The organism is Streptomyces sp. NPDC087270 (assembly GCF_044744625.1).
Lineage (GTDB): Bacteria > Actinomycetota > Actinomycetes > Streptomycetales > Streptomycetaceae > Actinacidiphila.
Genome location: NZ_JBIUYR010000018.1, coordinates 1 through 57353, shown reverse-complemented (window position 1 = coordinate 57353; position 57353 = coordinate 1). Strand labels below are relative to the sequence as shown.

The following is a 57353-nucleotide window of genomic DNA, read 5'->3' as shown; positions in this document are numbered from 1 at the left end:
CCCCTTGCTGCTCACGACGTCCTACGGGCGGCTCCTCGGCGACGGTCGAGGACGGGACCTGCCGCTACTGCTCGCGCTGGGAGGCGGAGCGACTCGCCGCGGAATCCGGACTGCCCTGGGACTGGCGCAACTCGGCGGACGGACCGCCGGACGCAAGGGCGGCGGGCCACGGACTGCTGGAGGGCCGCCGGTTGCCCGTGGCGGCTGGGGCGGGGCGTCACGGGGACCGGGCGGGCGGCGCTCTGGCCACCGGGCTGGGGCAGTGAGGCACAGGCGAGCAAGGAGCCGGCGAGCGTCGACAGAAGGCGGCGGGGCAAAGGCATACCGATGCCGCCCGAGCGCATCACACGTTCAGGACCGCCGGGCGGCCAGACGTCCGGCCATGGCGGCGAGATGGTCGCGGTGGGGGCCCGGCGGCAGGTCCTCCAGTGCGGCCAGCGCGGCCGCAAGGTGGTCGGCCGCGGTGGCCCGAGCGGCACGCAGCGCACCGCCCGCTTCCAGGAGTTCAGCCAGGGCGTCCTGGGCGTCTTCCGCGGGCCGCCGCCACAAGTCCAGGAGCAACAGACGCTGCTGGGGAGCCGCGTTGCCGAAGGCGATCAGCACCGGCAGGGTCGGACGCCGGTTGCGCAGGTCGCTGAGCGCGGGCTTGCCCGCCGCCCGGACGTCGTCGGCATACGGCAGCAGGTCGTCCTGCATCTGGAACGCGACCCCGAGATGGTCGGCGAACCGGGCCAGCGCGCGGGCATGCGGACCCTTCGCACCGGTGAGTACGGCAGCGGCACGGGTCGCGGCGTCGAGCAGGGCGCCGGTCTTGAGCCTGACCATCCGGAGGTACTGCGCCATGGCGCAGTCCATGCGCCCGGCCAGATCGGCTTCCATCATCTGGCCCCGGCTGACCTCGACAGCGGCCGTGCTGATCACATCCAGCACCCGGAGGGCCTGCTCCGAGCTGTAACCGCTGGAGTTGAGCGCCCGGACCTGCCCGAGCGCGGCGCACATCATGGCGTCCCCGCCCACCAGAGCGTCCGCCTGGCCGAACCGCTCGGCCACGCTGGGGCGGCCACGCCGCAACGCGTCCTGGTCGATGATGTCGTCGTGCACGAGCGTGGCGGCGTGCAGCATCTCCAGGGCCGCGGCAGCCGGCAGCGCCGCGCCCGGATCGCCGCCCAGCGCCGCGACGGTCTCCAGCAGGAGCAGCGGGCGCAGCAGTTTCCCCCCGGGCAGCAGGGCATGGCGCATCAGCACGCCCAACCGGTCGTCCGAGGCGCACACGGACTCCAGGTACCCGAGCAGGGGCGCGGTCAGTTCCGCGGCGCAGCCGTCCGCGAAGGTCTCAGCGGGCGGGGAGAGCACCGTCAGGGACTCGGGGCCGAGTTCGACGCCACCGCGCACACTCCACCAGCTCTCAGCCAGGACAGACGACAGGACCAGCCCGCCCGTTCCCTCGGCGCGACGAACCGGGCGGAGGCCATGAGCGGCAGATACCCACACAATATGCCGAGCCGGTCGAGCGGCATTCAGCGCCCCATAGGTGACGAGGGGCGCGAAGGTGTCGACGGGCGACGTTCCGGGGCGGAGACGGGGATGGAGCCCGATCCGGCCTCCGTCGAAGGCGCGCCGCGGTTCGGCTCGTTCGGGGCAGGGTGCGAGGGCCGGGCGCCTCAGCCACCGAGGCGATTGTCGACATACGCGCCGAGGGTCCTCGCACATGCGCTCACACCGCCGGCCGTTTCCGCGCCGCCCGGCGTGCGTCCGCCGCCAGGCCCCCCGACCCTGACGCCGGACGGACGCGTCCCGGCGGCGGGGTCCGGAACCGAGCCCGGCGACCGCGAGCTCACGCCCCGGGAACAGGCCCGGCGGCGGGAACGGAACCGGGGCCGGGATCGGTCTCGGGATCGGTCTCGGGGCCGGACCCGGGGCCGGACCCGGGGCCGGACCCGGGGCCGGACCCGGGGCCGGACCCGGAAACGGGACGAGGGCCAGGCACGGGATCAGGATCGGGCGCAAGGACGTCCTCCGCCTCCGCCAGGCCGGTCCGGGGCCGACGCAGCAGCAGGAACCAGGCCGCCAGCCAGCCCGCGACGCCGACCGAAACGAGCTGTACGCGGAAGTCGACGGCGGCGACCATTCCGGCGCCGACCGCGGCTGCCACCGCGGTCGGCGCGAAGACGACCGTGCCCGCCGCGGCTGCCACCCGCCCGACCAGTTCGGGGCCGGTGCGCTGCTGCACGGTGGTGAAGGCCGCGACGATCACCCACGGCAGCCCGACCCCGATGGCCAGGGTCCCGACGATGCAGACCGGCAGGGACGGTACGGCCCGCACGGCGGCACCCGCGGTGAACAGCATCAGCCCGGTGGCGGCGAAGACGCGTTCCGGCAGGCGGCGCATGACCGCTCCGGAGACCACACCGGCGACGATCGAACCGCTGCCCTGCACCGCGTAGAGAACGGCGACGAACGCCGGCGGGCGGTGCAGTCCCGAATCCGTCATCGCGTAGATGGCGGCACTGCTCACCCCGGACAGGAACATCGCGACGGCGCCGCCGGCCACCAGCCGCAGCAACAGCCTGTCGCTCCGCAGGTGCCGGATGCCCTCCGCGGTCTGCTCGCGCCAGCCGCCCGCAGCCGGGGCGGGGGGCCGTTCCCGGACCCGCAGCGCGGCGAAGGCGAGGGCGGCGAGCACGAACGTGGCCGCGTCGAGTACGGCGACCGAGCCGCCGCCGAAGCGCAGGAAGAGCCCGGCGCCGGCGAGCGGGGCGAGCAGTTTCATCGCCTCGTTCACCGTCATCCGCAGGCCGTTGAAGTCGCCGCGCAGATCGGGCGGGATCGCGGCGGTGACGATGCCGGCCTCCGCCGCGTCCGTCAGGACCGAGGCGGCCCCGATCAGGGTGAACACGGCGAACAGCAGCCACACGTCCCGTCCGGTGCGCACCGCGAGGAGGACCGGCAGCAGCGCGGCGAGGGCCGCGTTGGTCCAGATCAGCAGCGACCGTCGGCGCACCCGGTCGGCGACGGTGCCGAGCACCGGGCCCACCAGAGTGGGTCCCCACACGCAGAAGGTCACCGCGGCGGCAAGGCTGTCGGAGCCGGTCAGCGTCTTCACCCAGATCCCGGCGACCAGCATCATCGCCGAGTCACCGAATCCGGAGACCAGTACCCCGCCGAGGCACGTGGTCGCGGTGCGGTCCCCCAGGACCCTTCTTACCGTCATGACTCCCAATATATTCATTGGGAGTTCGGGAGCAACCCCCGAGTCCACCACCCCGGCAGGGCCTCTGCTCGACATCACACTCGGCGCGTCACCCAACGGCACGGTGTAATGGGCCCATGACGGCGACCGACCCCCTCCTGCGCGCCCTGGCCCACCCGCTGAGACTGCGGATGGTCTCCCTGGTCTGGAACGTGCCGCTGTCGGCCGCCGAACTCGCCCGCGAGCTGGGCGTATCGCACGCTCTGGCCAGTCAGCACCTGCGCCGACTGGACGCGGTCGGGCTGGTCGAACTCGCCGAGGTACGGTCCAACCGCGGCGGCAGGGAACGACGTTATCGCGCGGTGCACGCCTCCCCGCTGTCCGACCAGCGGCACGAGGCCGCCCCGCTGCTCGCGGAGGCGCTCGCCCACAACATGCGGGATCGCGCGGCGCGGCGCGCACCGGACGCGGAAGGCGTCACGTCGGACCTGGAGTTGTGGGTGGCACCGGAGGTGTGGGACGGCTTCCGGCGGCGACTGGCCGCGCTGTTCGACGAGTTGCACGACGCGGCGCAGGCGCCGCACGCCGCGGGCACGGTCGGTATCGGGGCGTCCGTGATGGCATTTCCGCTGGCGGAGCCGGACTCGCGAAACTCCGGCCACCCGGAAGAGTGAATCCGTGCGATTCGGCATTCGAGCCGGAACAACAACCGGTCACGGTGCGTTTTCCCATGCACAGGCAGTAATCGACCGGTATCCGTCAGCACCACACCCCACCCAGGAGCGATCATGAGCCCGGCCCCCGCCACCAGCCCGCTGCTGGACCTGCTCAAGGAACAGCGGAACGGAGTGCTCGTCACCCTCAAGAAGGACGGCAGGCCCCAGTTGTCCAACGTGACGTTCATCTACGACGAATCGACCCGGTACATCCGTGTCTCGGCCACTGACAGCCGGGCCAAGACCCGCAATCTGCGCCGCGATCCGCGGGCGAGCTTCTATGTCACGACCCCGGACCTGGGGGCGTATCTGGTCGCCGAGGGAGAGGCGGAGCTGACCCCGGTGGCCGCCGATCCGCACGACGCCACCGTCGACGAGTTGGTCGAGATCTATCGAGCGATCGCCGGTGAGCATCCGGACTGGGAGGAGTACCGCGCGGCGATGGTGGCCGACGGGAGGCTGGTCATACGCCTGCGAGCCGACCGTGCCTACGGCTGGGGCCGCACGCAGGGCGGCACGAGCGGCGCCCTGGACTAGGGTCCGTCATCCGGCTCTCCGCGTCGCGCCGCGCGGGCCAGCCGGCCGGACACCGTCGCCAGGTGCGAGGCCAGTTCGGGCGGCTCCTTCACCTCGAACTCCACCCCGGTCATGCCGATGAACATCGCCAGCGCGTCCATCGACTCGAATCCGGTGGTCAGTTCGCAGGTGTCGGGCCCCCGTGCCGTGAGGGAGCCGAAACCGGACCAGGCGAGTGCGGCGATGGTCTCCAAGGGCGCGTGCAGCACCACCCTGGCCTGGAAGCGGTAGGCACGGGAGGTGACGCCCTCGGCGACATAGGAAGCCGCGTCGTCGGGAAGTTCACGCGGGGTGAAGCGCGGGCCGGTGGGCGACTTGGGCTCGATCCGGTCCACGCGGAAAGTCCGCCAGTCGTCCCGGTCGGTGTCGAATGCGAGGAGGTACCAGCGACGGCCGTGATGGACCAGCCGATAGGGCTCGACAGTGCGGCGGCTGCCGGCGCCGCCGTGGTCGAGGTAGTCGAACCGCAGCTGTTCACGGTCCCGGCAGGCGGCGCCGATGGCGGTCAGCACTTCCTGGCGGACCGTCGCCGTGGCGGGCGCGGCGCGCACGGTGACGGCCTGCATCGCCTGCACGCGGTGCCGTAGCCGTGACGGCAGGACCTGCTCCAGCTTGGTCAGCGCCCGCGCCGAGGTCTCCTCGATGCCCTCGACGCCGCCGACCGCGCCGGTCCGCAGGCACAGCGCCACCGCGACGGCCTCCTCGTCGTCGAGCAGCAGCGGCGGCAGGGCGGCGCCCGCACCCAGCCGGTAGCCACCCGCTGTGCCGGGGGTGGCGTGGACGGGGTAGCCGAGCGCACGCAGCCGTTCGACGTCGCGCCGGACCGTGCGGGCGGTGATCTCCAAGCGCTCGGCGAGTTCGGGTCCCGTCCAGTCACGGCGTGACTGGAGGAGGGAGAGCAGACGCAGCAGGCGTGCCGACGTTTCCAGCATGTCGTTCAGTCTGGCAGCGATTCAGGACAGGAGTGGACCGCAATGTGATCGATCGACGAAGAGCAGGACAGCGTGGCCCGGTGGTCCGCGGCGGGCCCGCGGCGGTTCTCGGCGCGGGGCCGGCGGCGTCCGGGGCGCGAGGCCGGAGCGGCTGCCAGGTGCCGGGGGCCAGGTTCCACCGGCGCACCCCTGACCTCGGCGGCCCGATTCAGCAGTCGCACCCGCAGTCGCAACAATCGCAGCAATCGCCACATTCGCAGCACTGGCAGCAGTCGCCGCAGTCAGCGCAGTCCCCGCAGGAACTGCACCAGGACTCGCGCGGCCGGCCGGTCCAGGCGTCCTCGTGGTCGGTGCAGCACAGTCGGCAGGTGCAGCACAGGCCGGTGTAGACCAGGCAACCGGCGAGCAGGCCGCGCCGGCGCGGCGGTTCGGGCGGCGGCGGGAAGCCTCCGGGGCCGCCCGGTGCACCTGGCTGCCCGGGCGGGTAGGGCTGCTGGTTCGGCGCACCCGGTGCGTAGGGGCTGCCGGTGTACGGGTTCCCGGTATACGGGTTGCCGTTCTGCGCCGCCGGGCCGTGCGGGCAGTTGCCTGCGCCGAACGCCCGGTCCACGGAGCGTCCCAGTTCGTGGACGAGCAGGGTGTGGGCCAGCCGGGCCGAGGCGGTGTCGGCGAAGTCGACGTCACGGAGCGCGAGCCGGATGCCGTGGCGGGCGTCGTCGCACAGTCGCCGGGCCTCGGTGAGGTCGGTGCCGGTGGCGGTGAGCGGGTTCCAGGCGCCGGTTCGGGCATCCTCGGCCAGGTCCTCGACCGCGTCGAGCAGGTGGGCAAGGCGGCCGAACAGCCGTCCGGCCTCCTGGAGCGGGGCGGTGTTGCCCGGGCGACCGGCGAGGACCGCGGTGTGGGCGAAGGCCGCGGCGGTGGCGGTCTCGGTGGGTTCGGTGACGGCCAGCACGCAACTGCCGGGTCCGGCCGCGGCTTCGACCTCGCCCTGCCGGCCGACCGCGTCGAGCAGCAGCGTGGTGTCGAAGCCGAGGTCGCCGCCGGTCCGCGCGCCGGCCTGGTCCCAGCGGCGGGCGACCTTGCGGGCCGCGCGAGCGACAGGGCGGCGGCCGAACGCGCCGTCCCCGTCATCGACATGGTCGCGCACCTTCGCCGACGCCAGCACCAACGAGACCGCCGCGGCCAGCCGGGCGCCCTCGCCCTTCGCGACGGGCGCGGTACGCATCCCGCGCAGCGGGCAGGGCCCCGCGGTGCGTCGCTGGTCGGCGGTGGGCGTGGACTGCGCCTCGACCAGCACAGAGATGATCAGACCGTCGTAATTGGTAGCGACACGGGCGAACTGCCCGTGTCCGTCGCGCAAGGCGAGGCACAGACCACACAGATGCGCCAGCCAGGAGGCCGCCATGCCCTCCGACATCCGATGCCGGCAAGGCCGAATGATTCCGAACACGCTTCCCACTCCCCCGTCGGACCCGGAACTCGCGGTGCGGCGGCACGGGGCGGCGACCACCCCTCGGATGGTCCGCCGGCCGCCATGCGCCCACCGCCACCTGCACTTTGACCTTCGGTCAGGTTTCAGAACCCGACCGGCGGTCATGTTATCGGTGCGGTCCCCCGCTTCCGTACGGCCGTACGGCCCCCGAAATCACCCGATCGTGGAGGACGTTCCCATCGCATCGTCAGCTCTCCGATGCCTGCCCCTGCTTGACGGTGCGCCACTATCGTGTGTGCCAGTACCGTCACAAAGCGCCTGCGTGGCGCCTATCCCCTTGGCGCATCACCCTCATCATGGATGACGATAGGACTAAGCGGACGGTACAGACCGCGTGCGAGAGAGGAGGCGTCCATGGGTTCGGTTCGACGGGCGAGTGCCTGGCTTGGCCTCGTCGACGACAACGGCGGCGAGGGTTACTACGACGAGGAGTACGCCGACTACGGCGAGGGCCCGGAGCGCGCCGACACGTGGGTGACCGACCCGCGGGTTCGGATCGCCACCGAGTCGGCCGAGGGGGAGGGCCGGCGGATCGCCACGGTGACGCCCGACGGCTTCCGGGACGCACGCGGTATCGGTGAGTTGTTCCGAGACGGCGTGCCGGTGATCGTCAACCTCACCGCGATGGAGCCCTCCGACGCCAAGCGCGTCGTGGACTTCGCCGCCGGGTTGACCTTCGGTCTGCGCGGCTCCATCGAGCGGGTGGCCACCCGGGTGTTCCTGCTGACCCCGGCCGACTACTCCGTGATGAACGCCGACTCCCGCCGCGGTGGCGACGGCTTCTTCAACCAGAACTGAGACCGGTTCCGGCCGCACACCGGCCGGGACCGGTGGCCACCGCCTTCCGTGGGCAACGCCTCACCCGCGGAAGGCATCGAAACCCGTGAGCGCCTTGCCCAGTACGAGTTGGTGCATCTCTACCGTGCCCTCGTAGGTGAGCACGGACTCCAGGTTGGTCGCGTGCCGCATCACCGGGTACTCCAGCGAGATGCCGTTGGCGCCCAGGATGGTGCGCGCGGTGCGGCAGATCTCGATCGCCTCGCGCACGTTGTTGAGCTTGCCGAAGCTGACCTGCTCCGGGCGCAGCGTGCCCGCGTCCATCCGCTGCCCGAGGTGGTGGGCGAGCAGGATGCCCTTGTGCAGTTCGACCGCCATGTCGGCGAGCTTCGCCTGGGTGAGCTGGAAGGCGCCGATCGGCCGGCCGAACTGCTCCCGCCCGCGCGCGTACTCCAGTGCCGCCTCGAAGCTGGCCCGGGCCGCGCCCATCGCGCCCCACACGATGCCGTAGCGCGCGTGGTTGAGGCAGCTCAGCGGGCCGCGCAGGCCGGTGACCTCGGGGAGTACCGCGTCCGCGGGCAGCCGTACGCCGTCCAGCACCAGTTCGCTGGTCACCGAGGCCCGCAGGCTCCACTTGTGACGGATCTCCGGGGCGGAGAACCCGGGGGTGTCGGTGGGGACGACGAAGCCGCGCACCCCCTCCTCGGTCGCCGCCCAGACCACGGCCACCCCCGCGACCGACCCGTTGGTGATCCACATCTTGCGGCCGTCGAGCACCCAGTCCGAGCCGTCCCGGACCGCCCGGGTGCGCATGCCTGCCGGGTCGGAGCCGTGGTCCGGCTCGGTCAGCCCGAAGCAGCCGATCACCTCGCCCGCGGCCATCGACGGCAGCCAGCGCTCCTTCTGCCCGGCCGAGCCGTAGCGGTGGATGGCGTACATCGCGAGCGAGCCCTGCACCGACACCAGCGAGCGGATGCCGGAGTCGGCGGCCTCCAGCTCCAGGCAGGCCAGGCCGTACTGCACCGCGCTCGCGCCCGCGCAGCCGTAACCGGTCAGCTGCATGCCGAGGGCGCCGAGGGAACCGAGTTCGCGCGCGAGTTCGCGGATCTCGGGCAGCTCGCCGCGCTCGTACCAGCCGGCCACGTGGGGCAGCACCCGGTCGGCGGCCCATCCGCGCACGCTGTCGCGCACCGCCCGGTCCTCGGCGGTGAGCAGATCGTCCAGACCCAGCGGGTCGTACGGGTCGAAGGGCGCCCTGGACGCTGGGGACATGGGTGGACCTCCGGCCCGTAAAACTAGCACTGGTAATCGCGGCTCGGCGCCGACGTTACGGCTCAGTCCCTCGCCCGTCCAGAGCGTACGGCGCCCGGGCGCGCGGAGGCGGAGCGTACGGCGGAGTGCTCGGCGTGCACCGGCCACGGCCGTTCCCCGGCGGGAGGCGCCACGGGATCGGCGGCAGGTTCCGCGTCGCCACGGCCAGGACGGCCAGGGAGGGCGTCCTCCGCCACGGACTCGGCACTCGGCAGGCGCTCCTCGCCCACCCCGCACTCCATCACCGGCGGCAGCCGCCTCGCCGCCCACGCGCCCGACAGCAGCAGCACCACGCTGACCACGAGCGTCACATGCAGGCCGTGCACGAAGGAGTGCCGTGCGGCGTGTCGCAGCGCCGCACCCGGGGCGCCGCCGACCCGGTCGGCCACGTCGTACGCACCGCCCAGGGACTGGTCGGCCGCGGTGGTGTCGGCGGCACTGATCCCGGGGGCGCGCGGCGCGTAGACGGCGTTCATCACACTGCCGAGCAGCGCGATGCCCAGTCCGGCACCGAGTTGGTACGCGGTCTCGCCGACCGCGGCCGCCCCGCCCGCCCGGTGCGCGGGCGCCTGGCTGAGCATCGACTCGTACGCCCCGAACAAGGTGGCCTCCAGGCCGAAGCCCAGCGCGACGAAGACGACGGTGAGCAGCATGGGGCGGTCCTGCTGACCCATCGCGGTCAGCGAGAGCACGGCCAGCGCGGTGAGCAGGAAGCCGCAGCCGACCATCCGGCGCGGCCCGAAGCGGGCCAGCGCCCGCGAGCCCGCCAGCCCGCCGGCCATCGCGGCGAAGGTGAGCGGCAGCAGGCGCAGTCCGGTATCCAGCGGGCTCAGCCCGAGCACGAGCTGGAGGTACTGCACCGCGATCAGTTCCAGCCCGACCAGCGCCAGCATGGCCAGCACGATGCAGCCCACCGAGGTGGAGAAGGCCGCCTGGGCGAACATCCGCACGTCGATCAGCGGGTGGGCGAGGCGGCGCTGGCGCCGGACGAAGAACACCAGCAGGGCCAGGCCGAGCAGCAGCGGCACCCAGACCGTGGGGTCCACGGGGGCCGCGCCGGCGCCGAACCGCTTGACCCCGAAGACCGCGCCCAGGATGCCCAGGGCGGCCGCCGCCGCGCCCACCACGTCCCAGGGGCCGTCGCCGCAGCCGCGCGACTCGGGCAGCAGCACCCGGCCGAGCGGCAGCATCACGGCCATCAGCGGGATGTTGACCAGGAAGACCGAGCCCCACCAGAAGTGCTCCACCAGGAAGCCGCCGAGCACCGGCCCGACCGCGGCCCCGACCGCGGCGACCGCGCTCCACACGCCGATCGCCGTCGCCCGCTCGCGCCGGTCGGGGAAGACCTGCCGCAGGATCGACAGCGTGGCAGGCATGATCATCGCACCGCCGGCGCCGAGCAGCGCACGAGCGGCGATCAGGATGTCCGGACTGGGCGCGAAGGCGGCCATCGCCGAGGCGGCACCGAAGAGCGCGTAGCCGATCAGCAGCACCCGGCGGCGGCCGATCCGGTCCCCGAGCGTGCCGAAGAGGATCAGCAGCGACGCGGCGATCAGCGGGTACGCGTCGACGATCCACAGCAGGTCCTGTGAGCCGGGCCGCAGATCCTCGGTGAGCGCGGGGACCGCCACGTGCAGCACGGTGGCGTCCAGCGCGACGATCAGCAGGCTCGCGCACAGCACGACGAGGATGGTCCAGCGGCTGACCGGCCGCGTCATAGGCGTACCTCCACGGCTGACTCCGTGACTCCCGGGCGGGTGAAACGCCAGCGTACGTGACCTGGATGTGCCCGGCCCGACCTGCGGCGGTGCCCGCCGGTAGGGTGAGGGCCGCCCCGGACGGAGTAGCGGCCGCGAAAGAACCGCAACCGGTACGGCTCCCGGCCGGACGCCCGCGTCCGCCCGGCCCGCGCCCGGCCCGCTCCTGCCACCCGCCCGGCGCAGCCACGGCACCGGACCGCCGTCATCGGCGCCGTCAACGGAGTCGTCGTCGCCACCCTCAAGGCCGGCACCGCGCGGCCTCGGCGCCGCTCCGTTCCGGCTGTACCCCGGGCGCCCGGCCCGCACCGGCCCGGCGTTCGGCCCGCCCGTGCACCCCGCGCAGGCCCGGCCATCACGCGGGAAACCCTGAATAAATTCGAGGGAAATAAGTATCGAATAAGAACATGGGCATGTGAGTATCAACACCCGAACATAAACTCCACGGCCTCCTCGCATTCACCTCAATCACCGTCCGCCAAAGGGGTGGTGAGACGCACTCCACATCACATCGTCATTACAAATCCGGTCGTGAGGCGGTTGCATGCCATCACACGCTGTAACGTCGTTTCAGTGCGTACCGATAACGGGCCCGACCGCGCGGCGGAGCGACCGGCGAGCCGTGGCCTGCCGCGGATGAGTCGAACACGTGTGTGGCTGTTCGGCCTCACCGTCGCCTCCTACGTCGCGATCGTGGTCGGCGTGGTCACCACCTCGAAGCTGGTGACGCTCGACTGGCAGGTCATGCTGTGGCGCCCCTACAAGCAGTGGCCCCAGATTCACGCGTTCCTGGACTACTTCGTCGTCCTCGGCCAGCGCGGCCCCACCGCCGTGATGGTGCTCGCCTGGCTCGGCTGGCGCGCCTGGCGCCACCGCACCCTGCACCCCCTGCTGGTGCTCGGCACCTCGCTGCTGCTGCTCAACATCACCGTGGGGGCCGTGAAATACGGCCTCGGCCGGCTCGGTCCGCATTACGCGACGACCGTCGGCTCCGCGGAGATGTTCGCCGGCGGCGATATATTTCCTTCCGGGCATACCGCCAATGCGGTGGTGACCTGGGGCGTACTGGCCTATCTCGCCACAACTCCGCGAGCCCGGCGCTGGGGTTCGATCGCCAGTGCGCTGCTGGCGCTCGGCGTCGGCGCGACCACCGTCTACCTGGGAACCCACTGGGTGAGCGATGTGCTGCTCGGGTGGGCGGCGGGGCTGCTGATCCTGCTGGCACTGCCGTGGTTCGAGCCGTTCATGGCCAAGGCCGAGGACTGGATCACCGGCGGCTGGAACCGCGTCCGAGGCCGGCGCGCACGGCGTACGGCTCCGGGGACGGCACTGCCGGCCGCTCCCGCCCTGCCCGGCCACCCCAGCGGGGACGGCGAGCCGGACCGCGAGACGGTGGGCTCGACCGCGCAGGTCACCGCGCCGTCCGGCGCCTCGGCCACGCCTGTGGGGCCCTCCGCGGTCACCGCGCCCGCGGGTGTCGCCGCGTCCTCGGCTCCCTCGGCGTCCGTGTCGCCGGCGCCCGTCTCGGCAACGTCCACGGCGTCCGCCGCGCCCGGCGGGGTCGCTCCGACCGCCACGGCGCCCGGCGGCGGGCACACCCCGAGCCGTCCGCCCACGGTGCGCGGCGAGCGCACTCCTCCCGGCGCGGTCGGCTCCCGCCGCCGGCCGGTGGACCGGCAGTCGGCCCGCCCGGTGCCGCCGCTCAGCCAAGCCAGCAGCGCTGTACACGGCCCTCGGCCACGATGAAGTTCAGCCGCCCGAGGACGTACTCCATCGTCACCACCGTCCCGGGCGGCAGGCTGCGGAGCGTGGTCCAGCCGCGCTCCCGGGCCCGGGCTTCCGCTTCCGCCGCGGTGAGGCCGACATAGGCGTCGAGGTCGTCGTCCGGATTCCGGTCAGGCGGGTTCGGTAGCGGTCCCATGGCAGCAACGGTATTCGGTGCAATAGCCGCACGGCGTACGGTGACGGGCGCACACATGTTCCGCACAGTCCCCGCACAAAAAAACCGTCATTTCCGGTGGTTTGCCGGACACCGACAAGTTAACCGCGGCCGGATACGATCGGTGTCCCGGCCACGCGTGCGGGGCCGGCGGAATCCCGCCGGCCCCGTACACGTCGAGGGGTTCGCCGGATGGCCGGCGGTCAGTTGACGGTGAGGACCGTTCCCGGCAGCAGCCGGTTCGGATCGGAACCGATCAGGCTCTTGTTGAGCTCGTACAGCCGCTGCCAGCCGCCGTCCACGTCGTAGGAGCGGGCGATGCCCGCCAGGGTCTCATCGGGCTGCACGGTGTGCACGATGTGCTTGAAGCCGCTCATCCCGATCCGCCGCGAGCACGCCGGCCAGGCGCTCCAGCCCTGCACCCGCAGCACCGCCTCGGCGATGTCGATCTGGTGCTGGGGCGTGGCCAGGTCCGCGCGACGCGCGTACTTCAGGCCGCCGAACAGCTCCCAGGTGGGCTGCCAGAACTGGAGGCCGCCGTAGAAGCCGTTGCCGCTGTTGATCTGCCAGTTGCCGCTGCTCTCGCACATCGCCAGGTCGTCCCAGACCGAGCGCTGCCGGGTGAACGTGACCACGCGCGGGGCCGCGGCGGTCGTCGAAGTGGTGTGGGTGGTCGCGGCAGCGGCGACGGCAGGCGCGGCCGCGGCATGAGCAGCAGCCGGAGCGGCAGCGGCGGACATCGCATCGGCGAGCGGCGCCGCAGAAACCGTAGAGGCCGCGGGGGCTGCGGGGGCCGCGGGGTCGGCGGGCCGCGAACGGCCGGGGGCCACCGCGGACTTCTGGGCGGCGGGCGCCGCGGCGGCGGGCTGGGTCACCAGCGGGAGCAGGGCGCACGCGCCGAGCACGGCGACCGCGGCGGCGGCACGCGGGCCGCGGATGCGCGCGAGGGTGATGCGGCGGACGCCGCCGAGGTGGCGCGAGCGGCGCGCGGCTCCCCACGCCTCTCCCCGCGGGTCGTCCTGGGCGGGCCAGGCCGGGCGCTCCGGCCATGGCCCCTGCACCCCGGGCTCCACCGCCCCGGGCTCCACCGTGCGGGACTTCTCCGTGCGGGACTCCTCCGTGCGCGACCGGCTCGGAGTCGCCGTCCGGGCCGCCTGCGCGACTTGGGGTGGCTGGGTGGTCCGGGTGGTCCGGGCCGTAGTCTGGGCCGACCCGTCCGGCAGCGCTGGCTGAGTTGACTGAACCGGCTGAGCTGGCGGGGCTGACAAATCAGATGAGTCCGACAAGTTCGACAGTTCGATCATCGGGCCACGCTAAGCATGGCCCCACCCCGGAACTCGGCTGGCACGGCCCGCCAGGCCCCGCACCTCACTCATATGGAGCACGCGCGCGAGGCAACCCGTACCCCGCAAACCGTGACCCCCCGCGCGGGCCGTCCGTTGTCACAGTGCGCCGGGACCCGCCCGGCTGCCGAACCTTCGGCCCGCATTCGTGACCGCAGCACCGCACTTCCAAGGAGACTCCGTGGCGCCCATGCTCGACGTGAGTGATGAGGTACGAGCCGAGATCGGCGACGAGGAGACCCAGCGGCTCCTCACCGGCGAGAGCTCGCCGGGCACGTACGACTGCACGTCCTGCCGCACGCCCGGTGACAGCGGGCAGGAGCGGACCAGCACCGTGCTGTTCGTGGGCGACGAGACCGCCGTGCTGGCCTTCGCGCACGCCGCGTGCATCCCCTCGCAGGTCGTGCCGGTGTCCGAGGCCCAGTTGCAGGGTGCGGTGGCCGGCATCTCCGGCGGCGCGCTCGCGGAGAGCCCCGGCGCGGGCCTCCCCGGCGGGCTGCCGCCGCACGCCGAGCCGCGCACCGAGCCGTACGGCGGGCCCGCGGGCGGTGGCGCGGCAGGTGGCCAGGGCGCGGGCGGCCGGACCGCCGACACCCCCGCCGTGCCCGACCTCGACCTCGCGCCCCGGCAGGCGGTGCTGGGCATCACCTGCGGTCTGATCATCGTGGAGGACCAGCTCCGCCCGGCACTGGTCGTCGAGCCGACCGGTCCGGTCGCCCGGGTCGGCTCCACCGGCGGCGGCGACGACTTCCTGCCGCTCCTCATCGAGCAGGGCTTCGTGCCCCAACTCGACCTGGAGGCACGGCCGTCGCCGCTGCCGGGCTGGTCGGTGCTGCTGGCCATGGGCAAGCTGCACGCCGTGCTCCAGCCGGGCGCCAACGGCGGCCCCGCCGCGGCCTGGTGGCAGGCGCACCAGCCGCTCCAGGTCAGCGACGGCTGGCGGGCCGCGGTGCAGCGCGGGAACGAGGTGTACGTGTACGCGGGCCCGGCCGGCTCGATCGGTCGCCAGCCGCGCGAGGACCTGATGCGGGACGCGCTGGCCCGGGCCTGCTCGCGCGGCCAGCTCGTCGCGGCCGCCATGCCGCTGTCCGGAACCTGACCAGCGCAACCTGATCAGCGGATCGTCGGAGCATTCCACCGATCGAGGGGCGCGCACAGCACGCTGTGCGCGCCCCTCGCACGTCCGCCCGCCGCCAATACCGCCAACACCCTGTTGACCTGGTCAAAGATCGGCAATTCAACCGCGCGGCCCGCATCCCGCCCGGCGCCGGGTCGTTGGCAGTTACGTGTACAGCTTCGACGCCTCCTCCCGAGCCCCTTACCAGCGCTACATCCCGTCCATGCGCACGGCGCAGGACGCGACCGGAGGCGGTGCGTCGAACACGCCGATCTACGATGCGCTGTACTCGGAATACCGCAGGCTGTTCCGGGCCCTCCCCGGCGATCGCAGCGGCGAGGAATCGCTGCAGTTCAAGGGGTTCGCGGCCTGGCACGCGGAGTACCCGCCCTTCGCGCCGGGCGGCCGTCACCGCGGTGACCCGGGCGGCGCGGCCGGGACCGGAAACGGCGGGGTGAGCGGGGCGAACGGCGGCCCGGGCGGCGGGGCGAACGGCTCGGGCGGCGCCGCGAACGGGTCCGGCGGCCGGACCGGGCGGCGCGGCGGCGCGAACGGCGACGGCCCGGCGGCTCTGCCCCCGGGCCGCGGCGACAACCGGATGCGGTAGCGGGAGCCGGCGGGCGGCACGGGCACATCCGGCAGCGGCCCGGCGCGGCGACCGCCGACAACCAGCGCGACCGCCGCGACCGCCGCCGACAACCGCCGCGACCGCCCGACAATCACCGGCGACCGCCGATACGCGCCGGGGAGGTCCGTGGGCCGCGGCTCGTACCACCGCGGCCCGCGGCGCCGTTACTTCTTCCGGCCCCGCTTCTCCCGCACCCGCACCGACACCTGGATCGGCGTGCCCTCGAAGCCGAACTCCTCGCGCAGCCGGCGCTCGACGAACCGGCGGTAGCCCGCCTCCAGGAAGCCGGACGCGAAGAGCACGAAACGCGGCGGCCGGGTACCCGCCTGGGTGCCGAACAGGATGCGCGGCTGCTTGCCCCCGCGGATCGGGTGCGGGTGGCCGGAGACCAGCTCGCCGAGGAACGCGTTCAACCGTCCGGTCGGCACCCGGGTCTCCCAGCCGGCCAGCGCGGTCTCGATCGCCGGGACCAGCTTCTCCATGTGCCGCCCGGTCCGCGCCGAGACGTTGACCCGGGGCGCCCACTGCACCTGGACGAGGTCGCGCTCGATCTCGCGTTCCAGGTAGTAGCGGCGCTCCTCCTCCATCAGGTCCCACTTGTTGTACGCGATGACGACGGCCCGGCCGGCCTCGACCGCCATCGAGATGATCCGGGTGTCCTGCTCGGTGAGCGTCTCGCTCGCGTCGACCAGGATCACCGCGACCTCGGCCTTCTCCAGCGCGGCCGCGGTGCGCAGGGAGGCGTAGTAGTCGGCGCCTTCGGTGAGGTGCACCCGCCGCCGGATGCCCGCGGTGTCGATGAACTTCCAGGTCACGCCGCCGAGCTGGATCAGCTCGTCGACCGGGTCGCGGGTGGTGCCCGCGACCTCGTTGACGACCACCCGGTCGCTGCCCGCCACCTTGTTCAGCAGCGACGACTTGCCGACGTTGGGGCGGCCGATCAGCGCGACCCGGCGCGGGCCGCCGAGGGCCTCGCCGAAGGTCATCGCGGGCGCCTCGGGCAGCGCCTCCATGATCGCGTCCAGCAGGTCGCCGGTGCCGCGGCCGTGCAGCGACGAGATCGGGTGGGGCTCGCCCAGGCCGAGGCTCCACAGCGCGTACGCGTCGGCCTCGCCGGAGGGGCCGTCCACCTTGTTGGCGGCCAGCACCACGGGCTTGCCGGCCCGGCGCAGCAGCTTCACGACCGCCTCGTCGGTGTCGGTGGCGCCCACGGTCGCGTCGACCACGAAGACCACCGCGTCGGCCGCCTCGATCGCGAACTCGGCCTGCGCGGCCACGGACGCGTCGATGCCGAGTACGTCCTGCTCCCAGCCGCCGGTGTCGACCAGCTTGAAGCGCCGGCCGTTCCAGTTCGCCTCGTAGCTGACGCGGTCGCGGGTGACGCCGGGGCGGTCCTCCACGACGGCCTCGCGGCGGCCGATGATCCGGTTCACCAGTGTCGACTTGCCGACATTGGGGCGGCCGACGACGGCGAGCACCGGAAGCGGGCCGTGGCCGGCCTCCGCGAGATCGTCGGCGACCTCCTCCGGGTCGAAGCCCTCCTCCTCGGCGAGCTGCATGAACTCGGCGTATTCGGCGTCGCCGAGCGCGTCGGCGTCGCCGTGTTCGTATCCCTGGTCCATGAGGTCTCTCCGTCGATCAGCAAGAAGTACGTGGGCGCCGTTCCCGGTGCGGCCGGGCGGCGCGCGGCCCGCGGGCCGGGTCGGCCGGCCGGGCCCGGGTCACGCCCGGCCGGTGGCCCGCCTGGCCTCGGCGAGGTGCGCGGACAGGTGCGCCTGGATGCGGGTGGTGGCTTCGTCGAGCGCGGTACGGGTCCGCCGCCCGCTGCCGTCGCCGGCCTCGAAGGGCTCGCCGTAGACGACGTCGATCCGGGCGCGCAGCGGCGGCAGCCCGCCGACCAGCCGGCCGCGGCGGGCGCTGCCGAGGACGGCGACCGGGACGACCGGGGCGCCCGAGCGCACCGCGAAGTACGCCAGTCCGGCCCGCAACTGGGCGAAGTCGCCGTCGCCGCGGGTGCCCTCGGGGAAGATGCCCAGCACGCCGCCCTGCTCCAGCACGCCGAGCGCCGCGGTGATCGCACCGCGGTCGGCGCCGGAGCGGTCGACCTTGACCTGGCCGATGGAGCGCAGGAACAGGTCGAGCGGGCCGACGAACGCCTCCTTCTTCACCAGGAAGTGCAGGGGTCGCGGGCAGGTGCCGATCAGCATCGGCCCGTCGACGTTGTGGCTGTGGTTGCCCGCGAGGATGACCGGGCCGTGCGCCGGCAGCCGCCAGTCGCCGAGCACCCGGGGACGCCACAGGCCGTTCATCAGCCCGATGCCGATGCCGCGGGCCACCGCGGCGCCGCGCGCGCTCGGCAGCGGCGGCGCGGACGGCGCGCCCGCCGGTGCCGCGGGCGCCGCCAGGGTCTCGCGCTGCGTACTCACCGAGCCGCTCGCTTCTCCCCGACCAGTGCGACGACCTGCTCGACGACCTGCTCGAGGGTGAGCTCGCTGGTGTCGACCTCTATGGCGTCGTCGGCCTTCGCCAGCGGCGAGGTCTTGCGGCCGGAGTCGGCGGCGTCGCGCCGGACCAGGGCGGCCTGGGTGTCGGCGACGGACTGCACGCCCTTCAGCTCGCCGCTGCGGCGGGCGGCGCGGACCTCGGCGGAGGCGGTGAGGAAGATCTTGACGGTGGCGTCGGGCAGCACGGTGGTGCCGATGTCACGGCCCTCGACCACGATGCCGGCGGGCGCGGCGGCGGCCGCGGCGCGCTGGATCTCGACCATCCGGGTGCGCACCTCGGGAACTGCGCTCACCGCGCTGACCGCGGCGGTGACCTCCTGGGTGCGGATCGGGCCGGAGGCGTCCAGGCCGTCCACGGTGATCGCGGGGGCGGCCGGGTCGGTGCCGGCCACGATCGCCGGCTTGCCCGCCTGGTCGGCGATGGCCAGCGGGTCGCCGACGTCCACGCCGTTGGTCAGCATCCACCAGGTGATCGCGCGGTACTGCGCGCCCGTGTCCAGGTAGCTGAGGCCCAGCCGGGACGCGACCGCCCTGGACGTGCTGGACTTGCCCGTGCCGGAGGGGCCGTCGATCGCGACGATCACCGGATTTGACACAGCGGGTGGCCTTCCTCGTGCACGGATGCGGGTGCGGGCGGGCCGGCGGGCGCCGGATGCCATCCCTCAAGGTTACCGGCCCCCCGGGTGGCCCAGCGCCACCCCGGCCGGGCGGGGCCGGGCCGAGCCGCCGCGCCGGGGGCGGGGCGGCGCGGAACCGGTCGACGGGGCCGGGCGGGCCCCGACCGCGGCTACTGCCGCAGCGCCCAGCCGCGCTCCCGCAGCGCCGCCGACAGGACGGTGGCGCTGCGCGGCTCGACCGTCAGGTTCACCAGGCCCGCCTGCTGCCCGGTGGAGTGCTCGATCCGCACGTCCTCGATGTTGACGCCCGCGGCGCCCGCGTCCGCGAAGAGCCTGGCCAGCTCGCCGGGCTGGTCGCCGATGAGCACGGCGACGATCTCGTACGGCTTGGGGGCGGCGCCGTGCTTGCCGGGGACCTTGGCGCGGCCGGCGTTGCCGCGGCGCAGGATGTCCTCGATGCCGGCCGCGCCGCCGCGCCGCTTGCCGTCGTCGGCGGACTGCAGGGAGCGCAGCGCGGTGACGGTCTCGGTGAGGTCGGCGGCCAGGGCGTCGAGCACATCGGCGACCGGACCGGGGTTGGCGGCCAGGATGTCCATCCACATGCCCGGCTCGGACCCGGCGACGCGGGTGACGTCGAGGATGCCCTGCCCGCACAGGCGTACGGCGGCGTCCTCGGCGTGTTCCAGGCGGGCGGCGACCATGCTGGAGACGAGCTGCGGGGTGTGCGAGACGAGCGCGACGGCGCGGTCGTGCGCGTCGGCGTCCATCACGACGGGGACCGCGCGGCACAGGGCGACCAGTTCCAGGGCGAGGTTGAGCACCTCGGTGTCGGTGCCCGCGGTGGGGGTGAGCACCCAGGGGCGGCCCTCGAAGAGGTCGGCGCTCGCCGCCAGCGGGCCGGAGCGCTCCCGGCCGGCCATGGGGTGGGTGCCGATGTAGCGGGTCAGGTCGCAGCCCGCGGCGTCCAGCTCGCGGCGCGGGCCGCCCTTGACGCTGGCCACGTCCAGGTACCCGCGGCCCAGGCCCTCAGCGATCACCTCGGCGAGGGTGGTGGCCACATGGGCGGGCGGCACCGCCACGATCACCAGGTCCACGGGGTGCGGCGGCTGCCCCGAGGAGCCCGCGCCGAGCGCCTCCGCGGTACGCGCTACGGATTCGTCGTGGTCCCTCAGGTACACGTCGACACCGCGGTCGCTGAGGGCGAGCGCGGCCGAGGTGCCCATCAGGCCGGTTCCGATGACGAGGGCGGTCCTCACGAAGGTGTCCTTGCGGGGTGCGGCGGCGGGAGTACGGGCCGGCGGTACGGTCCGCGACCAGCGTAGCCAGGGCGCGGCGCCGGCGCGGGGCGGACCGCGGACCGAGACGGGGCGGAGCCGTACGGCGAAGCCTCGGACTTCCCTGGCGTCCCACCGGTCCCGCCCGTTGCGGGTCGCCCGTGGTCACCGCGGGGAAGGTGAAAATCGCGCGCCCGGTCCGATGAGATGACCATAATCGCCCTCATGCGCGATTCGCTGGGGGACGACGTGGGGCACGAACTGGTCAGGGACCACACGGTCTACGCGTGCGTGATGGGCTCGCGCGCCTTCGGACTGGCCACGGACGCCAGCGACACGGACCGGCGCGGGGTGTTCGTGGCGCCGACCCCGCTGTTCTGGCGGCTGGACAAGCCGCCCACCCATGTCACCGGGCCGCGGGACGAGCAGTTCTCCTGGGAGCTGGAGCGCTTCTGCGTGCTCGCGCTGCGCGGCAACCCGAACGTGCTGGAGTGCCTGCACTCCCCCATCGTCGAGCACGTCGACGCGACCGGCCGCGAACTGCTCGACCTGCGGGGCGCGTTCCTCTCCCGCCGCGCCGAGGCCTCCTTCCGCGGGTACGCCGCCCAGCAGCTCGGCAAGCTCGAAGCGGACCTGCGCACCCACGGCCGGCCCCGCTGGAAGCACGCGATGCACCTGCTGCGGCTGCTGCTGAGCTGCCGCGACCTGCTGCGCACCGGCCGGCTCGGCATCGACGCGGGCGAGCACCGCGACCGTCTCCTCGCGGTCAAGCGCGGCGAACTCGGCTGGGACGAGATCCGCGCCTGGACCCGCACCCTCCACGAGGAGATCGACGCCGCCTCCAGCCGCACCCCTCTCCCGCCCGAGCCGGACCGCACCCGCGTCGAGGACTTCCTGATCCGCGTCCGCGGCACCTCCGCCGCCCCCGCCCTGCCGCCGCTGGTGCCCGACGCCAGCCACTCCTCGTGACCGCTCGTCCTGGGCGCTCCTCGTAACCGCTACTCCTGGCCGTACTCCTGGCCGCGCACGCTCACACGGCGGCCTCGCGGGTGCGGACCACCAGGTCGTGGAGAGCGTCCTGGGCGGTGGGGCGGTCCGGGAGCCGGGAGGTGTCCTGGGCAGCGGTCAGGGTGCCGTGCAGGGCTTCGACGTCGGCGCCGAGCCGGCCCGCGGGCAGTCCGGGGGTGGGCGCGTGCTCGGCCTCGGCCTTGGCCGCGATCAGGTCCGGGAGGTAGGCGGGCGCCTCGGGTACTTCCGCCAGGAGGGTGGGGAGGTGGGACAGCACGCGCCCGGTGCGCATCAGGTGGATGCCGGTGAGCAGCACCCGGAACGTGTAGAGGAGCGGCTTGAGTTCGCCGTTCTTGAGGTGCAGACGCCACTGGGTGGCGGCGAAGCCGCGGTAGTGGTGGGCATGGCCGGCGGTGATCACGCCGGGCGCCAGCGCGGCGAGCTCGGCGTGGACGCCGGTGGTGTGGACGACCAGCGGGGAGAGCAGCTGCTCCAGCACGTAGCCGTTGCGGCGCAGCATCAGCCGGACGAACTTCAGCAGGTCGTGGGTGACCAGGTCCAGGTCGAGGCTCCCGCGCTGCCACATCCGGGTCCTGGTCGGCTCGCCCTCGTGCAGGCCGATCACCTCGCGCAGCGGCAGCAGGTGCACCCCGCGCAGGTCGACGTCGGAGTCCTGGGAGGGGAATCCGTACAGGTGCGCGCCGGAGACGGTGACGAACAGCAGCTCGGGGCCGCTGCCCAGCAGGTCGCTGACGGCGGGGGCGAGGTCGGGCACCTGTGCGGCGGAGAGCGTGGCCAGAGCGGCGACGGGGGCGGTGGCGGAGGAGGCGGGCGCGGTCATGCGCCCATCCAACCGCCCGACGCGGACGCGTGGCGAGGCGGCGGGCACGGGTAAGTGGCCGCCGCCTGGAGGGCGCCCCTTACCGAGGGGCGCCTGCCGTCGCGTTCCCGTCGCGTTCTACAGGTCGACCTCGCCCATGAGCATGCCGACCTCGGTGTTGGTGAGGCGGCGCAGCCAGCCGGACTTCTGGTCGCCGAGGGGAATCGGCCCGAAGCTGGTGCGCACCAGCTTGTCGACGGGGAAGCCGGCCTCGGAGAGCATGCGGCGGACGATGTGCTTGCGGCCCTCGTGGAGGGTGACCTCGACCAGGTAGTTCTTGCCGGTGTTCTGCACGATCCGGAAGTGGTCGGCGCGTGCCCAGCCGTCCTCCAGCTCGATGCCGTTCTTGAGCTGCTTGCCCAGGTCGCGGGGCAACGGGCCCTGGATGGCGGCGAGATAGGTCTTCTTCACGCCGTAGCGCGGGTGGGTCAGCCGGTGGGCCAGCTCGCCGTGGTTGGTGAGCAGGATCAGGCCCTCGGTCTCGGTGTCGAGCCGGCCGACGTGGAAGAGCCGGGTGTCGCGGTTGGTGACGTAGTCGCCGAGGCACTGCCGCCCGTCGGGGTCCTCCATGGTGGAGACCACACCGGCCGGCTTGTTGAGCGCGAAGAACAGGTACGACTGCGTGGCGACGGTGAGCCCGTCGACCTTCACCTCGTCGTGGTCGGGGTCGACCCGCATGCCCTGCTCGGTGACGATCTCGCCGTTCACCTCGACGCGGTGCTGCTCGATCAGTTCCTCGCAGGCCCGCCGCGAGCCCATGCCGGCCCTGGCCAGCACCTTCTGCAGCCGTTCGCCCTCCTGCTCGGCGCCGGGGAAGGTCTTGGGCGTCTTGACCTGCGGCTTGTTGTGCCGCTCGCGGTTGCGCTGCTCGATCTGGGCGTCGAGTTCGCGCGGCCGGGCCGGGACCGGCTTGCGGCCGCGGTTGCCGGTCGGCCGGGCACCGGGCTTGGCGCCGCCCGCGTCCTTGGTGCGGGGCATGCCGCCGGGCTTGTTCGCACCGGACTGGCCGGTGCCGCCGACGTCGTAGCGGCGCTCCTCCGGACGCGGCTTGCGGGGACGCCCCGGCTCCTCGCCGCGCCGGTCGGCGGAGCCGCCGCCGCTGCCGCCGCGGGGTTTCCGGTTGCCGCCGCTGTTCCTGTCGCTGCTTCGCATCAAGGTTCCGTAATCGAGGTGATCGAGTTCGAGTTCGTCGGTGGATCGTCCGGGGCGTCCGGATCGAAGGACGGGAGCCCTTCCGCGGACTCCGCCTCGACCGCTTCCGCCTCCGGCAGGAACGGGGCGAGCTCGGGCAGCTCGTCAAGGCTGCGCAGGCCCATACGTTCCAGGAAGTAGTTCGTCGTCCTGTACAGGATCGCACCTGTCTCGGGTTCCGTCCCACCTTCCTCCACCAGCCCGCGCTGGAGCAGGGTGCGCATCACGCCGTCGCAGTTCACTCCGCGCACCGCCGAGACCCGGGACCGGCTCACCGGCTGCCGGTACGCCACCACGGCCAGCGTCTCCAGCGCGGCCTGGGTCAGCCGGGCCTGCTGGCCGTCCAGCACGAAGCTCTCCACCGCCGGGGAGAAGGCCGGCCGGGTGTAGAAGCGCCAGCCGCCCGCGACCAACCGCAGGTCAAAGCCCCGGCCCTCGCGAGTGTAGTCGTCGGACAGCTCGCGGAGCGCCTTGCCGACCGCCCGCCGAGGCCGGCCCAGCACCTTCGCCAGGTGCTCCTCGGTCGCGGGCTCGTCCACCACCATCAGCACCGCCTCCAGCGCCGGCTTCAGCTCCAGCTCGGCGGTCGCGGCGGCGAGCAGCCCGGCCGGGGCGGCCTCACCGGCGGCGGCAGCGGCTCCGGCGGCGGCTCGCGTGAGGTCGGTCACGTCGGTCATCACTGCTCTCCCTTCCCGGCGGCGCCGGGCTCGGTGGTGTCGTCGGCAGCGGTGGCGGCCTGAGCGCCCGAGGCAGGGCCGCCCGCCCCAGGGCCGGCCCCGGTGCCACCGGCCTCGGTACGACCGGCGTCCGTACGGCTGCCCGCCGGGGCGGCCTCCTGGTCGAACTCGTCGGTCACCAGGGGCGCCGCGTCCTCGGCCGTGCCCGTCCAGCGCACCTGGAGCGCGCCCAGCGCCTCCTCCTGGTCCAGCGCGACCGCCTTCTCCCGGTACAGCTCCAGCAGCGCCAGGAAGCGGGCCACGACCGTGAGCGTGTCCGCCGCGTCGGCGGTCAGCTCGCCGAAGCTCGCCGCGCCCCGCTCGCGCAGTATCGCGATCACGTGCTCGGCCTGCTCCCGCACGCTCACCAGCGGCGCGTGGATGTGGTCCACGTACACCTGGGGCTTCGGCTTGGGCTGCATCGCCTTCACCGCGAGGCGCGCGAACCGCTCGGGGCCGATGCTCAGCACCACCTCCGGCAGCAACTCCGCGTGCTGCGGCTCCAGTCCGACGGTACGGGGGTGGCGCAGCGCCTCCTGCTCCAGCCGCTCCGCGAAGATCGCCGCGATCTGCTTGTACGCGCGGTACTGGAGCAGCCGTGCGAACAGCAGGTCCCGCGCTTCCAGCAGCGCGAGGTCCGCCTCGTCCTCCACCTCCGCGGCGGGCAGCAGCCGGGCCGCCTTCAGGTCCAGCAGGGTGGCCGCGACCACGAGGAACTCCGTGGTCTGGTCGAGGTCCCAGTCCGGGCCCATCGCGTGGATGTGCGCCATGAACTCGTTGGTGACCCTCGACAGCGCGATCTCGGTCACGTCGAGCCGGTGCTTCGAGATGAGCTGGAGCAGCAGGTCGAACGGCCCCTCGAAGTTGGAGAGCCGCACGGTGAAACGGTCGCCGGCGGTTGGAGGTTCGGCTTCACCCGCCGCCTCGGGTACTTCCGCCACCACGGGCTCGGCTTCACCCGTCCCCTCGGGCACCTCCGGCACCACGGGCTCGGCTTCACCCGTCCCCTCGGGTACTTCCGCCACCACAGGCTCGGCTTCACCCGTCCCCTCGGCCACCTCCGGCACCACAGGCTCGGCTTCTTCCGCCGCCTCGGCCACCTCCGGCATCACCGGTTCGGCTTCTTCCGGCGCCTGTTCCGGGGCAGCAGCCGGTTCCGGCTCGGCGGCGGCGCCGCGGCCGAGGCTGCGACGGGGGCTGGCGGGTGAGGTGGGCATCGAGGTCCTGATCGGCGACGTGGTGTAAGCAGGCTACTCGCCACAGCAGGTCGCGCCCCGTGCCCGAGCGCCGCGCCATCGTGTCTTGCCGCGCGGTTCCCCGCGCCCCTTCGGCGTGACCGCCTCCGCGCGGAGCAGCGGAGCAGCGAAGCAGCCGCACAGTCCCATGGGCGCCCCGGCGGGTCAGGGCGCCGCGGCCCGCAGGGACTAGCGTCCCCGCAGCCGACGGACCAGGATGCTCGCGTCCCCACGGGATTCGAGGTCGGCCAGCACGACGGCGACCGCCTCCCGGACGATCCGCCCGCGGTCGATCGCCAGTCCGTGCTCGCCGCGCAGCACCAGGCGGGCGTGCTCCAGGTCCATCAGCTCCTCCGCGGAGACGTAGACCGTGATCTTCTCGTCGTGGCGCTCGCGTCCGCTGGGCCTGCGGTTCTGCCGGGCCGCCTTGCGCCGGGCGGGCGCGGGCGGCTGGGGCGTCGCGGTGATCGGCGGCGGCGTGGGCTTCTGCGAGGTGACCGTCGCGGTGGCCACGGGGGTGGCCGTGGCGGCGGCCTGCACCGTGCCGTTGCGTTCGGTGCTGCGGTCACCGACGCGCTCTCCGGCGCCCGGGCGGCGCTGGCCGGGCGGGACCGGGTGCGTGCCGTCGCGACCGGTGTGCTCGTCACTCCGCGCGGGCGCGGACCCGTTCGCCGTGGGGACGGTGGAGGCGCCGGGCGCGCCGCCGTTGCCCTGCGAGCCCGGTCCGCCGGACCGCGCGTCGGCGTCCGCCTCGGCGCCATGGGACGGCGGGGGCGCCTGGAGCGCCGCACCACCGGTGGTCCGGAACAGCTCGTCGGCGCCCGGCAGACTCACTCGGCGTGGCACCGGGCGAGCACCTCCCTGGCGAGTTGGCGATAGGCGGCGGCACCGACGGAGTTGGACGCGTAGGTGGTGATCGGCTCGCCGGCCACGGTGGTCTCCGGGAAGCGCACGGTACGGCCGATGACGGTGTGGAAGACGTGGTCGTCGAACGCCTCGACCACCCGGGCCAGCACCTCGCGGCTGTGCACGGTGCGGGAGTCGTACATCGTGGCGAGGATGCCGTCGAGTTCGAGTTCGGGGTTGAGCCGCTCGCGGACCTTCTCGATCGTCTCGGTGAGCAGCGCGACCCCGCGCAGCGCGAAGAACTCGCACTCCAGCGGCACGATCACCGAGTGCGCCGCGGTCAGCGCGTTGACGGTGAGCAGGCCGAGCGAGGGCTGGCAGTCGATGACGATGTAGTCGTAGTCGGACATCAGCGGCTTGAGGGCGCGCTGGAGCGCGGACTCGCGGGCCACCTCGCTGACCAGCTGCACCTCGGCGGCGGACAGGTCGATGTTGCTCGGCAGCAGGTCCATGCCGGGCACCGCGGTCTTCAGCAGCACCTCGTCGGCGGCAAGGCCGCGTTCCATCAGCAGGTTGTAGACGGTGATGTCGAGTTCCATCGGGTTGACCCCGAGGCCGACCGACAGGGCGCCCTGCGGGTCGAAGTCGACGAGCAGCACGCGACGGCCGTACTCGGCGAGCGCGGCACCCAGGTTGATGGTCGAGGTGGTCTTGCCGACCCCGCCCTTCTGGTTGCACATCGCGATGATCTTCGCCGGGCCGTGGTCCGTGAGCGGGTTCGGGATCGGGAAGTACGGCAGCGGGCGGCCGGTGGGGCCGACGCGTTCGCGGCGCTGACGGGCGGCGTCGGGCGCGAGCGTGGCGGCGTACTCCGGGTCCGGCTCGTATTCGGCGTCCGGGTCGTAGAACTGACCGTCTTGCAGGTCGTGGTCGTCGTCGTAAGGAGCCATGGCGTAACCGGGGATTGTCTCCGTGGTCGTCGTCTCGGGCCGGCGGGACTCAAAGGTACGGACCGCAACGGAACCGACGGTCGTTCCTGGTTGACCACCTCCGGGAGCAAATGTCGACTCGTTCACAAGTCGTCTTACCTCCTTGGTGACCAGGAAACATCTAGATAGGTCAGCGTGACTACAGCCGACGTTTCGCGACTCTATGGCGTGTCGGTGGTCCGCAGCAACACAATCCGCCGGACACGGCATGATGTGTCGGGAACCGAACACCCCACTGTCAAGGGCGTAACCACGCGAACGGCGGGGTCTCGATGGACAAGACCCCGCCGTGCAGGCGCAGTTGGCGCAACGTGCCGATGAGTGACGTTTTTTCTGCTGCCGGAGCTCAGCCCAGCACGGTGTGCAGGTCAGTGGCGTCGAGGTCGTGCGCCTCGGCGACAGGGCCGTAAACGACCTGCCCCTCATGGGTGTTGAGGCCGAGGGCGAGTGCCGCGTCGCGCCGCAGCGCCTCGCGCCAGCCGCGGTCGGCGAGTTCGACGATGTACGGCAGCGTCACGTTGGTGAGCGCGTAGGTCGAGGTGTTGGGCACCGCGCCGGGCATGTTGGCCACGCAGTAGAAGACCGAGTCGTGCACGGTGAAGGTCGGTTCGGCGTGCGTGGTGGGACGCGAGTCCTCGAAGCAGCCGCCCTGGTCGATCGCGATGTCGACAAGTACAGATCCCTGCTTCATCCGCGAGACCAGCTCGTTGGTGACCAGCTTGGGCGCCTTGGCGCCGGGCACCAGCACCGCGCCGACGACGAGGTCGGCGTCGAGGACGGCCTGCTCCAGCGCGAGCGCGTTGGAGGTGATGGTCTGCACGCGGTTGCCGAACACCTTGTCGGCCTCGCGCAGTTTGTCGACATCCTTGTCGAGCAGGGTGACGTGGAAGCCGAGACCGAGCGCGATGGTGGTGGCGTGCCAGCCGGAGACGCCCGCGCCGATCACCACGGCGCGGCCGGACTTCACCCCGGGCACCCCGCCGGGCAGCACACCGCGGCCGCCGGCCGAGCGCATCAGGTGGTAGGCGCCGACCTGCGGGGCGAGCCGCCCGGCGACCTCGGACATCGGGGCGAGCAGCGGCAGCCGGCGGCCGGGGGTCTCGACCGTCTCGTACGCGATCGCGGTGGTGCCGGACTCCAGCAGCGCGTCGGTGCAGGCGCGGGAGGCGGCCAGGTGCAGGTAGGTGAAGAGGATCTGGTCTTTGCGCAGCCGGTGGTACTCCTCGGCGACCGGCTCCTTGACCTTCAACAGCAGGTCGGCGGCGCCCCACACCTCGTCGGCGGTGCCGAGGACGGCCGCGCCGGCGGCGAGGTACTCCTCGTCGGGGATGGACGAGCCGCCCCCTGCGCCCTGCTCGACGACGACCTCATGGCCGTGCCGGACCAGTTCGTGCACACCGGCCGGGGTGATGGCCACGCGGAACTCGTTGTTCTTGACCTCGCGGGGGATGCCCACCTTCACGTCGATCACGGTCCTTGCACTGAGGAGGTTCGGGAGGGTGTGGCCATGTATCCGGTATACGGACATGGCCCAGCATCGCATGACACACCGGACGTGCCCGGCTTGTATGCGGCGAAACTCAGTTTAGTGAAGGAGGAGCCGGTGTCCAGCCTTACAAAGTGGTGGGTTTGGCGGAGACCATTGGCAGTTTCGTAGGCTGACAGCCCCTGGGAACGAGAACGGCCGGTCAGAAAGCCGGGAGCTCGCCGGCCCGGAGCAGGCGGCGGGAGGCGGCGCGCTGGAGATCGGCGCCCCCGGTGTCGCCGAGGTGCTGGAGCGCGTCGGCCAGCCGCAGCAGCACCGCGGCCTCCAACCGGCGCTCGCCGACCTGGCGGGCGTAGTACAGCGCGTCCCGGCAGGTGCGCAGGGCGTCCTCGGGCAGCCCGGCGTACTCCTGGACCCGGGCCGCCTCGACCAGCGCCCGGGCCTGCGAGGCGAGGTCGCCGAGCCTGCGGTGCGTCCCGGCCGCCGCGCGCCACTCCCGCAGGGCCGGGGTGTGGCTGCCGAGGTACGTCAGGACCGCGCCGATCCGGGCGTGCAGCCGTGCCTGGTCGACGAGTTCGCCGCGGCCCTGGCGCAGCGCGAGCGCGCGGCCGAACCAGTCCCCGGCCCGCGACAGGTCACCCAGTTCGAGGTAGCAACCGCCGATCGCCTCCAGCACGCGGCCCTCGGCCCCGGTGTCGTCGGCGGCGCGGGCGGCTTCGAGCGCCTTGCGGTAGGCGGTGACGGCGTGGTCGGTCCGGCCCGCCTCCGCGTCCAGGTCGGCGAGGTTGATCAGCGCGGCGGCCTTCTCGCGCGGCAGGTGGCGGCGCTCGGCGACGGTGAGGGCCAGGGTGTGCAGTTCGTAGCGGTCCGCGCGCGCCAAGGGGCGGCGCGACCCGGCACCCGCACCGGGGCGGCCGGGCCGACCCGTCGCTCCGGGGCCCGGCCCGCCCGCGGGCAGGGCGAGCAGGGCGCGGACCAGGGCGGCGATCAGCCGGCGGGCGAGGGTGTCGAGTTCGCCGTCGGCCACGGCGGCGCGGGCCGCGGCCATCAGCGCCGGGCGGCGGGCCAGCAGCCAGTCGGCCGCGGCGGCGGGCGAGGCGAACCGTACGGTGCCCGGAAGCGCGTCGGTGCCGCCCTCGCGGGCCAGCGCGACCCGGCACGACTCCAGCAGCCGTACGGTCCGCTCCAGCATCCGGGCCCGGGCCAGCGTGATGTCCTGCGGGCGGTCGGTGCCGGCCAGCAGCGCGCGCAGCAGCGGTTCGAGGCAGCCCGGCACCCGGTACAGGCCGTCGGCGGCGCCGCGGACCAGCAGCGCGGAGTCGGCGAGGCCGGCCAGGGCGCGGTCGGCGGCGTCCACCGCGCAGCCGGCCAGCGCGGAGGCGACATGGGCGTCGATGCTGCCGGCCGGGGCGAGCACGAGGCTGCGCAGGAGGCGGGCGACGGCGGGCGGAAGGGTGCCGTAGGCCGCCCGGAAGGCGCGCAGCAGTTCGGCCGGCGCGGCGGGGCGGCGCACGGCGGCGGGCTGCTCGGGGGCCGCGCCACCCTCCGCGGCGTCACCCGTGGCGGGAGCGGAAGCGGGAGGCGCGGGGGCGGCCGGCACGAGCGGGGTGTCGGGAGTGGCCCGCAACTGGACGGCCGCCTCCGACAGGGGCATACGGGGCTGGGCCGCGAGCCAGGCAGCGGCGAGCCGCAGCGCGGTGGGGTGGCCGGTCAGCTCCTGCACGAGCGTCTCGGCGGCGCGCGGATCGTTGGTGACCCGGGTGTCGCCGATGGTGTAGGCGAGCAGCGCGAGCGCGGCGGGGGTGTCCAGGCCGCCGAGGGTGCACGGGCGGACGTCGGGGATGCCGGACAGCGGGCCGTCGGCGGTCGCCACTACCAGGCTGCCGGGCGACTCGGGCAGCAGCCCGGAGAGTTGGTCGGCGCGCGCCACGTCGTCGAGGACGAGCAGCAGCCGGCGCCCGGTGGTGGCGGAGCGCAGGACGGCCACCGGGTCGGCGGCGGTCTCCGGCCCGGACGCGGTGCCGGCGCGGCCGGGAGCCGCCTGCCCGGGCACCGCGGGACGGCCGGCGGCGGGCCGCCGCGCGGCGAGGGCCCGCAGGAGCGCGCGGGCGGTGTCCTCGGCGGGCACGGGGGCGCCGTCGGTGTCGGTGAGCCGGAGGAAGTACTGCCCGTCCGGGTACGCCGCCGCGACCTCCCGGGCCAGCTTGACCGCCAGCTCGGTGCGCCCGGTGCCGGGGCGGCCGACCACCAGCAGCACCCGGCCGCGGTCCGGCTGCTTCCCGCCGGCCACGGCGAGCCCGGGCCGCACGATGTCGGCCCGCAGCTGGGCGAGTTCCCGCTCGCGTCCCACGAAGTACGCGGCCGGCTCGGGCAGTTCGCGCGCGGCCACGGTGCCGACGGGTTCGACGGGTTCGACGGCGGGAGGAGGGGGCGGGCCGCCTGCGGGTGGGGAGGCGGGCGGGGCGAGCGCGGCGGCCGGCGGGTGCGGCGGCCGGGGCGGCACCGAAGAGGCCGGTACGGGGACGGCCGTACGTACAGCTGCGGCCGCCGGTACGGCTGCCCCCACCGGCTCGGCTCCCTCAGCCGGCTCGGCTGCCTCAGCCGGCCTGGGTTCCTGCGCCGACCGCTCGGGCTCCGCCGCGGCCGGGGCGCCCTCCGTCGCCGCCTGCTCCGGTTCCCGCACCGGTTCCGGGTCCGCCGGGGACCCCGGGGACCGCTCGGGCGCAGGGCTCCCCGTCTCGTCGGTGCTCCCCGCAGGGGACCGTCGCGGGTCGAGGGCCTGGTCCGGCACTGGCGCACTCCCGGAGGTGAGGTGGTGCCCCGGGAAGGGGGCGCGTCGAGCCTAGTTCACGCCCGGCACCGCGCCCCCGGGTCCGTGGCCGACAGGGGCGCCAATGATCACCCTTTCAGCTCTCCGCGCGCCCGCCTGACCGCCCTTACGCGGTGAACGGCCGGGCCGGCCACGGCGACTCCGCCGGGCGCAGCGTGTCCACCCCGCCCGAGGCGAGCGCGGCGTTGAGCGCGAGCACCCCGACCACCAGGCAGCTGTTGTGGAGTTCGCCTGCCAGCACCCCCTGGACCAGCTCGGCCAGCGGCACCCGCGCGTACTCCAGGTCGGCCTCCTCCTCGCTGACCTCGAAGCGCTCGCCCTCGGCCTCGGAGACACCGCGGGCCAGGAAGACCCGGACCGCCTCGTCGGAGCCGCCGGGGGTGGTGTAGACGTCGGCGAGCACGCTCCACTCCTCGGCCTTGACGTGCGCCTCCTCGTACAGCTCGCGCTGGGCGGCGTGCAGCGGGTTCTCGCCGGGGATGTCGAGCAGTCCGGCGGGGATCTCCCAGAGCTTCTGCCGGACCGGGTGCCGGTACTGCTTGAGCACCAGGACGCGGTCGGCGTCGTCGAGGGCGAGGACCGCCACGGAACCGGGGTGGACCTGGTAGTCACGGCTGACGGTGGAGCCGTCGGGCATCACCACCTGGTCGGTGCGCACACCGGTCTTCTTGCCGGTGAAGGGCGTGGAGGTGGCCGTGACCTGCCACTCCTGCGGAGTGTCCTGGAGCATGCTGCGCCTTCCGGGGTGTCAGGGGGTCGGATCGACGGGAGAGCAGCCGGCGATCAGCGGTTCGCCTGGGCCGCGACCGCTGCCTTCACCAGGCCGGCGAAGAGCGGGTGCGGCCTGGTCGGCCGGGACTTCAGCTCGGGGTGGGCCTGCGTCGCCACCAGGTAGGGGTGCACGTCGCGCGGGTACTCGACGTACTCCACCAGCTGGTTGTCGGGCGAGGTGCCGGAGAAGACCAGGCCGGTCTTCTGCTCCAGCTCGGCGCGGTAGGCGTTGTTGACCTCGTAGCGGTGGCGGTGCCGCTCCTCGACGTAGGGCTGGTCGCCGTAGACCTCGCGGACGATGGAGCCCTCGGCGAGCTTGGCCGGATAGGTGCCCAGCCGCATGGTGCCGCCGAGGTCGCCCTTGCCGTCCACGATGTCGAGCTGCTCGGCCATGGTGGAGATCACCGGGTGGGCGGTGGCGGGGTCGAACTCGGTGGAGTTCGCGTCGGCGATCCCGGCGAGGTTGCGGGCGGCCTCGATCACGATGCACTGCAGGCCCAGGCACAGGCCGAGCAGCGGGAGGCGCTGCTCGCGCGCGTAGGTGATGGCGCCGACCTTGCCCTCCACGCCGCGGTCGCCGAAGCCGCCGGGCACGCACACCGCGTCGACGCCGGCGAGCTGTGCCGCGGCGCCGGCGGGGGTCTTGCAGTCGTCGGAGGCGACCCACTTCACGGTGACACGGGCGTTGTTCGCGAAGCCGCCGGCCCGGATCGCCTCCGTGACCGACAGGTAGGCGTCGGGCAGGTCGATGTACTTGCCGACCAGGGCGACGGTGACCTCGTGGGCGGGTTCGTGCACCCGCTTGAGCAGGTCGTCCCACTGGGCCCAGTCCACGTCGCGGAAGGGCAGGTCGAGCCGCCGCACCACGTAGGCGTCCAGGCCCTCGGTGTGCAGCACCTTGGGGATGTCGTAGATCGAGGGGGCGTCGATCGCGGCGACCACCGCGTCCTCGTCGACGTCGCACATCAGCGAGATCTTCCGCTTGATCGCGGTGGGCACCTCGCGGTCGGCGCGCAGCACGATCGCGTCGGGCTGGATGCCGATGTTGCGCAGGGCCGCCACCGAGTGCTGGGTCGGCTTGGTCTTCAGCTCCCCGGACGGGCCGATGTAGGGCAGCAGGGAGATGTGCACCACGAACACGTTGTCGCGGCCGACCTCGTGGCGGACCTGGCGGACCGACTCCAGGAACGGCAGCGACTCGATGTCGCCGACGGTGCCGCCGACCTCGGTGATGACCACGTCGACGTCGCCGCCGGCCATCCGCCGGATACGGGACTTGATCTCGTTGGTGATGTGCGGGATGACCTGGACGGTGTCGCCGAGGTACTCGCCGCGCCGCTCCTTGGCGATCACCGTGGAGTACACCTGGCCGGTGGTGACGTTCGCGGAGCCGGCCAGGTTCACGTCGAGGAAGCGCTCGTAGTGGCCGATGTCGAGGTCGGTCTCGGCGCCGTCGTCGGTGACGAAGACCTCACCGTGCTGGAACGGGTTCATCGTCCCCGGGTCCACGTTGAGGTACGGGTCGAGCTTCTGCATGGTCACGCGCAGGCCGCGGGCCTTGAGCAAGGCGCCGAGACTGGAGGCGGTGAGCCCCTTGCCCAGCGAGGAGGCCACCCCACCGGTGACGAAGATGTGCTTGGTCGTCGAGGATTTCGGCGCAATTGCCAAGAGGGGGCTCCCGTGGTCGCGAGGTGAGGGTCGGGACGGCGCTCGGTTCGTTCGCGCCGTCGCGGCGGTTCAGTGGTTCACAGCCCACCGGCCCACGGGCTACCAGGGTATCAGCGCCTCCGGGCGCGAATGGCGGCAGGCGCGGGCCGCCGGGAAGTGGTCACCGCACGACGACGGCATGGCGATGATGTGAGGAATCCGTGGTGACCGCGCGGACGCCGGGTGCCGATCGCGTGCACGGCGGTCGGCGTGCGAGGCTGGACGGCGGGCACGTACCGTGTCTGCCTGCGGTGACGTCCGATCCACGCGTACCGGGGCGCGTGTCCACCCGACCGGCGGAGTGAAGATCAGGGAGAGGCGCGCACCGCTCGCTGTGAGGACGTATTCTGCTCGAACGCATTGCGCGAGCGACCGGCACGGCACCATCCCCGCCCCTCTCCGGATCACTAGCTCGTCCACAGTTCCAGAGCTGATTTGCCGTAGGAATTGCCCCCATACCGCAAGACCGTCCCAGCGGGGGCGGCGCCGTGTTCGACTGGAGTTTCACGTGGCCGGGCGTATCGAGGACTACGCACTCATCGGTGACATGCAGACCGCCGCACTGGTCTGCAGGGACGGCACCGTCGATTGGCTGTGCCTGCCGCGGTTCGACTCGCCGGCGGTCTTCGCCGGCCTGCTCGGCACCGACCAGCACGGCTTCTGGCGGATCGGCCCGGCCGTCGCCGAGGGCGCGAAGACGCCGGACGCGACACGCCGCCATTACCGCGGCGAGTCGCTGGTCCTGGAGTCGGAGTGGGACACCCGCACCGGCACGGTCCGGGTGACCGACTTCATGCCGCCGCGCGACGGCGCGCCGCAGGTGATCCGGATAGTGGAGGGCGTCAGCGGCCGGGTGCCGATGCGCTCCTCCCTGCGGATGCGCTTCTCCTACGGCCAGATCGTGCCGTGGGTGCAGCAGGTCGGGGACCGCACGGTCGCGGTGGCCGGCCCCGACTCGGTGTGGCTGGACACCGATGTCGAGACCTACGGTGAAGACCTGACCACGTACAGCGACTTCACCGTCTCGCCCGGTGACCGGGTCTGCTTCACCATCAGCTGGGAGCCGTCGCACAAGCCGCAGCCCTCTTTGCCCGACCCGCTCGGCTCGCTCGCCGCGACCGAGGACTTCTGGCGGGAGTGGGTGGAGCAGTGCACCTACACCGGCCCCTACCGGGAGGCCGTGATCCGCTCCCTGATCACGCTCAAGGCCCTCACCTACGGGCCGACCGGCGGGATCGTCGCCGCGCCCACCACCTCCCTGCCGGAGGACATCGGCGGGGTGCGCAACTGGGACTACCGCTTCACGTGGCTGCGGGACGCCGCGATCACGCTGTCCTCGCTGCTGCGCACCGGCTACCGCGACGAGGCCCGCGCCTGGCGCGAGTGGCTGCTGCGCGCGGTGGCCGGCGACCCGGAGAACCTCCAGATCATGTACGGCATCGCCGGCGAGCGTGAGCTGGGCGAGAACATGCTGCACTGGCTGCCCGGGTACGAGGGCTCCTCCCCGGTGCGGGTCGGCAACGGCGCCGCCCACCAGCTCCAGCTCGACGTCTACGGCGAGGTCACCGAGGCGCTGCACCTGGGCCACATGACCGGCCTGGCCCGCAACGACTACGCGAGCGTGCTCCAGCTCCGGCTGATCCGCTACCTGGAGAAGCACTGGATGGAGCCCGACGAGGGCATCTGGGAGGTGCGCGGCCCGCGCCGCCACTTCGTGCACTCCAAGGTGATGGCCTGGGTGGCCGTCGACCGCACCGTCAAGCTCATCGAGTCCGGCGAGATCGACGGCCCGCTGGAAGAGCTGAAGGAACTGCGGGACGAGATCCACTACGACGTGTGCGAGAAGGGCTACGACCGGGAACGCAACACCTTCACCCAGTCCTACGGCTCGCGCGAGCTGGACGCCTCGCTGCTGCTCATCCCGCAGATGGGCTTCCTTCCCCCGGACGACAAGCGGGTGATCGGCACCATCGAGGCGATCCAGCGGGAGCTGTCCACGGAGGACGGGTTCGTGCTGCGCTACCCGACCTCGCGCAGTGACGCCAGCGGCGACGAGAACCTCGACGGGCTGCCCGGCGACGAAGGGGCCTTCCTCGCCTGCTCGTTCTGGCTCGCCGACGACCTCGCGATGATCGGCCGCGTGCAGGAGGCCCGCCGCCTCTTCGAGAAGCTGCTCGCGCTCCGCAACGACCTCGGGTTGCTCGCGGAGGAGTGGGACCCGCGCCGCCAGCGCCAGGTCGGGAACTTCCCGCAGGCGTTCAGCCACGTGCCCCTCATCGACACCGCCCTCCGCCTCACCGCCTGCGGCGCCTTCCAGGCGTAAGGGGTCACCCCGGCGGGTTCAGGGGCCCGTCAGCTCGTCGTAGACGCTGAGGACTTGGGCCACGGTGTCGTCCTCGGTGGGCCAGGTGGCCGCCTGGGCGCGGCCGGCGATCGCGAGGGCGGTGCGCCGGTCCTGGTCGGCGAGGAGATCGGTGACCGCGCGGGCGAAGACGTACGGGTCGCCGTAAGGGACGAGCAGAGCCGCGTCGCCGACGAGTTCGGGGGTGCCGCCGACCGCGGTGGCGACCAGGGGGACGCCGGCGTACAACGCCTCCTGCGCGATCAGGGGGCGGCCCTCCCAGCGGCTGGGCAGCACCACGAGGTCGGCGGCGGAGAGCAGTTCGGGGACGTCGTCGCGCCGCCCGAGCAGCACCGCCGGCAACTTCTCGGCGTCGATGCGGTGTTCCAGCGCCGCCCGTTCCTGCCCCTCCCCCGCGATCACCAGCAGCGGCCGCAGTTCGGAGTCGGCCCAGTGCGCGGCCGCCGTCAGCAGGAAGTCGTACCCCTTGGAGGGTTCGAGGCGGCCCACCGCCAGCAGCAGCGGCCGCTCCTCGGCACCGAACTCGGCCCGGACCCGCTGCTTCCTGCGCTCCCCGTCGGCGGGCGGCAGCGGCGGGCGGGCCGGCGGTCTCGGTACGGCCGCGGGCGCCAGCCGCACGTCGTGGGCGCCGTGGCCGCGGGCCCGGTCGACCAGGTCGGAGGAGACCCCGAGCACCACGGTGGCCGCGCGTACCGCCCGGCGTTCCAGCCAGCGCGCCATCATCCCGGCCCGGCCCCGGGCGGGTGCCTCCCCGCCGTGCCAGGTCACCACCAGCGGCACCCGGCGACCGCCGAGCGCGAGGGCGGCGAGCAACCCGGCCCGCAGGCCGTGCGCGTGGACCACGCTCGCGCCGGCGCAGGCGGACCGCAGCGCCGCGACCGCGGGGGCGTCGGCGGCCGCGGAACGACCGAGCTCGATCGGGGAGAACCGCGCACCGGCCGCCGTGAAGCCGTACTCGGCGTCGATGCCGGCCGGACCGCAGACGGTGACGTCCACCCCGCGCGCGACGAGTCCGGCCGCCAGCGAGCGGACGTGCGCGCCCACCGCCGTGCTCAGCACGTGCACGGCGTTGAGCTGCCCCTGAACGGGGTGCGGGCTGCTGCTCACGCGGGCGGGGCTCCTGACTCGGCGGACGCTGCTGCGGCGGACGCGGATACGGGCGCCCGGTCCAGGATGCCAGGCCGTGGCCCTGGCCTGACCGCCGCGGAGGGCATCCTTGCCGCCCACCCCCGGCCGGGATCACCCATACGGGTGTGCCGTACGGCCCCAGGCGTCGAACCGCCGCACCACGGGGGCCTTCCAGAACCGTTCGCCCGCGCCGACCCGGTCGCCCACCGCGGCCAGCGCGACCACCACCGCCGCGTGGGTGACCAGCGCGGTACGGCCGTCGGCGAGGGCGAGCGCCGCGCCGAGTGCCGCGCCCAGCGCGTGCGCGCCCGCGTCACCGAGCATCGTCCGCTCGTGCAGGTCGTCGCCGAGCACCGCGGCGGCCGCGCCGAGCGGTGCGGAGGCGAGCACCGCGCCCGGGCCGCGCCGCAGCAGGTTCGGCAGCCCGGCGGTGATCACGGCCTTGGCGGCGCGGCCGGGCGCCACGTCCGCGAGGTTCACCGCGTGGGCGCTGCCCGCGATGACGACGCCGGCCAGCATCTGGTCGAGCGGCCTGGCCTTGAGCAGCACGCCCGCCGCCAGGCCCGCCGCGCCGATGCCGAGCAGCTTCACGCCGCCGGAGGTCAGCCGCCGTTCCCGCAGGGCGCCGAGGTGCGCCGCGAAGCCGCGCTCGCCCGGCACGCCCTTCTGGTCGTCGTACGCCCCGCAGGCGCCGGCCGCGAGCGCGGCGCCGACCGCGGCGATCCGGGCCCGCGCGCTCACCCCGCGGGCCGCGGCCATCGCGGTCGCGGCTCCCGCTGCCGCCGCGAGCCCGCCGTACAGCTCCACACCGCGGCCGGCGTGGTTCGTGCGCTGCCACATGCGTGCCTCGACGGGTGGCCTGCGGCGCAGTTGGCGGTAGGCCGCGCGGGTCGCCGCGGCAGCCGCGGCCCCCACCGAGAGGTGTCCGCTTCTCGGGTTCACCGTGTCCGGCTCCTCGCCGTAGTTGGTTGCGGTCGCGTCCCCGGGCCGAGTCGTGTCCCCGGGCAGCCGGCCATCGTCAGGTGGCCCCGGACCCGACCGGACGGGACGGCCCGGAGGACGCGTTCAGCGGGACGCCTTGGCCGCGGCGAGGAGTTCCTCGGCGTGGGCGCGGCCCAGCTCCGAGTCCTCCAGCCCCGCGAGCATGCGGGACAGCTCGCGCACGCGGTCCTCCCCTTCGAGCACGGAGACACCGCTGCGGGTGACGGACCCGTCGTTGGTCTTCTCGACCAGCAACTGCCGGTCGGCGAAGGCCGCGACCTGCGGAAGGTGGGTGACCACGACGACCTGGGCGGTGCGCGCCAGCCGGGCGAGCCGCCGGCCGACCTCGACCGCCGCCTTGCCGCCGACCCCGGCGTCGACCTCGTCGAACAGGTACGTGGGCACCGGGTCGGACCCGGCGAAGACCACTTCCACCGCGAGCATCACCCGGGACAGCTCACCGCCGGAGGCGCCCTTGGCGATGGGCCGCGCCGGAGAGCCGGGGTGCGGGGCGAGTTGGAGCTCGACCTCGTCGGCGCCGGTGGGACCGTGCACGACCGCGCGGCCGCCGACCTCGATCCCGGTCGCCGGGTCGGCCGCCTCGGTCTGCCGGATCGCGACGGTCACGCGGGCGTGCGGCATGGCGAGTTCGGCGAGTTCCGCGGTGACGGCGACGGCGAACCGTTCGGCCGCCTCGGTACGGGCGTCGGTGAGGTGCTGGGCGAGGTCGCCGAGTTCGGTGCGCAGCCCGTCGCGTTCCGCGGTCAGCTCGGCGATCCGCTCGTCGTCGCCTTCGAGTTCGGTGAGCCGGGTGGCGCTGCGCTCGCCCCACGCGAGCACCGCGTCGATGCCGCCGCCCTCCCCCTCGTCGGCGGCGTCGGTGCCGTACTTGCGGACGAGGTGCGCGAGGACGGAGCGGCGCTCCTCGACGGCGGCCAGCCGCAGCGGGTCGGCGTCCAGGTTGTCGGCGTATCCAGCGAGTTCGCCCGCGACGTCGCCGGCGAGGATGCCGATCTCGCCGAGCCGCACCGCGAGGTCGGCCAGGACCGGGTCATGGGCGCTGACCGCGTCCAGCGCGCGCTGGGCAGCCGCGATCACGGTGCCCGCGTCGACGCCCTCGGGGTCCTCCGGGTTCCCGGCGAGGCCCGCGTGCGCGAGGGTGGCCGCGGAGGCGAGCGCTTCGGCGTGGCCGAGGCGTTCGGCCTCGGCGGCGAGTTCGACGTCCTCGCCCGGCAGCGGCTCGGCCGCGGAGATCTCCTCGACGCCGAAGCGGAGCAGGTCCGCCTCCTGGGCGCGTTCCCGGGCGCGGGTGGTCAGTTCGTCGAGCTGCTCGGCCACGTCCCGCAGCCGGCGGTACGCGGAGCCGTACTTCACCAGCGGCCCGGCGACGGCGTCGCCCGCGTACCGGTCCAGGGCCTCGCGCTGCCGCGCCGGGCGCAGCAGGCCCTGCTGGTCGGTCTGGCCGTGCACCGCGACGAGCTCGTCGGCGAGTTCACCGAGCAGCCCGACCGGCACGCCCCGGCCGCCGACGTGCGCGCGAGAGCGCCCCTCGGCCGAAACGGTACGGCTGATCAGCAGGGCGCCGTCGTCCAGCTCGGCGCCCGCCTCCACGGCGCGCACCGCGGCCGGCGCCCCCGGGTCGAGGCCGATCCGGCCCTCGACCACCGCGTGCTTGGCGCCGATCCGCACCAGCGCGGGGTCGGCGCGGCCGCCGAGCAGCAGCCCCAGACTGGTGACGACCATGGTCTTGCCCGCGCCGGTCTCACCGGTCACCGCGGTGAAGCCGGGGGACAGCTCCACCACGGCATCCTCGATGACTCCGAGCGACCGAATCCGCATTTCCTCCAACACGGATACGACCATACGAGGTTTCGGCTGGCCGTGGGACCGCCCGGGGTACCCGTTCGCGTGAGTTCCCCGGACCTGGCGGCGGGAGAACGGCGGGCGAGTGACCGGCGGGGGGTGCTCCCGCCGGCTCTGCCTCGCTTCCCCGCGGCCCCGGGGGTCAGGGCGCCGCGACCCCGCGCCAGCCGGAGACGGGGAGCGCGAACTTGGCGACCAGACGGTCCGTGAAGGACGCGTGGTGCAGCCTCGCCAGCCGTACCGGGACGGCGCCGCGCCGCACTTCCACCCGGGCGCCCGGCAGGAGTTGGACGGTCCGCCGCCCGTCGCACCACAGCACGCCCTGCTGGGACTGCGGCTGCACCTCGACCGCGAGCACGGACCGCGGCGAGGTCACCAGCGGCCGGGCGAAGAGCGCGTGCGCGCTGATCGGCACCATGAGCAGCGCCTCGACCTCCGGCCAGACCACGGGCCCGCCGGCGGAGAACGCGTAGGCGGTGGAGCCGGTCGGGGTGGCGCAGACCACGCCGTCGCCGCCGAACCCGGAGACGGGACGGCCGTCGACCTCGGTGACGACCTCCAGCACGCGTTCGCGCGACGCCTTCTCCACGGACGCCTCGTTGAGCGCCCAGTCGGTGTGCACGACCCGGCCGTCGTTGCGGACCAGCACGTCGAGGGTCATCCGCTCCTCGACCTCGTACTCCTTGGTGACGACCCGGTCCACCACCTTGTCGAGGTCGTCCCGCTCGGCCTCGGCGAGGAAGCCGACCCGGCCGAGGTTGACGCCGAGCATCGGCACCCCCGAGGCGCGGGCGAACTCCGCGCCGCGCAGCAGGGTGCCGTCGCCGCCCAGCACGATGATCAGCTCGCAGCCCTGTACGGACCCCGGTCCGATCTCGCCGACCAGCTCGACGGCGGCCGGCAGCGGCAGATCCGCGGCCTCGTCCTCCAGCAGCCGCACCCCGATGCCGCAGCGCATCAGCCCGTGCACCACCCGCTCGGCGCTGCGGATCGCCGACTCGCGGCCGGTGTGGGTGAGCAGGAACACGGTACGGATCGCGGTCCCGCCCGCCTCGTCAGGTGACCCCGCCGCATCAGGTGACGTGGACAGCTTGGACAGCTCGGTCATCGGGGCCCCTCCGCCACAGCACGGTCGACTTCGGCCGGGTCCAGCGCGGGGGCGCCGGAGCGCAGCCACAGAAAGTACTCCACGTTCCCGGACGGGCCGGGAAGCGGGCTGGCGGTGACGCCGAGCGCGCCCAGCCCGAGGGCGGCGGCCTGTTCGGCCACCTTCCGTACGCTCTCGGCCCGCAGTCCGGTGCTGCGGACCACTCCGCCGCTGCCCAGCCGTTCCCGGCCCACCTCGAACTGCGGCTTCACCATCAGCACCAGGTCCGCGTCGGGCGCGGCGCAGCGCACCAGCGCGGGCAGCACCAGGCCGAGCGGGATGAACGACAGGTCGCCGACGACCAGTTCGGCCGGCCGGCCGTCGATCGCCTCCAGCGTCAGCTCCCGCACGTTGGTGCGGTCCTTGACGATGACGCGGTCGTCGCTCTGCAGCGACCAGGCGAGCTGGCCGTAGCCGACGTCCACGGCGACCACCTCGGCGGCGCCCGCGCGCAGCAGGACGTCGGTGAACCCGCCGGTGGAGGCGCCCGCGTCCAGGGCGCGGCGGCCGGCCACGACCAGGCCGCGCGGGGTGAACGCGGCGAGCGCGCCGGCCAGTTTGTGGCCGCCGCGCGAGACGTAGTCGGGTTCGTCGTCGTTCTTGGCCACGACCAGGGCCACGCTGGTCTCCACCTGCGTGGCCGACTTGGTCGCGGTCGCCCCGGCCACGGTCACCCGGCCGGCGGCGATCAACTGGCTTGCGTGCTCACGGGAGCGCGCGAGATTCCGGCGCACCAGCTCGGCGTCGAGTCGGCGTCGTGCCACGTACGGTTCAGCCCCTGTTCTCGTCCAGCGCGGTCAGCGCGTTCCGCAGTCCGGCGTGCACATCTTCGTAGACCTCGATGTGCGCGTCCGTGGGGAGCGCGTCCGCGTCCCGCAGCCGCTCAACCGCGGCGTCCACCTCAGCATTCCCCGTCGCGTCGACCGTCACCCCCAACGGCTCGGCGCGCCGCTCGGCTTCGGCCACGGTGGGCGGCTGCTCGGCGGCGGTTCCGGGTGCGTCGGGGGGCGTTGGGTCCGGGTCCGTCGCGGGTCGCGGCTCGGGGGTCACGCCGGGCAGATCGTAGCTCTCACTCATCGCCGCCGCCGGGCCGGGTGGACTCGGACTCGGGCGCCTGCGTCGGAGCGGGCGCCGGGGTGGGCTTCGCGGCCGGGGTGGTCTTCTTGGCCGGCGCCTTCTTCGCGGTGGTGGTCTTCTTGGTGGCCGACTTGGTGGCCGACTTCTTGGTGCCGGCGGCCTTGGTCGCGGTGGCCGACTTCTTCGCGGGGGTGGTCTTCTTCGCGGCCGTCGTCTTCTTCGCGGAGGCCGGGGCCGCCTTCTTGGCGGGGGTCTTCTTCGCCGTGGTGGTCTTCTTCGCCGTGGTGGTCTTCTTCGCCGTGGTGGTCTTCTTCGCCGTGGTGGTCTTCTTCGCCGTGGTGGTCTTCTTCGCGGCGGTCGTCGCCGGTGCCGTCCCGGCGGGCGGGTTCGGCGCGGCCGTCGAAGGGGTCGAAGACGTCGAAGCAGTGGAAGCCGTGGGAGCCGTGGAAGTCGTCTTCGCGGGGGCCTTCTTGGCGGTGGTCCTCTTCGCGGAGGCGGTCTTCTTCACGCCGGCCGGCTTCTTGGCCGCCGTCTTCCCGGCCGTGGTGGTCTTCTTCGCGGCTGTCGTCTTCGTCGCGGTCGCGGCCTTCTTGGCCGGGGCCCTGCGCGGGGTCGCCGGCCGGTCCGTCGCCGCGGTCCTGCGCGGGTTGGCCACCGACTTCCGCGCGGTGCCGCCCGGCCTCCCGGGCGCCGCCGCGGACTTGGCGGGCTGCACCGGCTCGGGCTCGACCCGCACGTGCTCGACCGGGGGCGTCGACGCCGGGCCGGCCGGCGGCTTCGGAGTGGTCGGGCGGGTGGGGGCGGTGCGCTGCGCCCGCTCCTTGGCGGTGGCCGCCCGGCCCGTGGACCCGCCGGCGGCCTGGGACCCGGCCGCCGTCCCGTCGTCGGGCTGCGGTGTCTCCAGGTTCCTGATCCGGCGTTCCAGCGTCTCCAGCACGACGCCGACCTTGGTGACCTCGTCGGCGAGCCGGCTGACCCGGCCCATCGTCTTGTCGACCTCTTCCCTGACGATGCCGAGCAGCAGGTCGCGGTTGGCCCGGCCGGAGGCGATCAGCTCGTCCGCGAGGGTCTGCACCTCCGGGGGGATCGCCGCACCGATCCGCTCCTGAAGGGCCGCGGGGTCGATCCCCGCCTGGTCGAACATCTCCTTGGCCGCCTCCACCGCACGGCGCCGGGTGGCCTCTGTCAGGCCGCCCGCGATCTGCAGACAGGTACGCAGTGCGTCCCGCATCGCTCACACTCCTCGCCTCGCCGTCGGCGCATGCCGCCGCACGCTGATGCATGCGGTGACGACGCTACCTCTTTCCGTGGCCGTGCCCCGATCACGGGCCCTGCGGTACCGTCATCCGGACGTATCGCACCACCGGGAGACACCGCAGCCGATGGCCACCATCGAGGAGTGCCGCAGCGCGCTCGACACCTTGTCGGAGAACCTCGCGAAGGCCAATGGCGCGGTCCGTGACGCCACCGCGCTGGACCGCTCGCTGAGCTGCCGGATCACCGACCTGGACGTGACTTTCGTGGGCCGGCTGGCGGCCGGCAGCATCCAGGACGTGGTCACGCTGCCGGGCGCGCCGGAGCGGAAGGCGCAGATCCGGCTGGCGATGACCGGCGACGACCTGGTCCGGCTGGTCGGCGGCGAGCTGAACTTCGCGAAGGCGTGGGGCTCCGGCCGGGTCAGGGTGCAGGCGAGCCTGCGGGACGTGCTGAGGCTGCGCTCGCTGCTGTAGCGGCGCCGTCCTGCTCCGTGTCGACGTGCTCGGTGTCGGCCCGTTCCGTGTCGGCCCGTTCCGCGTCACCCCGTTCCGCGTCCGTCTTCCCCGGTGCGCGCCGGGCCGCCGGCACGACCAGCGGCGTACCGCTCTCCGGGTCGTCGATGATCCGGCACCGTACTCCGAAGACGCGTTCCACCAGTTCGGTGGTGATGATCTCGGCGGGCGGGCCCTGGGCCTCGATCCGGCCGTCCTTCATGGCGATGAGGTGGGTGGCGTAGCGGGCGGCCTGGTTGAGGTCGTGCAGGACGGCGACGAGGGTGCGGCCGCGCTGCTCGTGCAGGTCCGCGCACAGGTCGAGGACGTCGATCTGGTGCTGGATGTCGAGGAAGGTGGTCGGCTCGTCGAGCAGCAGCAGCGGGGTCTGCTGGGCGAGGGCCATCGCGATCCAGACGCGTTGCCGCTGGCCGCCGGAGAGTTCGTCGACATAGCGATCGGCGAGGGCGGCGACGCCGGTGGCGGCCATCGACTCGTCGACGATCCGCTCGTCCTCGGCGGACCACTGCCGCAGCAGGCCCTGGTGCGGGTAGCGGCCGCGGGCGACCAGCCCGGAGACGGTGATGCCGTCGGGCGCGACCGAACTCTGCGGGAGCAGGCCGAGCGTCCTGGCCACCGCCTTCGCGGGGAGCGCGCCGATCGCCCGCCCGTCGAGCAGCACCCGCCCCTCGGCGGGCTTCAGCAGCCGCGACAGGGCACGCAGCAATGTCGACTTGCCGCAGGCGTTCGGGCCGACGATGACGGTGAAGGAGCGGTCGGGTATCGCGACCGAGAGGTCCTCGGCGATGATCCGCTGGTCGTAGCCGAGGGTGACGGCCTCGGCGGCGAGGCGGGTGCCGCCGGCCGGGGCCGGGGTGATCGTTCCGTGGGCGCCGGCCACCTCGGCGGCCTCCGCCGCCTCCGCCGCCTCCGCCGTCGTACGTGTCGACTTGTCGGTGCCGCGGAACATCCGGCGGAACCCCTTTCCTGGTCGTGCCGTTGCCTGGTCCTGGCCGTGCTCCGCCCCGGAGCGGTTCCGAGCCCTGTCGTCTGCCGCCGCTCCCTCCCGCGCCGTGCCGTCCCCTGCCGCGCCCTCCCGCGCCGCACCGTCCGCGCTCATATCCGCCCCGCCCTTCGTTCGCTGATCAGCAGCCACAGCAGGTAGCCGCCGCCGAGGACACCGGTGGCCACGCCGACCGGCACCTCGCCCGAACCGAAGGCGCGCTGGGCGGCCCAGTCAGCGGCGACCAGCAGGGCCGCGCCCATGAGGGCGGACGGGACGAGCGCGACACCGGGTGAACGGGTGAGGCGGCGGGCGAGTTGGGGCGCGGTGAGGGCGACGAACGCGATCGGGCCGGCCGCCGCGGTCGCGGAGGCGGTGAGCAGCACGGCGACCAGGACGGTGATGAGCCTGATCCGCTCGACGTGTACACCCAGCGCGCTGGCCGCGTCATCGCCCATCTCGGTGATCCGCAGCGCGCGTCCGCTGACGAGCAGGATCGGCATCAGGACGACGGCCGCGCCGAGCAGCGGCCACGCCTGGGACCAGCTGCGGCCGTCGAGCGACCCGGTGATCCACACCACGGCCCGCGCCGCGTCCACGATGTCCGCCTTGACCAGCAGGTAGCTGTTGACGGCCGACAGCACCGCGGAGGCGCCGATGCCGACCAGCACCAGCCGGTAGCCGTGCACCCCCCGCTTCCAGGCCAGCAGGTAGACCGCGATCCCGGTCAGCAGGCCGCCCACCACCGCGCCGATCGACACCTGGTACGACGGGCCCTTGAACAGCACGATCACGACGAGGGCGCCGGCCGCCGAGCCCTGGCCGAAGCCGATGACGTCGGGGCTGCCGAGCGGGTTGCGGGAGACGGTCTGGAAGGCGGCGCCCGCCATGCCCAGGCTGGCGCCGACCAGCAGCGCCACCACGACCCGCGGCAGCCGCAGTTGGCGGACGATGAAGTCCTGGCCCGGGTTGCCGTGGCCGGTGAGGCTGCGCAGCACGTCGAGCGGGGCGATGTGGTAGTCGCCGGTGCCGATCAGCACCACCGACACGGCCAGCGCGATGACGGCCAGGCCGGCGCACACCAGCAGCGAGCGCCGGTCGACACGCACGGAGCGGCCGCCGCGGCGCAGTACGGTCTGGCTCACAGTTCGGCCATCCTTCGGCGTCGGACCAGCGCGATGAAGACCGGACCGCCGATGACGGCGGTGACGATGCCGACCTGGAGTTCCGCGGGCCGGGTGATGACCCGTCCGATGACGTCGGAGCCGAGCAGCAGCACCGGCGACAGCACGGCGGCGTACGGGAGTATCCACCGCATGTCGGGGCCGGTGATGCCGCGCACCACGTGCGGCACCATCAGCCCGACGAAGACGATCGGGCCGCACGCGGCGGTGGCCGCGCCGCACAGCAGGGTGATCGCGGCCATCACCATCACGCGGGTGCGGGTGAGTTTCGCGCCCAACCCGCGCGCGGTGTCGTCGCCGAGGGCGACCGCGTTCAGCGGGCGGGCGGTGGCCAGGGCGAGCACCGCGCCCACCGCGAGGAAGGGCGCGATGTCCCGGACGGTGGCCATGTTCGCGGAGGCGAGCGAGCCGACCTGCCAGAAGCGCATCCGGTCCAAGGCGACCTTGTCGGTGAGTTCGACCGCGGTGGTCCAGCCCTGGAGCAGCGCGGTGATCGCGGTGCCGGCGAGCGCGAGCCGTACCGGGGTCGCGGAGCGGCTGCCGCCGATGGCGTAGACGAGCACGGAGACCACGGCGGCGCCGGCCAGCGCGAACCAGACGTAGCCGGTGGTCGAGGTGACGCCGAGGAAGCTGATCCCGGAGACCACGGCCGCGGCGGCGCCGGCGTTGACGCCGAGCAGTCCGGGGTCGGCGAGCGGGTTGCGGGTCAGCGCCTGCATGGCGGCCCCCGCCACACCGAGCGCCGCGCCGACCATCAGGCCGAGAACCGTACGCGGCAGCCGCAGTTCGCGGACCACGACGTCGTCGTCGGTGCCGGAGTAGTGGAACAGGCCGTGCCACACCTGGTCGACGGGGATGTTCCGCGCGCCGATCGCGACGCTCGCCACCACCACGAGGACGAGCAGTCCCAGGGCCAGCAGCAGCCCGGCGGCCCGGCGCGTGTCGGCGCGGGAGACGCTGCCGCGGGGCGGGGCGGACGGGGGTCCGGTGTCCGCCTGAGGCGGGGAGTGACGGTCGACCAGCACGGAACTTAGGTTAGCCTACCCTCGCCAGGTCACTTCGAGCAGAGCGGTAGCCGTCATGCATTCGTCCCGTTTCGCAACAACGTCCGGACTGTCGCGCCGAGGTGTCCTCGCCGCGGGCGGATCGGTCGGGCTCGGCGCGCTGCTGGCGGCGTGCGGCGGGTCATCGGACTCCGGCTCCTCCGGCTCCGCGAAATCGGACGGCAAGGAGACCACGTCCGCCTCGGGCCCGTGGAGCTTCACCGACGACCGCAAGAAGACCGTAAAGGCCGCCCACGTCCCGGGCAACCTTGTGGCCTACATCGGTTCCGCGGCCGCCCTGCACGACTACGGCATCGAGTGCACCGGCGTCTTCGGCCCCACCACCCTCAAGGACGGCTCCGCCGACCCGATGGCCGGCGGCATCGACGTCAAGAAGGTCACCGTACTCGGCAACACCTGGGGCGAGTTCAACATCGAGAAGTACGCCGCCCTCAGCCCCGGCCTGCTGATCAGCCACATGTACGAGGCCCCCACCCTCTGGTACGTCCCGGACGACAGCTCGAAGCAGATCCTCTCCCTGGCACCCAGCGTCGGCATCAACGTCGCCGGTGTCCCGCTGACCACGCCGCTCCAGCGCTACGCCGAACTCGCCCGGTCCCTCGGCGCGGACATGACCACCGGCGCCAACGCCGCCCAGAAGGCCCGCTTCGAGAAGTCGTCCGCGGACCTGCGCGCCGCCGCCAAGGCGCACCCGGGCGTCACGGTGCTGGCCGGCTCCGCGAGCACCGACTCCTTCTACGTCTCCACCCCCTCCTCCGCCGCCGACCTGAGCTACTACAAGAGCCTCGGGGTGGACTTCATCGTCCCGAACAAGGTCAAGGGCGGCTTCTTCGAGACGCTGAGCTGGGAGAACGCCGACAAGTACAAGTCGGACGTCATCATGCTCGACAACCGCACGGCCACCCTCCAGCCCAAGGACCTCACCAGCAAACCCACCTGGGCCCAACTCCCCGCGGTCAAGGCCGGCCAGGTGCTCGGCTGGCCGAGCGAGCCGATCTTCTCCTACGCCAAGTGCGCCGACCGGATCGACGCCCTGACCAAGGCCATCACGTCCGCGAAGAAGGTGATCTGACACCATGTCCGACCTGACCTACGACTTCTTCCACCCGCGCGTGGTGCGCACCCATCAGCTCTCGCCGACCCTGCTGCGGGTCGTGCTCGGCGGCGCGGACCTCGCCCGGGTCGTCAGCGGCGGCCACGACCAGCGCTTCAAGCTGTTCCTGCCGCACCCCGGCCAGCCGGCCCCCGTCCTGCCCGACGTCCTCGACAGCGACTGGTACGGCCACTGGCGCGCGCTCGACCCGGCCGTACGCGGCATCATGCGCACCTACACCATCAGCGGCGTACGGGGGGACCCGCCGCAGGTCGACGTCGACTTCGCGCTGCACGGCGACCTCGGCCCCGCCTCCCGCTGGGCCGCGCGGGCCCGCCCCGGCGACAGCGTCTCGATCCTCGCGCCCGTCGCCGAGGACAACGGCGGCGTCGAGTTCCAGCCGCCGGCCGGCACCGGCTGGGTGCTGCTCACCGCCGACGAGACCGCGCTGCCCGCGCTCGCGAACATCCTCGCCGCGCTCCCCGCCGGCCTGCCGGTGCGCGCCTTCGTGGAGGTCGGTCACCCCGACGACCGCGTCCCGCTGCCCACCGAGGCCGACGCCGAGATCACCTGGCTGGTCCGCGGCGGCCACGACCGCACCGCTCCCCTGCTCGACGCGGTCCGCGCCGCCCGCGTCCCCGAAGGCACCGTCCGCTACGCCTGGTTGGCCGGCGAGTCCGGCTGCGTCCGCGCGCTGCGCCGCCACCTGGTCGCCGAGCGCGGCCTGGACCGCAAGTCCGTCTCCTTCACCGGCTACTGGCGCCAGGGCCGCACCGAGGACGACCTGCTCACCGCCGCGATCGCCGCGGCCGAGGACGAAGCCACCGCCGAGGCGGAGAAGGTGGAGTCGGCCGAGGCGCAGCCGGCGGCGGTGGGAGCCGCGGGATAGCGCGCGGGGCAGGGCCCCGGGCACTGCCCCGGGACGGGCCGGCGCCGCGTCACCCGGCCCAGCGGCCGGTGAAGAAGGCCAGCGCGACGACGGTGGCCAGCGGTCCGGCCACCGCGAAGTAGGCGGTGCGCAGCCGCGGCCGGACCGTGGTCGCCGCGCACAGCGACGTCCACAGCGGCCACCACAGCAGCGCCGCCCGCGGGATCGACATGTACCAGTACGACGTGCCCAGCGCCCACAGGCTCAGCGCGATGTACACCGCCTCGGCCCAGCGGTGCCGCCACAGCAGGTACACCAGCACGCCGACACCCGCCAGCATCGCGAGCAGTTCGGCCTGGAACATCGCCGCGTAGCCGGTGCTCTGGGTGTGCCCGAACGCCGCGGTCCAGGTGTGGTGCCACGCGGTCCAGGGGCTGTGGAAGTCCCGGGCCCAGCCGCGCTCCTCCGCGTCCTTCCACGCCATCCAGTCGCCGGTGCGGCCCTTCAGGTAGGCGCTGTACAGCAGCGGCGGCAGCGCGGGCAGCGCCAGCCAGGGCAGCGCGCGCAGGTCGCGCGGGCGGCGCACCGAGGCCAGGAACTGGACGGCGAGCGCCGCCGCCAGGAAGAGCCCGCTCACCCGCACCGCGCAGGCCAGGCAGGTCAGCACCGCCGCCTGGCCCCAGGCCGCCCGGCGTGCCGCGAGCCACGCGGGCAGCGCCAGCGCCAGGAACAGCGCCTCGGTGTAGCCGGCCGCGAGGAACACCGCACACGGCGACAGCAGGAAGAGCCGTACGGTGTGCCGCCCCGCGTCGGCGCCCGGCAGGTCCCGCCCGGCTATTCGGCCGAGCGCCAGCACCGCGACCGCGCCCGCCACGAACGAGATGGTCAGCCCCGCCGCGGTCCAGTCCCGGATCACCGTGTGGACCGCGCGCAGCACCATCGGGAAGCCGGGGAAGAACGCGTCGCGGTTGTCCCAGCCCTGCTCGCCGGGGCCGGGCCCGCCCGCGGGGAAGTAGCCGTCCCGCGCGATGTGCAGGTAGTACGCCCAGTCCCACTGCTGCCACGGCGCGAGGACCGACACCGGGCGGTGGCTGTCCGTGTCGGCCGGGAAGATCCAGCGGGCACAGTACTCGGTGACCCACAGCCCCGCCCGGGTCAGGACGTACAGCCACAGCACATCGCGGTCGGCGGGCGTCAGCCGGGCCGCGAACCGCCGTGCCGGGGACGGGCGTCGGCGCCGCGCGCCGGAGGGTTCGCGGGGTACGGCCGGAGCCGCCTCGGTGGCCGGCGGAGCGGAGGAGAGCGTCATGAACGGACCTTCCGGGCTGCGTCAGGACGTACGGCACCGCGCCCTGGCGGGTGGGACGCGCGGGCGGGGGCGGTGCGGGATATCGGGATCAGGGTGCGAAGTCAGCGATCGGGTGCGGGTGTCGGGGGTAAGGCGGCCGGTGGCCGGCGCGCGGGGGGCAGGGCGTCCAGCTCAGGACCCTTGCCGTCCACAGCGCTTGCCGTCCGCCGTGCCTTGCGTCCACGGGACGTGTCGTCGGGGCTCATGAGGTCAGGGCTGGTGGTCAGGGCCCTGCGTTCCGGGCTCCGTGGTCCGCGGATAGGTCGGCAGGCCGCCGGCCGAGGTGGCGGACGCCGGAGGTCCGACGCCCGTCGGCGGGGTGGTGCCGGTCAGGCCGGACGGGTCCGGACTGCGGGTCGGGTCCTCCGCGGTCGACGACGCGCTGCTGGTCGCGGTGCCGGATCTGCCGTCGCCGCTGGGCGTGCCGCGGCTGCTGGTGACACCGCTGGGCGACACCGGATCGTCGCCGCGCGGCAGCGTCGCGACGAGCCCCGCGGCCGTACCGGCGAGCGCCACGCACGCGGCCGCCGCGGCAATCGCCGTACGCCGTCTGCGCCGGGCCGCGCCGCGCGCCCGGACCTCGGCCGGGGGCGCGGACCGGGTCCTGGCCTGACCGCTCGCGGCGGCCGCCTTGAACAGGCCGCGCAGCGGGTCGTCCCCGTCCCGCTCCCGGGACCGGCCGGGGCCGGCGGCGCCGAAGGCGGGACCGGGGAAGTCGCCGACGTCGTCGAACTCGCCGAAGCCGCCGTGCATGTCGTGGTGTTCAGGCACCGGGAGCCTCCTCGTTCCGCGGATCGTGCAGGAGGTGGGCGAGCGCCGAGCGGCCGCGGACCAGGTGCGTCTTGACGGTGCTCACCGACACCCCGGTCTCGGCCGCGATCTGGTCGACGCTGAGATCGCAGACGTAGTGCAGGGTCAGCGTGCGGCGCTGCTTCGGCGGCAGCTCGCGCAACGCCTCCACCAGCACCACCGGTTCCGGGCCCGGCCCTTCCGCGGGCATGGGCGGCCCGGTCCGGTGCCAGGCGTCGGCGGTGCGCCGCCGACCACGCCACCGGCTCACCGCCAGCCGCCACGCGACCGTACGCACCCATGCCTCCGGGCGTGCGTCGGACCGCAGTTGGCGCCGCCGGCTCCAGCCCCGGACGAACGCCTCCTGCACGACGTCCTGCGCCTCTTGGTGATCGCCGAGCATCACGTACAACTGGCCGGTCAGCCGACCGACCGTCTGCGCGTAGAACTCCTCGAACTCCTCGACGGTCAACGATCGCTCCCGGTCTGCTCGGTCTCACCGGGCATACGCTCGTCGGGCCCGATCCGGTCTACACCGCGCACCACTTCGCGACGTGACCTGCGTCATACTCCGGATGCGCGGGGCTCCCCCACGGCTCCCGGTTCCCCGTTCCCGCCCCGACCCTCCCCCGGTCTCCGCTCCTCCCGTTCCCGGCCCTCCCCCGGGCTACAACCCCAGGCGCGCGACCGCCTTCGCCGCGTCGAGCTCGCAACTCCCCTCGCCCGCGCTGCTCCAGGCCGCCCCGCACAACGCGCGCAGCCCGTCGAGCGGCTCGCCCCCGCCCTCGACCGTGAGCGCGCCGCCCGACACCGACGCGGTCCAGCCGCCGCACACCGCGGCCCCCTCGCCGGAGACCTCCACTCCCGGCTGCGCCGCGAGCAGATCCCGCAGGTCGCGGCCGACATACGTGGGCCGGTGCTTCGGCGGGGCCGCGAGCAGCGCCGCCGCGTCGGTGATCCCGGTCAGCACCAGCAGCGAGTCGACACCGCCCGCGAACGCGCCCTCGATGTCCGTGTCCAGCCGGTCCCCGACCACCAACGGCCGCTTCGCGCCGGTGCGCAGCACCGTCTCCCGGTGCATCGGCGGCAGCGGCTTCCCCGCGGCCTGCGGGGCACCGCCGGTCGCGAAGCGCACCGCCTCCACCGCGGCGCCGTTGCCCGGCGCGATGCCCCGCCCGCTCGGGATGGTCAGGTCGGTGTTCGACGCGAACCACGGCACCCCGCGGTTGACCGCGTACGCCATCTCCGCCAGCTGCGACCACCGCAGATCCGGTCCGTACCCCTGCACCGCGGCCACCGGGTCGTCGTCCGCGGAGTCCACCGGCACCAGCCCGCGCTCCCGCAGCGCGGTCATCAGCCCCTCGCCGCCCACCGCGAGCACCTTCGAACCCGCCGGCACCTGGTCCGCGATCAGCCGTGCCACCGCCTGCGCCGAGGTGATCACGTCGGCCGCGCCCGCCGGCACCCCCAGCCGCGTCAGGTGCTCCGCGACCGTATCCGGCGTGCGCGAGGCGTTGTTGGTGACATAGGCGAGGTGCATGCCGTGCTCACGCGCCGTGCCGAGCGACTCCACCGCGTGCGCGATCGCCTCCCCACCCGCGTAGACGACACCGTCGAGGTCGAGGAGCGCGGTGTCGTACGCGGTGTCCAGCGACTCTTCGCTGCCGTGCGGGCTGGTGCGGTGCGTCATGGCGGGGCTCGCTCCTTCGAGTGCGGACTACCCGTCGATCATCCCCCATGCCCGAGGGCGTCGTAGCATGCGCGGATGAGTGAGACCGATCAGGACCACCCGCGGGGCCCTCACCTGGCGCCCTTCCGCGGGCTGCGCTTCGTACGGGAGCGCGTCGGCAGCCTCGCCGCCGTCACGTCGCCACCGTACGACGTCGTGGTACGCCCCGACGGACAGCGCCACTTGGAGACCGCCGACCCGTACAACGTGGTCCGGCTGATCCTCCCGGACGCCGCCACCCCTGACGCCCGCCACCGCAAGGCCGCCCGCACCCTGGCGGCCTGGCTCGACCGGGGCGTCCTCGCCCCCGACCCGGTCCCCGCCCTCTACGTCTACGAGCAGCGCGACGGCGACCACCTCCAGCGCGGGGTGATCGGCGCCCTGCGGCTGAGCGGTCCCGAGGAGGGGGCCGTGCTGCCGCACGAGGACGTCATGCCGGGACCGGTCGCCGACCGCGCCGCCCTGATGCGCGCGACCGCGGCCAACCTCGAACCCCTGCTGCTCGCCTACCGGGACGGCCCCGCCACCGCCCGCGTCGTCGAGCGCACCGCCACCGCCGCGGACCCCCTGCTCGCCACCACCACCGAGGACGGCGTACGGCACCGGCTGTGGGCGCTCACCGATCCCGCCGACCTCACCGCGATCGACGCCGAACTCGCCGACCGCCAGGCCCTCATCGCCGACGGGCACCACCGCTGGGCCACCTACCGCCGGCTCCAGACCGCCCACCCGCCCGGCACCGGCTGGGACTACGGCCTCGTGCTGCTCGTGGACACCGCCCGCTACCCCCTGCGGGTACGCGCCATCCACCGCGTGCTGCCGGAACTCCCGTCCGCCGCCGCCCTCGCGGCCGCGCGCCACGTCTTCCGGGTACGGCGGCTGGCCGGCGGCGATCTGGCGGGGGCGCTGGAGGCGCTGAAGGAGGCGAGCGCGGAAGCGGAGGGGGCGCTTCCGGACGGGAGCGCGGGTAGGGGCACCGGTACGGGTGCCGGCGGCAACGCCTTCGTACTGGCGGGCGACGGTTCCTTCCACCTGCTGGACCGGCCCGACCCCGTGCTGCTGCGGGAGGCCGTGCCGGAGGACCGGCCGGAGCCGTGGCGGCGGCTGGACGCCGCCGTGCTGCACAGCCTGCTGCTCGACCGCGTCTGGCAGGTGCCGGACTCCCCCGACCACATCCGCTACATCCACGACACCGAGGCGGCGGTCCGCCTCGCCGAGCAGCTCGGCGGCACCGCCGTGCTGATGCACCCGGTGCGCGAGCACATCGTGCTCGACCTGGCCCGCCAGGGCGTGATGATGCCCCGCAAGTCCACGTCCTTCGGGCCGAAGCCGGCGAGCGGGCTGGTGATGCGGAGCGTCGAGCTGGGATGACCGGCCGGCGCCATTCCGCCGCCTGCGAAACGGCGAGGGCGGCACCCGCGTGGTCGCGGATGCCGCCCTCAACTCACCGGATGGTGAAGGACGTTCAGTCGTCCTCGCGCTCCGGGTGCGCCGGGGCGCGGAACGGGGAGTCGAGGAAGGACGACGGCTCGGCCGATCCGGCGTCGTCGCCGGTCACCTGGTCCTCGTCGCCCGCCGGGTCCTTGACGTCCTCGGCGCTGTCCTCGGCGTCGTCCGTGTCCTGGGCGTCCTCCGTGTCCTCGGTGTCCTCGGTGTCCTCCGAGATGCCGGCCGCCTTGGCATCGGCCTTCACGTCGGACGAGGAGTCCGCGTCGTCGCGGTCCTCGTCGTCCTCGTCGTCCTCGTCGTCCGAGTCGGCGTCGTCCTCGTCGTCGAAGTCGGCGTCGTCCGCGTCGTCCGCGTCGTCGGCGTCCTCGTCGTCGACCACGACCTCGTCGGTCAGGCCGTCGTCGATCACCTCGACCACCACGTCGGCGCCGGCGGGCGCGTCCGTCGCGGCGTCCGTGCCCGCGTCCGACGCGTGGCCGGCCTCGTCGTCGTCCTCGTCACCCTCGAAAGCGTCCACGAACGCGACACCGTCGAGCTGGGCGAGCCGGTCGGAGGCGTCGGTCGTCCCGTTGTGGTCGGCCTCCACCGCCTTCGCGAACCACTCGCGGGCCTCGGTCTCCCGGCCGACCGCGAGCAGCGCGTCGGCGTAGGCGTAACGCAGCCGGGCCGTCCACGGGTGGATGGCGTTCGCCGCCAGCTCCGAGCTCTGGAGGGTGACCACCGCGGCCTCGGCCTGGCCGAGGTCCTGCCGGGCGCCGGCCGCGACCAGCCGCATCTCGACCTGCCCGGCCTTGTCCAGCTTGTGCACCTCGGGCGCACCCGCCATCTCCAGGGCGCGCTCGGGCCGCCCGAGCCCGCGCTCGCAGTCGGCCATCACCGGCCACAGGTCCACCGTGCCGGTCATCCGCCGGGTGGTGCGGAATTCCGCCAGCGCCTCCGAGTACCGCTCGGTCGCGTACGACGCGAAGCCGGCCGCCTCCCGGACCGCCGCGACGCGCGAGGCGAGCCGCAGCGCGACACGTGAGTACGCGTACGCCTGCTCCGGCTCCTCGTCGAGGAGCCGCGCGACCATCACCAGGTTGCGTGCCACGTCTTCCGCGAGCGTCTTCGGCAGGCTCATCAGCTCCTGCCGCACGCTCGGGTCGATCTCCTGGCCGGTGACCTCCTCCGGGATCGGCAGCCGCCTGACCGGCTCGCGGTCGTCCCTGCGCTCGTCCCGACCGCCGCGGCTCTCGAACCTGCCCCGGCCCTGCACCGCCGGACGCCGGCCATGGCCGCGGTCGTCGTCGCGCCGCGGGCCGCGCGGACGGTCGTCCCTGCGGTCGTCGCGCCGGTCATCACGCGGGCGGTCGTCACGGCGGAAGCCGCCGCGGTCGTCATCACGACGCGGACCACGCGGACGGTCGTCCCTGCGGTCATCACGACGGTCATCACGCGGGCGGTCGTCACGACGGAACCCGCCGCCGGGACGGTCGTCCCTGCGGTCATCACGGGGACGGTCGTATCGAGGACGGTCGTCGCGGGGACGGTCGTCGCGCGGGCGGTCATAGCGGGGACGGTCCGAACGGTCGTCACGGCGGAAGCCACCGCCACCACCACCGGGGCGGTCGTCACGACGGAACCCACCACGGTCGTCATCACGACGCGGACCACGCGGACGGTCATCCCTGCGGTCATCACGAGGACGGTCATCACGCCGGAAACCGCCACCACCGCCACCCGGACGGTCGTCGCGCGGGCGGTCATAGCGGGGACGGTCCGAACGGTCATCGCGACGGAAGCCACCGCCACCACCACCGGGGCGGTCGTCACGACGGAACCCACCACGGTCGTCATCACGACGCGGCCCACGCGGACGGTCATCCCTGCGGTCATCACGAGGACGGTCATCACGCCGGAAACCACCGCCACCGCCACCCGGACGGTCGTCGCGCGGGCGGTCGTAGCGGGGCCGGTCCGAACGGTCATCGCGACGGAAGCCACCACCACCACCGGGGCGGTCGTCACGACGGAACCCACCGCGATCGTCATCACGACGCGGACCACGCGGACGGTCATCCCTGCGGTCATCACGAGGACGGTCATCACGGGGACGGTCAAAGCGCGGCCGGTCCGAACGGTCGTCACGGCGGAAGCCACCGCCACCACCACCGGGGCGATCGTCACGACGGAACCCGCCACGGTCGTCATCACGACGCGGACCACGCGGACGGTCATCACGCGGGCGGTCGTCCCTGCGGAAACCGCCACCGCCACCCGGGCGGTCATCGCGACGGAAACCGCCGCCACCGCCCTGACGGTCGTCACGGGGGCGGTCATAGCGCGGCCGGTCGGAACGGTCGTCGCGACGGTTGCCGGCGCCACCACGGTGGTCATCGCGACGCGGGCCACCGGGACGGTCGTCACGCCGATCCTCGCGGCGGTGATCGCCGCGCTCGGGCCTGTCTTCGGGCGAGTTGGACATCGACGTGACTCCTGTCGGATCGTACTGCTGTAGTTCAAGTCTCCCGTAGCGGCCGGGAGGACGCGCTTCGAGCACAACAAAAAGGACCCCTGGTCCCAGCGCTCAGGCCAGGACCAAGGGTCCAGAAAGATTGTTCGGCGGTGTCCTACTCTCCCACAGGGTCCCCCCTGCAGTACCATCGGCGCTGAAAGGCTTAGCTTCCGGGTTCGGAATGTAACCGGGCG

49 protein-coding genes, 1 rRNA gene and 1 pseudogene are annotated in these 57353 nt (G+C 73.7%); 13 read left to right on the top strand and 38 right to left on the bottom strand.

All coding sequences use genetic code 11. The features are described 5' to 3' along the window. Positions 1-351: 351 nt before the first annotated feature. Positions 352-1392 (bottom strand): polyprenyl synthetase family protein, encoded by a 1041-nt coding sequence (locus tag ACIPAE_RS30240; protein ID WP_329370840.1) that lies wholly within the window; start codon positions 1390-1392, stop codon positions 352-354. A gap of 442 nt (positions 1393-1834) precedes the next feature. After that, on the bottom strand, positions 1835-3211 hold the full coding sequence (locus ACIPAE_RS30235) for an MFS transporter (protein WP_402449490.1): 1377 nt from the start codon (positions 3209-3211) through the stop codon (positions 1835-1837). Between the two features lie 116 nt (positions 3212-3327). Between ACIPAE_RS30235 and ACIPAE_RS30230 the strand changes: the two genes are divergently transcribed. Both ACIPAE_RS30230 and ACIPAE_RS30225 read left to right on the top strand, forming a co-directional pair. After that, positions 3328-3864 (top strand): winged helix-turn-helix domain-containing protein, encoded by a 537-nt coding sequence (locus ACIPAE_RS30230; protein WP_328462455.1) that lies wholly within the window; start codon positions 3328-3330, stop codon positions 3862-3864. Positions 3865-3978: 114 nt separating this feature from the next. Further along, the gene (locus ACIPAE_RS30225; protein WP_328462457.1) at positions 3979-4443 is read left to right on the top strand and encodes a PPOX class F420-dependent oxidoreductase; all 465 of its coding nucleotides are present in this window, start codon (positions 3979-3981) and stop codon (positions 4441-4443) included. On the opposite strand, the gene ACIPAE_RS30220 is transcribed toward ACIPAE_RS30225, so the two are convergent. Both ACIPAE_RS30220 and ACIPAE_RS30215 read right to left on the bottom strand, forming a co-directional pair. Then, positions 4440-5414, bottom strand: coding sequence for a helix-turn-helix transcriptional regulator (locus ACIPAE_RS30220; protein ID WP_402449487.1), 975 nt, complete (start codon positions 5412-5414; stop codon positions 4440-4442). The genes ACIPAE_RS30225 and ACIPAE_RS30220 overlap by 4 nt on opposite strands. Before the next feature lie 208 nt (positions 5415-5622). Continuing rightward, the gene (locus tag ACIPAE_RS30215; RefSeq protein ID WP_402449485.1) at positions 5623-6864 is read right to left on the bottom strand and encodes a DUF5685 family protein; all 1242 of its coding nucleotides are present in this window, start codon (positions 6862-6864) and stop codon (positions 5623-5625) included. Between the two features lie 396 nt (positions 6865-7260). Between ACIPAE_RS30215 and ACIPAE_RS30210 the strand changes: the two genes are divergently transcribed. Then, complete coding sequence (locus ACIPAE_RS30210) at positions 7261-7704, top strand: cell division protein SepF (protein ID WP_328462463.1); 444 nt, start codon at positions 7261-7263, stop codon at positions 7702-7704. 60 nt (positions 7705-7764) lie between these two features. Here the strand turns inward: ACIPAE_RS30210 and ACIPAE_RS30205 are convergent, their stop codons facing one another. Continuing rightward, positions 7765-8955, bottom strand: a complete 1191-nt coding sequence (locus ACIPAE_RS30205; protein WP_402449483.1) for an acyl-CoA dehydrogenase family protein — start codon at positions 8953-8955, stop codon at positions 7765-7767. A 62-nt stretch (positions 8956-9017) separates the two neighbouring features. Further along, positions 9018-10712 (bottom strand): MFS transporter, encoded by a 1695-nt coding sequence (locus ACIPAE_RS30200; protein ID WP_402449481.1) that lies wholly within the window; start codon positions 10710-10712, stop codon positions 9018-9020. Between the two features lie 675 nt (positions 10713-11387). On the opposite strand from ACIPAE_RS30200, the gene ACIPAE_RS30195 reads away from it, so the two are divergent. Beyond that, positions 11388-12497: a phosphatase PAP2 family protein gene (locus ACIPAE_RS30195; RefSeq protein ID WP_402449479.1), complete on the top strand. Its 1110-nt coding sequence runs from the start codon at positions 11388-11390 to the stop codon at positions 12495-12497. Here the strand turns inward: ACIPAE_RS30195 and ACIPAE_RS30190 are convergent. Continuing rightward, positions 12454-12672, bottom strand: coding sequence for an I78 family peptidase inhibitor (locus tag ACIPAE_RS30190; protein WP_328462471.1), 219 nt, complete (start codon positions 12670-12672; stop codon positions 12454-12456). The genes ACIPAE_RS30195 and ACIPAE_RS30190 overlap by 44 nt on opposite strands. A 221-nt stretch (positions 12673-12893) precedes the next feature. After that, complete coding sequence (locus ACIPAE_RS30185) at positions 12894-13751, bottom strand: transglycosylase family protein (RefSeq protein ID WP_402449476.1); 858 nt, start codon at positions 13749-13751, stop codon at positions 12894-12896. A gap of 463 nt (positions 13752-14214) precedes the next feature. Between ACIPAE_RS30185 and ACIPAE_RS30180 the strand changes: the two genes are divergently transcribed. Beyond that, positions 14215-15132 (top strand): hypothetical protein, encoded by a 918-nt coding sequence (locus ACIPAE_RS30180; protein ID WP_402449474.1) that lies wholly within the window; start codon positions 14215-14217, stop codon positions 15130-15132. A 241-nt stretch (positions 15133-15373) separates the two neighbouring features. Then, on the top strand, positions 15374-15757 hold the full coding sequence (locus tag ACIPAE_RS30175) for a hypothetical protein (protein ID WP_402449471.1): 384 nt from the start codon (positions 15374-15376) through the stop codon (positions 15755-15757). A 185-nt stretch (positions 15758-15942) separates the two neighbouring features. Here ACIPAE_RS30175 and der read toward each other — a convergent pair whose 3' ends face one another. The 4 genes from der to ACIPAE_RS30155 all read right to left on the bottom strand — a co-directional run bounded on the left by der (position 15943) and on the right by ACIPAE_RS30155 (position 20155). Next, positions 15943-17400, bottom strand: coding sequence for a ribosome biogenesis GTPase Der (gene der / locus ACIPAE_RS30170; protein ID WP_329370820.1), 1458 nt, complete (start codon positions 17398-17400; stop codon positions 15943-15945). Positions 17401-17499: 99 nt separating this feature from the next. Continuing rightward, positions 17500-18087 carry a lysophospholipid acyltransferase family protein gene (locus ACIPAE_RS30165; protein ID WP_328473928.1) on the bottom strand — a complete coding sequence of 196 codons (588 nt, stop codon included), beginning with the start codon at positions 18085-18087 and terminating at the stop codon, positions 17500-17502. 113 nt (positions 18088-18200) lie between these two features. Then, on the bottom strand, positions 18201-18878 hold the full coding sequence (gene cmk / locus ACIPAE_RS30160; protein ID WP_402449468.1) for a (d)CMP kinase: 678 nt from the start codon (positions 18876-18878) through the stop codon (positions 18201-18203). A gap of 191 nt (positions 18879-19069) precedes the next feature. Then, positions 19070-20155, bottom strand: coding sequence for a prephenate dehydrogenase (locus tag ACIPAE_RS30155; protein ID WP_402449465.1), 1086 nt, complete (start codon positions 20153-20155; stop codon positions 19070-19072). Positions 20156-20398: 243 nt separating this feature from the next. On the opposite strand from ACIPAE_RS30155, the gene ACIPAE_RS30150 reads away from it, so the two are divergent. Then, a complete protein-coding gene (locus ACIPAE_RS30150) occupies positions 20399-21142 on the top strand; it encodes a DNA polymerase beta superfamily protein (protein WP_402449463.1) in 744 nt (247 codons plus the stop codon). A gap of 61 nt (positions 21143-21203) precedes the next feature. Here the strand turns inward: ACIPAE_RS30150 and ACIPAE_RS30145 are convergent, their stop codons facing one another. From ACIPAE_RS30145 to ACIPAE_RS30100, 10 genes are all read right to left on the bottom strand, one after another. Continuing rightward, positions 21204-22022, bottom strand: coding sequence for a DNA polymerase beta superfamily protein (locus ACIPAE_RS30145; RefSeq protein ID WP_402449460.1), 819 nt, complete (start codon positions 22020-22022; stop codon positions 21204-21206). A gap of 117 nt (positions 22023-22139) precedes the next feature. Continuing rightward, positions 22140-23213, bottom strand: coding sequence for a pseudouridine synthase (locus ACIPAE_RS30140; protein WP_402449458.1), 1074 nt, complete (start codon positions 23211-23213; stop codon positions 22140-22142). Next, positions 23213-23929: an SMC-Scp complex subunit ScpB gene (gene scpB, locus ACIPAE_RS30135; protein ID WP_328462491.1), complete on the bottom strand. Its 717-nt coding sequence runs from the start codon at positions 23927-23929 to the stop codon at positions 23213-23215. Before scpB ends, ACIPAE_RS30140 begins: the two co-directional genes overlap by 1 nt. After that, positions 23929-25185, bottom strand: coding sequence for a segregation and condensation protein A (locus ACIPAE_RS30130; RefSeq protein WP_402449454.1), 1257 nt, complete (start codon positions 25183-25185; stop codon positions 23929-23931). Before ACIPAE_RS30130 ends, scpB begins: the two co-directional genes overlap by 1 nt. A 207-nt stretch (positions 25186-25392) precedes the next feature. Next, positions 25393-26049: a hypothetical protein gene (locus tag ACIPAE_RS30125; RefSeq protein ID WP_329370809.1), complete on the bottom strand. Its 657-nt coding sequence runs from the start codon at positions 26047-26049 to the stop codon at positions 25393-25395. Next, the gene (locus ACIPAE_RS30120) at positions 26034-27125 is read right to left on the bottom strand and encodes a ParA family protein (protein WP_328462497.1); all 1092 of its coding nucleotides are present in this window, start codon (positions 27123-27125) and stop codon (positions 26034-26036) included. Before ACIPAE_RS30120 ends, ACIPAE_RS30125 begins: the two co-directional genes overlap by 16 nt. Before the next feature lie 259 nt (positions 27126-27384). Further along, complete coding sequence (gene ald, locus ACIPAE_RS30115; RefSeq protein ID WP_328473930.1) at positions 27385-28500, bottom strand: alanine dehydrogenase; 1116 nt, start codon at positions 28498-28500, stop codon at positions 27385-27387. Positions 28501-28726: 226 nt separating this feature from the next. Then, positions 28727-31090, bottom strand: coding sequence for a tetratricopeptide repeat protein (locus tag ACIPAE_RS30110; protein ID WP_402449450.1), 2364 nt, complete (start codon positions 31088-31090; stop codon positions 28727-28729). Between the two features lie 370 nt (positions 31091-31460). Then, positions 31461-32084, bottom strand: a complete 624-nt coding sequence (locus ACIPAE_RS30105) for an NUDIX hydrolase (RefSeq protein WP_329370804.1) — start codon at positions 32082-32084, stop codon at positions 31461-31463. A gap of 53 nt (positions 32085-32137) precedes the next feature. Next, positions 32138-33793, bottom strand: coding sequence for a CTP synthase (locus ACIPAE_RS30100; RefSeq protein WP_329370802.1), 1656 nt, complete (start codon positions 33791-33793; stop codon positions 32138-32140). 535 nt (positions 33794-34328) lie between these two features. On the opposite strand from ACIPAE_RS30100, the gene ACIPAE_RS30095 reads away from it, so the two are divergent. Beyond that, positions 34329-36155, top strand: coding sequence for a glycoside hydrolase family 15 protein (locus ACIPAE_RS30095; protein WP_329374395.1), 1827 nt, complete (start codon positions 34329-34331; stop codon positions 36153-36155). A gap of 18 nt (positions 36156-36173) precedes the next feature. On the opposite strand, the gene ACIPAE_RS30090 is transcribed toward ACIPAE_RS30095, so the two are convergent. From ACIPAE_RS30090 to ACIPAE_RS30060, 7 genes are all read right to left on the bottom strand, one after another. Then, complete coding sequence (locus ACIPAE_RS30090) at positions 36174-37301, bottom strand: glycosyltransferase family 4 protein (RefSeq protein WP_402449448.1); 1128 nt, start codon at positions 37299-37301, stop codon at positions 36174-36176. A 132-nt stretch (positions 37302-37433) separates the two neighbouring features. Further along, positions 37434-38264: a hypothetical protein gene (locus ACIPAE_RS30085; RefSeq protein ID WP_328462505.1), complete on the bottom strand. Its 831-nt coding sequence runs from the start codon at positions 38262-38264 to the stop codon at positions 37434-37436. 123 nt (positions 38265-38387) lie between these two features. Continuing rightward, positions 38388-40166 (bottom strand): DNA repair protein RecN, encoded by a 1779-nt coding sequence (gene recN, locus ACIPAE_RS30080; RefSeq protein WP_402449446.1) that lies wholly within the window; start codon positions 40164-40166, stop codon positions 38388-38390. Positions 40167-40308: 142 nt separating this feature from the next. Beyond that, the gene (locus ACIPAE_RS30075) at positions 40309-41193 is read right to left on the bottom strand and encodes an NAD kinase (RefSeq protein WP_366413605.1); all 885 of its coding nucleotides are present in this window, start codon (positions 41191-41193) and stop codon (positions 40309-40311) included. A gap of 77 nt (positions 41194-41270) precedes the next feature. Beyond that, positions 41271-42077 carry a TlyA family RNA methyltransferase gene (locus ACIPAE_RS30070; RefSeq protein WP_328462509.1) on the bottom strand — a complete coding sequence of 269 codons (807 nt, stop codon included), beginning with the start codon at positions 42075-42077 and terminating at the stop codon, positions 41271-41273. A 7-nt stretch (positions 42078-42084) separates the two neighbouring features. Further along, complete coding sequence (locus ACIPAE_RS30065) at positions 42085-42390, bottom strand: hypothetical protein (RefSeq protein ID WP_329370796.1); 306 nt, start codon at positions 42388-42390, stop codon at positions 42085-42087. After that, positions 42383-43621, bottom strand: a complete 1239-nt coding sequence (locus tag ACIPAE_RS30060) for a hypothetical protein (RefSeq protein ID WP_402449442.1) — start codon at positions 43619-43621, stop codon at positions 42383-42385. The genes ACIPAE_RS30065 and ACIPAE_RS30060 overlap by 8 nt, the downstream gene beginning before the upstream one ends. A 151-nt stretch (positions 43622-43772) precedes the next feature. On the opposite strand from ACIPAE_RS30060, the gene ACIPAE_RS30055 reads away from it, so the two are divergent. After that, a complete protein-coding gene (locus ACIPAE_RS30055) occupies positions 43773-44120 on the top strand; it encodes an SCP2 sterol-binding domain-containing protein (protein ID WP_329370792.1) in 348 nt (115 codons plus the stop codon). Here the strand turns inward: ACIPAE_RS30055 and ACIPAE_RS30050 are convergent. From ACIPAE_RS30050 to ACIPAE_RS30040, 3 genes are all read right to left on the bottom strand, one after another. Next, a complete protein-coding gene (locus ACIPAE_RS30050) occupies positions 44068-45108 on the bottom strand; it encodes an ABC transporter ATP-binding protein (RefSeq protein ID WP_402449440.1) in 1041 nt (346 codons plus the stop codon). The two genes, ACIPAE_RS30055 and ACIPAE_RS30050, sit on opposite strands and share 53 nt — an antisense overlap. A gap of 146 nt (positions 45109-45254) precedes the next feature. Further along, positions 45255-46286, bottom strand: a complete 1032-nt coding sequence (locus tag ACIPAE_RS30045; protein ID WP_329370788.1) for an iron chelate uptake ABC transporter family permease subunit — start codon at positions 46284-46286, stop codon at positions 45255-45257. Next, the gene (locus ACIPAE_RS30040) at positions 46283-47350 is read right to left on the bottom strand and encodes an iron chelate uptake ABC transporter family permease subunit (protein ID WP_329370786.1); all 1068 of its coding nucleotides are present in this window, start codon (positions 47348-47350) and stop codon (positions 46283-46285) included. The genes ACIPAE_RS30045 and ACIPAE_RS30040 overlap by 4 nt, the downstream gene beginning before the upstream one ends. Before the next feature lie 55 nt (positions 47351-47405). Here ACIPAE_RS30040 and ACIPAE_RS30035 point away from each other — a divergent pair, with 55 nt between their 5' ends. Both ACIPAE_RS30035 and ACIPAE_RS30030 read left to right on the top strand, forming a co-directional pair. After that, complete coding sequence (locus ACIPAE_RS30035) at positions 47406-48461, top strand: ABC transporter substrate-binding protein (protein ID WP_329370784.1); 1056 nt, start codon at positions 47406-47408, stop codon at positions 48459-48461. Positions 48462-48465: 4 nt separating this feature from the next. Continuing rightward, positions 48466-49371: a siderophore-interacting protein gene (locus tag ACIPAE_RS30030; RefSeq protein ID WP_402449435.1), complete on the top strand. Its 906-nt coding sequence runs from the start codon at positions 48466-48468 to the stop codon at positions 49369-49371. A gap of 49 nt (positions 49372-49420) precedes the next feature. Here ACIPAE_RS30030 and ACIPAE_RS30025 read toward each other — a convergent pair whose 3' ends face one another. The 4 genes from ACIPAE_RS30025 to ACIPAE_RS30010 form a co-directional block, all read right to left on the bottom strand. Next, on the bottom strand, positions 49421-50659 hold the full coding sequence (locus ACIPAE_RS30025) for a mannosyltransferase family protein (protein WP_402449434.1): 1239 nt from the start codon (positions 50657-50659) through the stop codon (positions 49421-49423). 249 nt (positions 50660-50908) lie between these two features. Next, on the bottom strand, positions 50909-51469 hold the full coding sequence (locus tag ACIPAE_RS30020) for a hypothetical protein (protein ID WP_402449432.1): 561 nt from the start codon (positions 51467-51469) through the stop codon (positions 50909-50911). Further along, on the bottom strand, positions 51462-51959 hold the full coding sequence (locus ACIPAE_RS30015; RefSeq protein ID WP_329370776.1) for a SigE family RNA polymerase sigma factor: 498 nt from the start codon (positions 51957-51959) through the stop codon (positions 51462-51464). Before ACIPAE_RS30015 ends, ACIPAE_RS30020 begins: the two co-directional genes overlap by 8 nt. A gap of 195 nt (positions 51960-52154) precedes the next feature. Then, the gene (locus ACIPAE_RS30010; protein WP_402449428.1) at positions 52155-53177 is read right to left on the bottom strand and encodes an HAD-IIA family hydrolase; all 1023 of its coding nucleotides are present in this window, start codon (positions 53175-53177) and stop codon (positions 52155-52157) included. Positions 53178-53252: 75 nt separating this feature from the next. Between ACIPAE_RS30010 and ACIPAE_RS30005 the strand changes: the two genes are divergently transcribed. After that, positions 53253-54587: a DUF1015 family protein gene (locus tag ACIPAE_RS30005; RefSeq protein ID WP_402449425.1), complete on the top strand. Its 1335-nt coding sequence runs from the start codon at positions 53253-53255 to the stop codon at positions 54585-54587. Between the two features lie 382 nt (positions 54588-54969). On the opposite strand, the pseudogene ACIPAE_RS30000 reads toward ACIPAE_RS30005, so the two are convergent. Further along, positions 54970-55785 (bottom strand): annotated as a pseudogene (locus ACIPAE_RS30000) (hypothetical protein); the annotation flags it as partial. Between the two features lie 150 nt (positions 55786-55935). Here ACIPAE_RS30000 and ACIPAE_RS29995 point away from each other — a divergent pair. Next, entirely contained in the window at positions 55936-57162 is a 1227-nt protein-coding gene (locus tag ACIPAE_RS29995; RefSeq protein ID WP_402449423.1) for a hypothetical protein, read from the top strand. Between the two features lie 99 nt (positions 57163-57261). Here ACIPAE_RS29995 and rrf read toward each other — a convergent pair. Next, positions 57262-57353: ribosomal RNA gene (rrf, locus tag ACIPAE_RS29990) — 5S ribosomal RNA — on the bottom strand; the annotation flags it as partial.

What these genes read in the sequence shown, in the direction of transcription:
- ACIPAE_RS30235 (WP_402449490.1), bottom strand. Translation starts at nt 3,211, where the DNA reads ATGACGGTAAGAAGGGTCCTGGGGGACCGCACCGCGACCACGTGCCTC.
- ACIPAE_RS30230 (WP_328462455.1), top strand. Translation starts at nt 3,328, where the DNA reads ATGACGGCGACCGACCCCCTCCTGCGCGCCCTGGCCCACCCGCTGAGA.
- ACIPAE_RS30225 (WP_328462457.1), top strand. Translation starts at nt 3,979, where the DNA reads ATGAGCCCGGCCCCCGCCACCAGCCCGCTGCTGGACCTGCTCAAGGAA.
- ACIPAE_RS30220 (WP_402449487.1), bottom strand. Translation starts at nt 5,414, where the DNA reads ATGCTGGAAACGTCGGCACGCCTGCTGCGTCTGCTCTCCCTCCTCCAG.
- ACIPAE_RS30210 (WP_328462463.1), top strand. Translation starts at nt 7,261, where the DNA reads ATGGGTTCGGTTCGACGGGCGAGTGCCTGGCTTGGCCTCGTCGACGAC.
- ACIPAE_RS30205 (WP_402449483.1), bottom strand. Translation starts at nt 8,955, where the DNA reads ATGTCCCCAGCGTCCAGGGCGCCCTTCGACCCGTACGACCCGCTGGGT.
- ACIPAE_RS30200 (WP_402449481.1), bottom strand. Translation starts at nt 10,712, where the DNA reads ATGACGCGGCCGGTCAGCCGCTGGACCATCCTCGTCGTGCTGTGCGCG.
- ACIPAE_RS30195 (WP_402449479.1), top strand. Translation starts at nt 11,388, where the DNA reads ATGAGTCGAACACGTGTGTGGCTGTTCGGCCTCACCGTCGCCTCCTAC.
- ACIPAE_RS30190 (WP_328462471.1), bottom strand. Translation starts at nt 12,672, where the DNA reads ATGGGACCGCTACCGAACCCGCCTGACCGGAATCCGGACGACGACCTC.
- ACIPAE_RS30175 (WP_402449471.1), top strand. Translation starts at nt 15,374, where the DNA reads ATGCGCACGGCGCAGGACGCGACCGGAGGCGGTGCGTCGAACACGCCG.
- der (WP_329370820.1), bottom strand. Translation starts at nt 17,400, where the DNA reads ATGGACCAGGGATACGAACACGGCGACGCCGACGCGCTCGGCGACGCC.
- ACIPAE_RS30165 (WP_328473928.1), bottom strand. Translation starts at nt 18,087, where the DNA reads ATGAACGGCCTGTGGCGTCCCCGGGTGCTCGGCGACTGGCGGCTGCCG.
- ACIPAE_RS30150 (WP_402449463.1), top strand. Translation starts at nt 20,399, where the DNA reads ATGCGCGATTCGCTGGGGGACGACGTGGGGCACGAACTGGTCAGGGAC.
- ACIPAE_RS30145 (WP_402449460.1), bottom strand. Translation starts at nt 22,022, where the DNA reads ATGACCGCGCCCGCCTCCTCCGCCACCGCCCCCGTCGCCGCTCTGGCC.
- ACIPAE_RS30140 (WP_402449458.1), bottom strand. Translation starts at nt 23,213, where the DNA reads ATGCGAAGCAGCGACAGGAACAGCGGCGGCAACCGGAAACCCCGCGGC.
- scpB (WP_328462491.1), bottom strand. Translation starts at nt 23,929, where the DNA reads ATGACCGACGTGACCGACCTCACGCGAGCCGCCGCCGGAGCCGCTGCC.
- ACIPAE_RS30130 (WP_402449454.1), bottom strand. Translation starts at nt 25,185, where the DNA reads ATGCCCACCTCACCCGCCAGCCCCCGTCGCAGCCTCGGCCGCGGCGCC.
- ACIPAE_RS30105 (WP_329370804.1), bottom strand. Translation starts at nt 32,084, where the DNA reads ATGCTCCAGGACACTCCGCAGGAGTGGCAGGTCACGGCCACCTCCACG.
- recN (WP_402449446.1), bottom strand. Translation starts at nt 40,166, where the DNA reads ATGGTCGTATCCGTGTTGGAGGAAATGCGGATTCGGTCGCTCGGAGTC.
- ACIPAE_RS30065 (WP_329370796.1), bottom strand. Translation starts at nt 42,390, where the DNA reads ATGAGTGAGAGCTACGATCTGCCCGGCGTGACCCCCGAGCCGCGACCC.
- ACIPAE_RS30060 (WP_402449442.1), bottom strand. Translation starts at nt 43,621, where the DNA reads ATGCGGGACGCACTGCGTACCTGTCTGCAGATCGCGGGCGGCCTGACA.
- ACIPAE_RS30055 (WP_329370792.1), top strand. Translation starts at nt 43,773, where the DNA reads ATGGCCACCATCGAGGAGTGCCGCAGCGCGCTCGACACCTTGTCGGAG.
- ACIPAE_RS30050 (WP_402449440.1), bottom strand. Translation starts at nt 45,108, where the DNA reads ATGTTCCGCGGCACCGACAAGTCGACACGTACGACGGCGGAGGCGGCG.
- ACIPAE_RS30035 (WP_329370784.1), top strand. Translation starts at nt 47,406, where the DNA reads ATGCATTCGTCCCGTTTCGCAACAACGTCCGGACTGTCGCGCCGAGGT.
- ACIPAE_RS30030 (WP_402449435.1), top strand. Translation starts at nt 48,466, where the DNA reads ATGTCCGACCTGACCTACGACTTCTTCCACCCGCGCGTGGTGCGCACC.
- ACIPAE_RS30025 (WP_402449434.1), bottom strand. Translation starts at nt 50,659, where the DNA reads ATGACGCTCTCCTCCGCTCCGCCGGCCACCGAGGCGGCTCCGGCCGTA.
- ACIPAE_RS30010 (WP_402449428.1), bottom strand. Translation starts at nt 53,177, where the DNA reads ATGACGCACCGCACCAGCCCGCACGGCAGCGAAGAGTCGCTGGACACC.
- ACIPAE_RS30005 (WP_402449425.1), top strand. Translation starts at nt 53,253, where the DNA reads ATGAGTGAGACCGATCAGGACCACCCGCGGGGCCCTCACCTGGCGCCC.
- ACIPAE_RS29995 (WP_402449423.1), top strand. Translation starts at nt 55,936, where the DNA reads ATGGCCGCGGTCGTCGTCGCGCCGCGGGCCGCGCGGACGGTCGTCCCT.